The 56419-nt window shown below is 72.1% G+C and carries 52 protein-coding genes and 1 pseudogene (2 of these 53 cut by a window edge); 23 read left to right on the plus strand and 30 right to left on the minus strand.

Annotation, left to right across the window (positions count from 1 at the left end):
• Nucleotides 1–315: the end of a citrate synthase 2 gene (locus BIV23_RS19195; protein WP_071382121.1), read on the plus strand. Its footprint begins 786 nt before the window's first position; only the last 315 of its 1101 coding nucleotides appear in the window; its start codon lies off the left edge, out of view; it ends in the stop codon at nt 313–315.
• A gap of 49 nt (nt 316–364) precedes the next feature.
• On the opposite strand, the gene BIV23_RS19200 is transcribed toward BIV23_RS19195, so the two are convergent.
• From BIV23_RS19200 to BIV23_RS19255, 13 genes are all read right to left on the minus strand, one after another.
• Nucleotides 365–1399: an isopenicillin N synthase family dioxygenase gene (locus BIV23_RS19200; RefSeq protein WP_071382122.1), complete on the minus strand. Its 1035-nt coding sequence runs from the start codon at nt 1397–1399 to the stop codon at nt 365–367.
• Nucleotides 1400–1632: 233 nt separating this feature from the next.
• Complete coding sequence (locus BIV23_RS19205; RefSeq protein WP_071382123.1) at nt 1633–2235, minus strand: TetR/AcrR family transcriptional regulator; 603 nt, start codon at nt 2233–2235, stop codon at nt 1633–1635.
• Nucleotides 2236–2239: 4 nt separating this feature from the next.
• Nucleotides 2240–2977, minus strand: a complete 738-nt coding sequence (locus BIV23_RS19210) for an enoyl-CoA hydratase family protein (protein ID WP_071382124.1) — start codon at nt 2975–2977, stop codon at nt 2240–2242.
• 9 nt (nt 2978–2986) lie between these two features.
• Entirely contained in the window at nt 2987–4555 is a 1569-nt protein-coding gene (locus BIV23_RS19215; protein WP_071382125.1) for a 4-coumarate--CoA ligase family protein, read from the minus strand.
• A 40-nt stretch (nt 4556–4595) separates the two neighbouring features.
• Nucleotides 4596–5756 carry an acyl-CoA dehydrogenase family protein gene (locus BIV23_RS19220; RefSeq protein WP_071382126.1) on the minus strand — a complete coding sequence of 387 codons (1161 nt, stop codon included), beginning with the start codon at nt 5754–5756 and terminating at the stop codon, nt 4596–4598.
• A 54-nt stretch (nt 5757–5810) separates the two neighbouring features.
• Nucleotides 5811–7670 (minus strand): acetyl/propionyl/methylcrotonyl-CoA carboxylase subunit alpha, encoded by a 1860-nt coding sequence (locus tag BIV23_RS19225; protein WP_071382127.1) that lies wholly within the window; start codon nt 7668–7670, stop codon nt 5811–5813.
• Between the two features lie 8 nt (nt 7671–7678).
• Complete coding sequence (locus BIV23_RS19230; RefSeq protein ID WP_071382128.1) at nt 7679–9277, minus strand: acyl-CoA carboxylase subunit beta; 1599 nt, start codon at nt 9275–9277, stop codon at nt 7679–7681.
• Nucleotides 9274–10959 carry an acyclic terpene utilization AtuA family protein gene (locus tag BIV23_RS19235; protein WP_071382129.1) on the minus strand — a complete coding sequence of 562 codons (1686 nt, stop codon included), beginning with the start codon at nt 10957–10959 and terminating at the stop codon, nt 9274–9276. The genes BIV23_RS19230 and BIV23_RS19235 overlap by 4 nt, the downstream gene beginning before the upstream one ends.
• On the minus strand, nt 10956–11750 hold the full coding sequence (locus BIV23_RS19240; RefSeq protein ID WP_071382130.1) for a TIGR03084 family metal-binding protein: 795 nt from the start codon (nt 11748–11750) through the stop codon (nt 10956–10958). The genes BIV23_RS19235 and BIV23_RS19240 overlap by 4 nt, the downstream gene beginning before the upstream one ends.
• A gap of 265 nt (nt 11751–12015) precedes the next feature.
• Nucleotides 12016–12978, minus strand: a complete 963-nt coding sequence (locus tag BIV23_RS19245) for an EamA family transporter (RefSeq protein WP_071382131.1) — start codon at nt 12976–12978, stop codon at nt 12016–12018.
• Between the two features lie 86 nt (nt 12979–13064).
• Nucleotides 13065–15053 (minus strand): ABC transporter ATP-binding protein, encoded by a 1989-nt coding sequence (locus BIV23_RS19250; protein WP_079173243.1) that lies wholly within the window; start codon nt 15051–15053, stop codon nt 13065–13067.
• A gap of 128 nt (nt 15054–15181) precedes the next feature.
• Nucleotides 15182–15316, minus strand: a complete 135-nt coding sequence (locus BIV23_RS53240) for a hypothetical protein (protein ID WP_281250160.1) — start codon at nt 15314–15316, stop codon at nt 15182–15184.
• Nucleotides 15317–15506: 190 nt separating this feature from the next.
• The gene (locus BIV23_RS19255; RefSeq protein WP_071382132.1) at nt 15507–18392 is read right to left on the minus strand and encodes an FAD-binding and (Fe-S)-binding domain-containing protein; all 2886 of its coding nucleotides are present in this window, start codon (nt 18390–18392) and stop codon (nt 15507–15509) included.
• A 165-nt stretch (nt 18393–18557) separates the two neighbouring features.
• On the opposite strand from BIV23_RS19255, the gene serC reads away from it, so the two are divergent.
• On the plus strand, nt 18558–19676 hold the full coding sequence (serC, locus tag BIV23_RS19260; RefSeq protein ID WP_071382133.1) for a phosphoserine transaminase: 1119 nt from the start codon (nt 18558–18560) through the stop codon (nt 19674–19676).
• Nucleotides 19677–19751: 75 nt separating this feature from the next.
• On the opposite strand, the gene BIV23_RS19265 is transcribed toward serC, so the two are convergent.
• Both BIV23_RS19265 and BIV23_RS19270 read right to left on the minus strand, forming a co-directional pair.
• Entirely contained in the window at nt 19752–19931 is a 180-nt protein-coding gene (locus BIV23_RS19265; RefSeq protein ID WP_071382134.1) for a DUF397 domain-containing protein, read from the minus strand.
• Entirely contained in the window at nt 19928–20794 is an 867-nt protein-coding gene (locus tag BIV23_RS19270; RefSeq protein WP_071382135.1) for a helix-turn-helix domain-containing protein, read from the minus strand. Before BIV23_RS19270 ends, BIV23_RS19265 begins: the two co-directional genes overlap by 4 nt.
• A gap of 177 nt (nt 20795–20971) precedes the next feature.
• Here BIV23_RS19270 and BIV23_RS19275 point away from each other — a divergent pair, with 177 nt between their 5' ends.
• Complete coding sequence (locus BIV23_RS19275; protein WP_071382136.1) at nt 20972–21397, plus strand: ATP-binding protein; 426 nt, start codon at nt 20972–20974, stop codon at nt 21395–21397.
• A gap of 297 nt (nt 21398–21694) precedes the next feature.
• Here BIV23_RS19275 and BIV23_RS19280 read toward each other — a convergent pair whose 3' ends face one another.
• A complete protein-coding gene (locus BIV23_RS19280; RefSeq protein ID WP_425443501.1) occupies nt 21695–22468 on the minus strand; it encodes a DUF5753 domain-containing protein in 774 nt (257 codons plus the stop codon).
• Between BIV23_RS19280 and BIV23_RS19285 the strand changes: the two are divergent.
• The 7 genes and pseudogenes from BIV23_RS19285 (at nt 22391) to BIV23_RS19315 (ending at nt 26961) form a co-directional block, all read left to right on the plus strand.
• Nucleotides 22391–22601: pseudogene (locus tag BIV23_RS19285) on the plus strand (DUF397 domain-containing protein). The gene BIV23_RS19280 and the pseudogene BIV23_RS19285 overlap by 78 nt on opposite strands.
• Nucleotides 22602–22688: 87 nt before the next feature.
• Nucleotides 22689–23177 carry a hypothetical protein gene (locus tag BIV23_RS19290; RefSeq protein WP_071382137.1) on the plus strand — a complete coding sequence of 163 codons (489 nt, stop codon included), beginning with the start codon at nt 22689–22691 and terminating at the stop codon, nt 23175–23177.
• 117 nt (nt 23178–23294) lie between these two features.
• Nucleotides 23295–23669, plus strand: a complete 375-nt coding sequence (locus BIV23_RS19295; RefSeq protein WP_071382211.1) for a VOC family protein — start codon at nt 23295–23297, stop codon at nt 23667–23669.
• Between the two features lie 97 nt (nt 23670–23766).
• Nucleotides 23767–24231, plus strand: a complete 465-nt coding sequence (locus BIV23_RS19300; RefSeq protein WP_177239956.1) for a PPOX class F420-dependent oxidoreductase — start codon at nt 23767–23769, stop codon at nt 24229–24231.
• A gap of 319 nt (nt 24232–24550) precedes the next feature.
• Nucleotides 24551–25234, plus strand: a complete 684-nt coding sequence (locus tag BIV23_RS19305) for an SGNH/GDSL hydrolase family protein (protein ID WP_071382138.1) — start codon at nt 24551–24553, stop codon at nt 25232–25234.
• A gap of 88 nt (nt 25235–25322) precedes the next feature.
• Nucleotides 25323–25916 carry a Uma2 family endonuclease gene (locus tag BIV23_RS19310; RefSeq protein ID WP_071382139.1) on the plus strand — a complete coding sequence of 198 codons (594 nt, stop codon included), beginning with the start codon at nt 25323–25325 and terminating at the stop codon, nt 25914–25916.
• Between the two features lie 49 nt (nt 25917–25965).
• The gene (locus BIV23_RS19315) at nt 25966–26961 is read left to right on the plus strand and encodes an aldo/keto reductase (protein ID WP_071382140.1); all 996 of its coding nucleotides are present in this window, start codon (nt 25966–25968) and stop codon (nt 26959–26961) included.
• Nucleotides 26962–27108: 147 nt separating this feature from the next.
• Here the strand turns inward: BIV23_RS19315 and thpR are convergent, their stop codons facing one another.
• From thpR to BIV23_RS19330, 3 genes are all read right to left on the minus strand, one after another.
• On the minus strand, nt 27109–27681 hold the full coding sequence (gene thpR, locus BIV23_RS19320) for an RNA 2',3'-cyclic phosphodiesterase (protein WP_071382141.1): 573 nt from the start codon (nt 27679–27681) through the stop codon (nt 27109–27111).
• A 73-nt stretch (nt 27682–27754) separates the two neighbouring features.
• Nucleotides 27755–29104 (minus strand): MFS transporter, encoded by a 1350-nt coding sequence (locus BIV23_RS19325; protein WP_107471205.1) that lies wholly within the window; start codon nt 29102–29104, stop codon nt 27755–27757.
• Nucleotides 29105–29131: 27 nt separating this feature from the next.
• Nucleotides 29132–29575 carry a MarR family winged helix-turn-helix transcriptional regulator gene (locus BIV23_RS19330; RefSeq protein WP_071382143.1) on the minus strand — a complete coding sequence of 148 codons (444 nt, stop codon included), beginning with the start codon at nt 29573–29575 and terminating at the stop codon, nt 29132–29134.
• A 154-nt stretch (nt 29576–29729) separates the two neighbouring features.
• On the opposite strand from BIV23_RS19330, the gene BIV23_RS19335 reads away from it, so the two are divergent.
• On the plus strand, nt 29730–29930 hold the full coding sequence (locus tag BIV23_RS19335; protein ID WP_071382212.1) for a ribbon-helix-helix protein, CopG family: 201 nt from the start codon (nt 29730–29732) through the stop codon (nt 29928–29930).
• Here BIV23_RS19335 and BIV23_RS19340 read toward each other — a convergent pair.
• Nucleotides 29923–31365, minus strand: a complete 1443-nt coding sequence (locus tag BIV23_RS19340) for an NCS2 family permease (RefSeq protein WP_071382144.1) — start codon at nt 31363–31365, stop codon at nt 29923–29925. The two genes, BIV23_RS19335 and BIV23_RS19340, sit on opposite strands and share 8 nt — an antisense overlap.
• 150 nt (nt 31366–31515) lie before the next feature.
• Here BIV23_RS19340 and BIV23_RS19345 point away from each other — a divergent pair, with 150 nt between their 5' ends.
• From BIV23_RS19345 to BIV23_RS19355, 3 genes are all read left to right on the plus strand, one after another.
• Nucleotides 31516–31782: a DUF2530 domain-containing protein gene (locus BIV23_RS19345; RefSeq protein ID WP_071382145.1), complete on the plus strand. Its 267-nt coding sequence runs from the start codon at nt 31516–31518 to the stop codon at nt 31780–31782.
• Nucleotides 31783–31798: 16 nt separating this feature from the next.
• Complete coding sequence (locus BIV23_RS19350) at nt 31799–34195, plus strand: HAD-IC family P-type ATPase (RefSeq protein ID WP_071382146.1); 2397 nt, start codon at nt 31799–31801, stop codon at nt 34193–34195.
• Between the two features lie 100 nt (nt 34196–34295).
• Nucleotides 34296–35006, plus strand: coding sequence for a helix-turn-helix domain-containing protein (locus tag BIV23_RS19355; RefSeq protein ID WP_071382147.1), 711 nt, complete (start codon nt 34296–34298; stop codon nt 35004–35006).
• A gap of 63 nt (nt 35007–35069) precedes the next feature.
• On the opposite strand, the gene BIV23_RS19360 is transcribed toward BIV23_RS19355, so the two are convergent.
• The 3 genes from BIV23_RS19360 to BIV23_RS19370 form a co-directional block, all read right to left on the minus strand.
• Complete coding sequence (locus BIV23_RS19360; RefSeq protein WP_071382213.1) at nt 35070–38210, minus strand: sacsin N-terminal ATP-binding-like domain-containing protein; 3141 nt, start codon at nt 38208–38210, stop codon at nt 35070–35072.
• Between the two features lie 110 nt (nt 38211–38320).
• Entirely contained in the window at nt 38321–39292 is a 972-nt protein-coding gene (locus BIV23_RS19365) for an esterase/lipase family protein (protein ID WP_071382214.1), read from the minus strand.
• Nucleotides 39293–39532: 240 nt separating this feature from the next.
• Entirely contained in the window at nt 39533–40459 is a 927-nt protein-coding gene (locus BIV23_RS19370; RefSeq protein ID WP_071382148.1) for a DUF3027 domain-containing protein, read from the minus strand.
• A 261-nt stretch (nt 40460–40720) separates the two neighbouring features.
• Here BIV23_RS19370 and BIV23_RS19375 point away from each other — a divergent pair, with 261 nt between their 5' ends.
• The 4 genes from BIV23_RS19375 to BIV23_RS19390 all read left to right on the plus strand — a co-directional run bounded on the left by BIV23_RS19375 (nt 40721) and on the right by BIV23_RS19390 (nt 44262).
• Nucleotides 40721–42124 carry an MFS transporter gene (locus BIV23_RS19375; RefSeq protein WP_071382149.1) on the plus strand — a complete coding sequence of 468 codons (1404 nt, stop codon included), beginning with the start codon at nt 40721–40723 and terminating at the stop codon, nt 42122–42124.
• A gap of 62 nt (nt 42125–42186) precedes the next feature.
• A complete protein-coding gene (locus tag BIV23_RS19380; protein ID WP_071382150.1) occupies nt 42187–42666 on the plus strand; it encodes a DUF2771 domain-containing protein in 480 nt (159 codons plus the stop codon).
• The gene (locus BIV23_RS19385; RefSeq protein ID WP_079173244.1) at nt 42636–43415 is read left to right on the plus strand and encodes a futalosine hydrolase; all 780 of its coding nucleotides are present in this window, start codon (nt 42636–42638) and stop codon (nt 43413–43415) included. Before BIV23_RS19380 ends, BIV23_RS19385 begins: the two co-directional genes overlap by 31 nt.
• Nucleotides 43402–44262 (plus strand): 1,4-dihydroxy-6-naphtoate synthase, encoded by an 861-nt coding sequence (locus BIV23_RS19390; protein WP_071382152.1) that lies wholly within the window; start codon nt 43402–43404, stop codon nt 44260–44262. The genes BIV23_RS19385 and BIV23_RS19390 overlap by 14 nt, the downstream gene beginning before the upstream one ends.
• 15 nt (nt 44263–44277) lie before the next feature.
• Here the strand turns inward: BIV23_RS19390 and BIV23_RS53245 are convergent, their stop codons facing one another.
• Nucleotides 44278–44661: a cold-shock protein gene (locus tag BIV23_RS53245; protein WP_071382153.1), complete on the minus strand. Its 384-nt coding sequence runs from the start codon at nt 44659–44661 to the stop codon at nt 44278–44280.
• A gap of 186 nt (nt 44662–44847) precedes the next feature.
• Here BIV23_RS53245 and BIV23_RS19400 point away from each other — a divergent pair, with 186 nt between their 5' ends.
• Nucleotides 44848–45105 (plus strand): hypothetical protein, encoded by a 258-nt coding sequence (locus BIV23_RS19400; protein WP_071382154.1) that lies wholly within the window; start codon nt 44848–44850, stop codon nt 45103–45105.
• On the opposite strand, the gene BIV23_RS19405 is transcribed toward BIV23_RS19400, so the two are convergent.
• Nucleotides 45075–45698 (minus strand): HAD family hydrolase, encoded by a 624-nt coding sequence (locus BIV23_RS19405; protein WP_107471213.1) that lies wholly within the window; start codon nt 45696–45698, stop codon nt 45075–45077. The genes BIV23_RS19400 and BIV23_RS19405 overlap by 31 nt on opposite strands.
• Nucleotides 45699–45748: 50 nt before the next feature.
• Entirely contained in the window at nt 45749–46822 is a 1074-nt protein-coding gene (locus BIV23_RS19410; RefSeq protein ID WP_071382156.1) for a hypothetical protein, read from the minus strand.
• 110 nt (nt 46823–46932) lie between these two features.
• Here BIV23_RS19410 and BIV23_RS19415 point away from each other — a divergent pair, with 110 nt between their 5' ends.
• Nucleotides 46933–49497 carry a helicase-associated domain-containing protein gene (locus BIV23_RS19415; protein ID WP_071382157.1) on the plus strand — a complete coding sequence of 855 codons (2565 nt, stop codon included), beginning with the start codon at nt 46933–46935 and terminating at the stop codon, nt 49495–49497.
• A 14-nt stretch (nt 49498–49511) separates the two neighbouring features.
• Here BIV23_RS19415 and BIV23_RS19420 read toward each other — a convergent pair whose 3' ends face one another.
• On the minus strand, nt 49512–49727 hold the full coding sequence (locus BIV23_RS19420) for a DUF397 domain-containing protein (protein WP_071382158.1): 216 nt from the start codon (nt 49725–49727) through the stop codon (nt 49512–49514).
• Nucleotides 49703–50515, minus strand: a complete 813-nt coding sequence (locus BIV23_RS19425) for a helix-turn-helix domain-containing protein (RefSeq protein ID WP_177239958.1) — start codon at nt 50513–50515, stop codon at nt 49703–49705. The genes BIV23_RS19420 and BIV23_RS19425 overlap by 25 nt, the downstream gene beginning before the upstream one ends.
• A 398-nt stretch (nt 50516–50913) precedes the next feature.
• Here BIV23_RS19425 and BIV23_RS19430 point away from each other — a divergent pair, with 398 nt between their 5' ends.
• Nucleotides 50914–52554, plus strand: a complete 1641-nt coding sequence (locus tag BIV23_RS19430; RefSeq protein WP_071382159.1) for a DNA repair helicase XPB — start codon at nt 50914–50916, stop codon at nt 52552–52554.
• A gap of 7 nt (nt 52555–52561) precedes the next feature.
• On the opposite strand, the gene BIV23_RS19435 is transcribed toward BIV23_RS19430, so the two are convergent.
• Nucleotides 52562–52744, minus strand: a complete 183-nt coding sequence (locus BIV23_RS19435; RefSeq protein ID WP_071382160.1) for a hypothetical protein — start codon at nt 52742–52744, stop codon at nt 52562–52564.
• A gap of 266 nt (nt 52745–53010) precedes the next feature.
• Here BIV23_RS19435 and BIV23_RS19440 point away from each other — a divergent pair, with 266 nt between their 5' ends.
• Together BIV23_RS19440 and BIV23_RS19445 are read left to right on the plus strand one after the other, a co-directional pair.
• Nucleotides 53011–55101, plus strand: coding sequence for a HelD family protein (locus tag BIV23_RS19440; protein ID WP_071382161.1), 2091 nt, complete (start codon nt 53011–53013; stop codon nt 55099–55101).
• Nucleotides 55102–55143: 42 nt separating this feature from the next.
• Nucleotides 55144–55806 (plus strand): hypothetical protein, encoded by a 663-nt coding sequence (locus tag BIV23_RS19445; RefSeq protein WP_071382162.1) that lies wholly within the window; start codon nt 55144–55146, stop codon nt 55804–55806.
• 20 nt (nt 55807–55826) lie between these two features.
• Here the strand turns inward: BIV23_RS19445 and BIV23_RS19450 are convergent, their stop codons facing one another.
• Nucleotides 55827–56419: the 3' portion of a copper homeostasis protein CutC gene (locus BIV23_RS19450; protein ID WP_071382163.1), read on the minus strand. The gene runs 109 nt beyond the window's last position; the window shows 593 of its 702 coding nt (coding positions 110–702); its start codon lies off the right edge, out of view; it ends in the stop codon at nt 55827–55829.

Here is a 56419-nt window from a genome sequence, read left to right on the forward strand (position 1 = left end):
CGGGAGTTGGGGGCTCCGCGGTTCGAGGTCGCGGAGGCCCTGGAGAAGGCCGCGCTGGACGAGCTGCACAGCCGGCGCCCGGATCGTGTGCTGGCGACCAACGTGGAGTTCTGGGCCGCGATCATGCTGGACTTCGCCGAGGTCCCGGCCCACATGTTCACGTCGATGTTCACGTGTGCCCGGACCGCCGGCTGGTCGGCGCACATCCTGGAGCAGAAGCGCACGGGTCGCCTGGTGCGGCCGTCCGCGCGGTACGTGGGGCCGGGGGTGCGCGGTCCGCAGGACGTCGAGGGGTACGCGGACATCGCCCACTGAGGGGCGTACCTCATACCTGAGGGGTACGCCCCCGTGCCCCTCAGGGCGTTCACGCCGCCGGTGTCAGCAGCTTCCCGTGATGCCGCTCCGCCACCAGCGGGTGTGCCCTCAGCTTGCCCTTGAGCTCGTTGTAGCCGTACTCGGCGTACAGCGGGTTCGAGGGGTCGGTCGTGATGCCGGGGGCCGTCGCCGCGTGCGGGAAGGGCAGCGGCTGGATCCTCGCGTCCAGGCGGGGGTTGTAGAAGAACGGGACCGAGAAGCGTTCGGTCGCTCCGGGCGGGCTGACCACGCGGTGGTTGGTGGCCACCAGGTAGCCGTTGGTGGCCACTTCCAGCAGTTCGCCGAGGTTGACCACGAACGCGCCCTCGACGGGCGGGACGTCGTGGAAAAGGCCGTCCTCGCGCTGGACCTGGAGTCCGCCGACCGTGTCCTGCAGGAGCAGGGTCAGGAAGCCGTAGTCCTTGTGGGCTCCGACGCCCTGGTCGGTGCCGTCGCCCGCGCTGCCGGGGTAGCGGACGAGCTTGAGGTGCGGGTGGGCGTGCTCGCCGAAGGCCGGGGCGTAGAAGTCGGCCCGGGCGCCGATCGCCGTCAGCAGTTCGGCGAGGAGGCGCTCCGCGACCGCGCTCAGCCTGTCGATCCACGTCAGGGCGGCGCTGCGCAGCTCGGGCAGGGCGGCGGGCCACTGGTTGGGGCCCTGGAGCCACCAGTACGGCGGCTCGTCCGGGCCCGGGACGCGGGCGGGGCGTTCGGCGCCGATGTCGAGCTGGTCGCGCCAGTCGCGGGCACCCGCGGTGCGCTCGTCGCCGGTGCGGGTGTAGCCGCGGAAATGCGGGGAGTTGACGTTGTCGAGGGCGAGCCGGTCGGCCTCGGGGAGGGCGAAGAAGGCGCGCATGGCGGTGAGCAGCGCGTCGGTCTCGGCCCGGGTCACGCCGTGTCCGACGAGCTGGAAGAAGCCGACGTCGTGCGCGGCGCTGTGCAGTTGGGCGTGGAGCAGGGCCCGGGCCTGGGAGCCGCGGTCGGCGGCCGACAGGTCGATGATCGGGAGCTGTTCGTACGACGGGTTCGTCGCGGTGTGCGAGGTCATGGGTGCGTCCACAGGGGTGTGTGGGCCACGGGCAGGCCGCCGAGGGTAGGGCGGCGCCCAGGATGCCGTAAGAAGGAGGAGAAGAAAGGGGCTGAATCAGGCCGAAAGGCGACAGCCCATGCTCGTGACGCGCACGAAGTCCACGTGGCGACGGCGAACGAGCATCGGAAGCATGCGGCAAGAGTACTGCGCCGCACGGGATACGGATGTGGCCTGCTTCACTCCTCGCCGGCTCAGGCGAGCGCGCGTTCCAGCAGGTCGGCCCACTGGGCGACGACCCGGTCGCGGCGGGCGGTGTCGTCGGTCAGGAGGTTGGCGAGGCCGAGGCCGCGGGCCATGTCCAAAAAGCCCTGGACGGTCTCCCGGACGCCGGGGCGCCGCTCGTCGGCGCCGAGCAGTTCGACGGCGATGCGGTGGGTCTCGCGGCCGACGCGGGCCTCCAGCTCGGTCACGCGCGCGCGGAGCTGGTCCTCGTTGGAGGCGGCGACCCACAGGTGCAGGGCGGCGCGGAAGAGGGGGCCGGTGCAGAGGCCGACGATCGCCGCGACGACGGCCCGGCGGTCGTCGGCGGCGCCGCCCGGGAAGAGCTCGCGCAGCGCGGTGGAGCGCTCCTCGGCGACGTACTCGACGGCCGCCGTGAACAGGTCCTCGCGGGTCGGGAAGTGGTGCTGGGCGGCGCCCCGGGAGACACCGGCGTGTTCGGCGACGACGGAGACGGTGGACCCCGCCCAGCCGTGTTCGGCCAGGCAGGCCACGGCGGCCTCCAGGAGCCGCTGCCGGGTGGCCCGGCTGCGGTCCTGTTTGGGCGCGCGGTCGCGTTCCGCCGTCGTGCTCATCCGGTCACACCACCCATGCCGCGTCCCGCTTCTGAAGGAAGGCCGTCATCCCCTCCCGGGCCGGGCCGGAGGCGAACAGCCGGGCCGAGAGCGCGGTCAGCTCCGCCGCGTCCCGGTCGAATGTCTCCAGCACCCTAGCTGTGAGCAGCCGTTTCGTCTCGGCCAGGGCCTCGGGCGAGGAGCGGCGCAGGCCGTCGAGGATCGGGGCCAGGGCCGCGTCCACGTCCTCGTCCGCCGCGGTGAGCAGGCCCAGGCGGACGGCCTCGGCCGGATCGAAGCGCTCGCCGGTGAGGTAGTAGCGGGCCAGGGCGCGGGGGTCGGTGCGCGGGATCACCGGCAGGGAGATCACCGCGGGGGCGACCCCGATGCGGACCTCGGTGAAGGCGAAGGTGGCCGTGGCGGACGCGGCGGCGAGGTCGCAGGCGGCGAGCAGGCCGAGGCCGCCCGCGCGGACGTGTCCGGTGACCCGGGCGACGACCGGTCTGGGCAGCTCCACGATCTGCCGGAGCAGGCCGACGAGGGCGTCCGGTTCGGGCGGGTCGCGCAGGTCGGCGCCCGCGCTGAAGGTGTTGCCGCTGTGGGTGAGGACGACGGCGCGTACGTCCGCGTCCCCGGCGCAGTCGGCCAGCGCGCTCGCCAGGGCGCGGACGAGGGAGGCGGAGAGCGCGTTGCGGGTGCCGGTGGCGTCGAGGCTGAGGGTCTCGACGCCACGCGTGCGCGTGCGGCCGATCGGTGTGCTCACGCGTGCTCCCTAGAGTGCCCGCAGCTCGCGGCGCAGGATCTTGCCGGAGGCCGCGCGCGGGACGGTGTCGATGAAGGTGATCCGGCGGACGCGTTTGTAGGGCGCGACCCGTTCGGCGACGTACAGCATGATCTCGTTCTCCGTCAGGTCCTCGGCGGCGCCGGCCCGGCGGACCACGAAGGCGTGCGGGACCTCGTTGCCGTCCGCGTTGTAGGACCCGACGACGGCGGCGTCGGCGATGCCGGGGTGGGTGAGCAGCAGCGCCTCCAGCTCGGCGGGGGCGACCTGGAAGCCCTTGTACTTGATGAGTTCCTTCACCCGGTCCACGACGTACAGCCAGCCGTCCGCGTCGACGTGCCCGACGTCTCCGGTGTGCAGCCAGCCGTCGGCGTCGATCATCGCGGTGGTGGCGTCGGGGCGGCCGAGGTAGCCCTTCATCACCTGCGGGCCGCGGATCAGGATCTCGCCCGGCTCGCCGGCGGCGAGGTCCTTGCCGGGGTCGTCCAGGGAGACGATCCGCATCTCGGTGCCGGCGACGAGGCGGCCGACCGTGCCGGCGGGGGCGTCGTGCAGGCGGGCGAGGGGGACGACGTGGGTGCCCGGGGACAGTTCCGTCATGCCGTAGGCCTGGCCGATCGGGGGCAGGCCGAGCCGCTGCGCGCACGCGCGCGCGAGGTGCGCGTCCAGCGGGGCGGCGGCGCTGATGACGTACTTCAGCGAGGACAGGTCGTAGTCGGCGACCGCCGGGTGCTTGGCGAGGGCGAGGACGATCGGCGGGGCCACGTACAGGCCGGTGATGCGGTGGTTCTGGATGGCCGCGAGGAAGGTCCCCAGCTCGAAGCGGGGCAGGACGACGACCGTGGCGCCCTGGCGCAGCGGCGCGTTCATCAGGGCGGTGAGGCCGTAGATGTGGAAGAACGGCAGGACGGCGAGGATGCGGTCGCCGGGGGCGGCCGGGACGGCGGGCTCCAGCTGGGCGAGGTTGGTGGCGATCTGCCGGTGGGTGAGCATGACGCCCTTGGGGACGCCGGTGGTGCCGGAGGAGTACGGCAGGGCCGCGATGTCCTCGGCCGGGTCGAGGGCGGGCTGCGGCTCGGGGGCGGTGGTCGCGAGCATGCCGGTCAGGGAGCGGTGTCCGCTCGCGCTGTCGCAGACGAATATCTCCCGTACACCGCCCGCGAGTTCGGCGGCCCGGCGGGCCGTGCCGAGCAGCGGTGAGACGGTGACGATCCAGCGGGCGGCGCTGTCGCGGAGCTGTTTGGCGAACTCCTCGGGCGTGGCGAGCGGGTGCACCGTGGTGACGGAGGCACCCGCGCGCGTGGCCGCGTAGAAGGCGGTCGGGAAGGCGATCGTGTTGGGGCTGTGCAGGGCGAGGACGTCGCCCTTGCGCACACCGGCGTCGGCGAGCCCGGCGGCGACGCGCCGGTGGAACCGGTCCACCTGCTCGTACGTGAGCGTGGTGCCGTCCGTGCCGTCGATCAGCGCGGGCAGGTCGCCGAACTCGGCAGCCCGGCCCAGGACGGCCTCGTGGATCGGGAGTTCTACGGGCGGAACGTCTGCGTACTCGCTGCGGAACACGGTTCCTCCAGGCGGAAGCGGCGGCTCGGTGCGGCTCGGCTCAGTACGACTTGGGCAGGCCGAGCGTCTGGTGGGAGACGTAGTTGAGAATCATCTCCCGGCTCACCGGCGCGATACGAGCCACGCGCGCGGCCGTTATCAGCGAGGCGAGGCCGAACTCGCGCGTGAGGCCGTTGCCGCCGAGCGTGTGCACGGCCTGGTCGACGGCCTTCACGCAGGCCTCCCCGGCCGCGTACTTCGCCATGTTGGCGGCCTCGCCCGCGCCCGTGTCGTCACCGGCGTCGTAGAGGTGTGCCGCCTTCTGCATCATCAGCCGGGCCAGCTCCAGGTCGATGTGCGCCTGGGCCAGGGGGTGCGCGATGGCCTGGTGGGCGCCGATGGGGGCCTTCCAGACGGTGCGGTCGCGCGCGTACTCGACGGCCTTGGCGAGCGCGTACCGGCCCATGCCGATCGCGAACGCGGCGGTCATGATCCGTTCCGGGTTCAGCCCGGCGAACAGCTGGAGCAGGCCGGCGTCCTCGTCACCGACGAGCGCGTCCGCGGGCAGCCGTACGTCGTCCAGGACCAGCTCGAACTGCTTCTCCGCCGCGTTCAGTTCCATGTCGATGGGGCGCTTGTCGAAGCCTTCGGCGTCCGTCGGGACGATGAACAGGCAGGGCTTGAGGCGACCGGTGCGGGCGTCCTCGGTACGGCCGACGATCAGGACGGCGTCGGCGATGTCGACACCGGAGATGAAGACCTTGCGGCCGCTGAGCAGCCAGTCGGCGCCGTCCTTGCGCGCGGTCGTCGTGATGCGGTGGGAGTTGGAGCCGGCGTCGGGCTCGGTGATGCCGAAGGCCATGAGCCGGGTGCCGTCGGCGATGCCGGGGAGCCACTGCCGCTTCTGCGCCTCGGTGCCGAAACGGGAGATGACCGTGCCGCAGATGGCGGGCGAGACGACGAGCATGAGCAGCGGCGAGCCGGCGGCGCCCAGTTCCTCGAGCACGATGGAGAGTTCGGTGATGCCGCCGCCTCCGCCGCCGTGTGCCTCCGGCAGGTTGACGCCGAGGTAGCCGAGCTTTCCCGCCTCGCTCCAGAGCTCGGTGGGAGGTTTGCCTTCGGCGATGGTGCGGGTGAGGTAGTCGCGGCCGTAGCGGTTGCCCAGGGCGGACACCGCGGACCGCAGGGCCTTGTGTTCTTCGGATTCGATGTGGGTGGTCATGCGAGTCCTCCGAGTGCGGCTTGTGTGTGGTTGCTCGCGCGGTTCCCCGCGCTCCTAGGCTTGGCTGCTCTCGACGACCGCCAGGAGCGTCCCCATCTCCACCTGCTGTCCGGTCCTGACCGGGAGGGCCGTCAGCGTGCCCGCCGCCGGTGCCGCGATCCGGTGCTGCATCTTCATCGCCTCCAGCCAGATCAGCGGCCGGCCCGCCTCGACGGGCGCCCCCTCCTCCAGTCCCTCGGCGATGCGGACGACCGTGCCCGGCATCGGGGCGAGCAGGGAGCCCGGGGCCCGCTGGGCGGTGGGGGCGGGGAAGCGGGGCAGGGCGGTGAGACGGATGTCGTTGACATGGACCTGGTCGCCGTACGCGGAGACCTCGAACCGGCGCCGTACGCCGTCGGCTTCGAGGACGACCACGCGCGCGTCCGCGTGCACGACGCGCACGCCGTCCGCCGTGAGTCCCTCACGCGTGTGCGTGTAGCGGACCTCGCACACCTTCCCCGCCCTCTCGTACCGCTTGACCTGCGGCTGCGAGGGCAGGTTGCGCCAGCCGCCGAAGCGGGAGCGGGCAGGTGCGCAGGCGTCGGCCAGGGCGGCGGCCAGCGGGGCGTACGGGTCCGGGACAGGTGAGGTGAGAGCGGCGAGGTGGCGGTCGTAGAAGCCGGTGTCCATGCGGGCCGCCGCGAACTCCTCGTGGCGCAGGGAGCGCACCAGCAGGTCCCGGTTGGTGGCGGGGCCGTGGACCACCGCGCTCTCCAGGGCGCCCGCGAGCCTGCGGAGCGCCTCCGCGCGCGTGGGGGCGTGGGCGACGACCTTGGCGAGCATCGGGTCGTAGTGCACGCCGATGGCGTCACCGTCGGTGTACCCGGTGTCGAGACGGACCCCGGCCGGTACGGCCAGCCGGTGCAGGGTGCCGGTCTGCGGGGCCCAGTCGCGGGCGGGGTCCTCGGCGTACAGGCGGGCCTCGATCGCGTGCCCACGCGCGCGTGGCGGCTCTTTCGCCAGCGCGTGGCCCTCGGCGATGCGGAGCTGTTCGGCGACGAGGTCGAGCCCGAACACCTCCTCCGTGACGGGGTGTTCGACCTGGAGGCGGGTGTTCATCTCCAGGAAGTGCGCGCGGCCGTCGGCGACGAGGAACTCGACGGTGCCCGCACCCACGTAGTCGACGGCGCGCGCGGCCCGCACGGCCAACGCGTACAGCTCCTCCGTGAGTCCCTCGGCGAGTCCGGGCGCCGGGGCCTCCTCGATCACCTTCTGGTGACGGCGCTGGAGGGAGCAGTCGCGGGTGCCGAGCGGCCAGACGGTGCCATGGGCGTCGGCGAGGATCTGCACCTCGACATGGCGGCCGTGCTCAAGATACGGCTCCACGAAGACCTCGCCGTCGCCGAAGGCGCTCGCGGCCTCGGCGTGCGCGGCCTCCAGTGCGGTGCTCAGCTCCTCCGGGCGGCGCACGATCCGCATCCCGCGCCCGCCCCCGCCGGCGGCCGCCTTCACCAGCACCGGCAGATCCGCCGCAGTGACCTCGGCCGCGTCGAGCGGCGTGATCCCCATCAGCTCCTTGGCACGGGTCTTGGACGCCATGGCCTCGATGGCCTCGGGGGACGGGCCGATCCAGGTCAGGCCGGCACCCTGGACCGCGCGCGCGAAGTCGGCGTTCTCGGAGAGGAAGCCGTAACCGGGGTGCACGGCGTCCGCGCCGGCGGCCAGCGCGGCCTTCACGAGCAGGTCGCCGCGCAGATAGGTGTCGGCGGGGGCCGACCCCGGCAGTCGTACGGCCGTGTCGGCCACGCGCGCGTGGAGCGCGTTCTCGTCGGCGTCCGCGTGCACGGCGACCGTCCGGATCCCCAACTCACCACAGGTACGGAAGATCCGGCAGGCGATCTCGCCCCGGTTGGCGACGAGCAGTGTCGAAATCACGGAATCCCTCACATCCGGAAGACGCCGAAGCCGCCACGCGCGCCCTCGTAGGGCGCGGTGTGGATCGCGGACAGGCACAGGCCGAGGACGGTGCGGGTGTCGCGCGGGTCGATGACGCCGTCGTCGTACAGCCGCCCGGACAGGAACATCGGCAGCGACTCGGACTCGATCTGCTGCTCCACCATCGCGCGCAGCGCGGCGTCCGCGTCCTCGTCGTACGGCGCTCCCTTGGCCGCCGCCGACTGCCGGGCGACGATCGACAGCACGCCGGCGAGCTGCTGCGGGCCCATGACGGCCGACTTGGCGCCGGGCCAGGCGAACAGGAAGCGCGGGTCGTAGGCGCGCCCGCACATGCCGTAGTGCCCGGCGCCGTACGACGCGCCCATGAGGACCGACAGGTGCGGGACCCGGCTGTTGCTGACGGCGTTGATCATCATGGCGCCGTGCTTGATGATCCCGCCCTGTTCGTACTCCTTGCCGACCATGTAGCCGGTGGTGTTGTGCAGGAAGAGCAGCGGGATGTCGCGCTGGTTGGCGAGCTGGATGAACTGGGCGGCCTTCTGCGACTCCGCGCTGAACAGGACCCCCTGGGCGTTGGCGAGGATGCCGACCGGATAGCCGTGCAGGGACGCCCAGCCGGTGGTGAGGCTCGTGCCGTAGAGGGGTTTGAACTCGTCGAAGTCGGAGGCGTCCACGATCCGGGCGATGACCTCGCGCGGGTCGAAGGGGATCTTCAGATCCGCGGGGACGATGCCCAGCAGCTCCTCCGGGTCGTACCTGGGCGGCTCGGCAGGTGCCGGATCCGGGTAGGCCTTGCGGTGGTTCAGCCGGGCGACGACCCGCCGCGCCTGCCGCAGCGCGTCCGGCTCGTCGACGGCGAAGTAGTCGGCGAGGCCCGACACGCGCGCGTGCATCTCCGCGCCGCCCAGGGACTCGTCGTCGCTCTCCTCGCCGGTGGCCATCTTCACCAGCGGCGGCCCGCCGAGGAAGACCTTCGCCCGCTCCTTGACCATGATCACGTGGTCGGACATGCCGGGGACGTACGCGCCGCCGGCCGTCGAGTTGCCGAAGACGACGGCGACGGTCGGGATGCCGGCGGCGGACAGGCGCGTGAGGTCGCGGAAGATGGCGCCGCCGGGAATGAAGATCTCCTTCTGCGACGGCAGATCCGCACCGCCCGACTCCACCAGGCTGATGCAGGGCAGCCGGTTGGCGAGCGCGATGTCGTTGGCGCGCAGGGCCTTCCTCAGGCTCCACGGGTTGCTCGCGCCGCCGCGCACGGTCGGGTCGTTGGCCGTGATCAGGCACTCCACGCCCTCGACCACCCCGATCCCGGTCACGAGCGCGGCGCCGACCGTGTAGTCGCTGCCCCAGGCGGCGAGCGGCGACAGCTCCAGGAACGGTGTGTCCGGGTCGAGCAGCAGCTCGATGCGCTCCCGGGCGAGCAGCTTGCCCCGCTTCCGGTGCCGCTGGACGTACTTCTCGCCGCCGCCCGCGAGCGCCTTGGCGTGCTCGGAGTCGAGTTCGGCGAGCTTTTCGAGCATGGCCTCGCGGTGCGTGCGGTGGTCGGGGCTGCCCGGGTCGAGGGCCGAGGTCAGGGTGGTCACAGCAGCATCTCCGGGATGTCCAGATGACGGGAGCGCAGCCATTCGCCGAGGGCCTTGGCCTGCGGGTCGAAGCGGTGCCGGGCGGCGACGCCGGCGCCGAGGATGCCCTCGACGACGAAGTTGACCGCGCGGAGGTTCGGCAGCGGATGCCGGGTGACGGGCAGGTCCCGGCTCTCGGGGACGAGCAGGCGGAACCTTTCGACGGTCAGCTCGTGCGCGAGCCACCGCCACGCCTCGTCGCTGCGGGCCCACACCCCCACGTTGGCGTTCCCGCCCTTGTCCCCGCTGCGGGCGCCGACGACCAGCCCGAGGGGCGCGCGCCGGGTCGGCCCCGGCGGCAGGGGCTCGGGCAGAGGCGGCTCGGGTACGTCGTCCAGCGGCCGGGTCTCCTGGGGAGACGCCACAGAGACATGGCGTCCGTCAGAGAGGACGGCCACATGGTCGACGGCACCATGGGGGACGTACACATCCTCGAAGACCCCATAGGGCGAGGCCTTTTCCGGTGGTGAGAGCACATGGAAGCCGGGGTAGCTGGCCAGTGCCAGCTCTACGGCGGCCCCGCCCAGCGCCCGCCCGACGACCCGCTCGTCCGCGTCCCGTACGACGAGCCGCAGCAGGGCGCTGGCGGTCTCCTCGGTGTCCGCGTCGCCCCGGTCGGTCCGCACCAGCTCCCAACGGACGTCGTCGGGCCGCGACTTGGCGAGCGCGTCGCCGAGCTGCTCCCGCACCAGCGCGGCCTTGGCCTCGATGTCGAGCCCGGTGAGGACGAAGACGACCTCGTTGCGGAAGCCCCCGAGCCGGTTGAGCCCGACTTTGAGGTCCGGCGGCGGCGCCTCCCCGCGCACCCCCTCGATCCGCACCCGGTCCGCCCCGTCCGGGCTCAGCCGTACGGTGTCCAGCCGGGCGGTGACGTCGGGCCCGGCGTACCGCGCGCCGCCGGTCTCGTACAGCAGCTGCGCGGTGACCGTGCCGACGTCGACGAACCCGCCGGTGCCGGGGTGTTTGGTGATGACACTGCTGCCGTCGGCGTGGATCTCGGCGAGCGGGAACCCGGGCCGGCGGACGTCGCCCTCCCGGAAGAAGGCGTAGTTCCCGCCGGTGGCCTGCGTCCCGCACTCCAGCACGTGCCCGGCGACGACGGCGCCCGCGAGCCGGTCGTACTCCTCGGGCCGCCAGCCGAAGTGCGCGGCGGCGGGCCCGGTGACCAGGGCCGCGTCCGTCACCCGCCCGGTGACGACGATGTCCGCACCGGCTTGCAGGCATGCGGCGATGCCGAAGCCGCCGAGGTAGGCGTGGGCGGCGAGGGTGCCGGGGTGGGCGGCGGTGAGATCCCCGCCCTCGACGTGCGCGACGGTGACCGGGATGCCGAGCCGGTCCGCCAACTCCCGTATGGCGGCGGCCAGTCCGGCCGGATCGAGTCCTCCGGCGTTGGTGACGACCTTCACCCCGCGCTCGTGGGCGAGCCCGAGGCAGTCCTCCAGCTGGCGCGGGAAGGTGCGGGCGTATCCGGCGCAGGGGTCCTTCAGCCGGTCGCGGGCGAGGATCAGCATGGTGAGTTCGGCGAGGTAGTCGCCGGTGAGGACGTCGAGTTCACCGCCGGTGAGCATCTCGCGCAGGGCGCTCGCGCGGTCGCCGTAGAAGCCGGAGAAGTTGCCGATGCGCAGGGGGTGCGGGGTGCTCACCGCTCGGCCCCCTTCGGCGGACGGCCGGTGCCGGGCGGGCCGGCGAAGGCCTGGGCGATGTCGAGCCAGCGGTCGGCGTCCGGGCCCGCGGCACTCAGGGCGAGGTCGGCCCGGTGGGCGCGCTGGGTGACCAGGAGGCAGAAGTCGAGGGCGGGGCCGGTGACGCGCTGGGGGGCGTCTTCGGGGCCGTACGTCCACAACGCGCCGTCCGCGGCGGTCAGTTCCACCCGGAACTCCTCGGCGGGCGGGGTCAGTCCATGGACGGTGTGGGCGAAGTCGCGGGTACGGACCCCGAGCCGGGCCACATGCTTGAGCCGCTCGGTGGGTGGGCGCACCACACCCAGCGCCTCGGCGATGTCCAGACCGTGGGCCCAGGTCTCCATAAGGCGCGCGGTGGCCATGGAGGCGGCGGACATGGGCGGGCCGTACCAGGGGAACCGGGCGCCGGGCGGGGCTCCGCGCAGGGCCCGGTCGAGAGCGGTACGCCCTTCACGCCAGGCCGACAGCAGCTCGTCGGGCGTGAGCCGGGCGCCCTCCTCCGCGCCCTCGTCCACGAAGGAGTCGGGGGCGGCGAGGGCCTTCTCGACCAGCGCGTGGAAGGCGTCCGGGTCGGTCACGGCGAGCAGGGCCGAGCGGTCGGTCCAGTACAGGTGGGCGATCTGGTGGGCGACGGTCCAGCCGGGGGCGGGCGTGCGCAGCGCCCATCGCTCCGGCCCCAACTCGCGTACCAGTCGGTCCAGTTCATCGCTTTCGGCACACAGGTCGTCGATGACGGGCGTCGGGTCGGCCATGGGGGGAGCATGACAGCGAGGGCAGAAACAATCAAGCATGCTTGCATGAATCTGCTTTCCGCAGGCCGCCCGGGAGAGTCGGCGGCCCTGACCGCTCGGGCGATGGAGAAGCGCCGTAGCCGGTCAAGGACTGAAGCGACCGATCAGCCCGCGACCGGAAGCAGCCGGGGGCCGGAATGCGCCACATGGACATGGCCGCGGGCCCGGGTGGCGAAACCCGGCACCTCGTCCCGTTCGCGCGGACGCCTGCGACAAGGCCGCGACGTCACGCCTCCGGCACCGGCTCCACCCGGGCCCTGCCGCGGCCCACCTGGGTGCGGACCGCGCCGATGCTGGCGGCGATGACCAGGGCGATGGCGGCCGCCTCCGTCCAGGACAGGGACTGACCCAGGACGAGGAAGCCCGCCGTTGCCGCGATGGCCGGTTCCAGGCTCATCAGGATGGCGAAGGTGGAGGCGGGCAGGCGGCGCAGGGCCAGGAGTTCGAGGGTGTAGGGGAGGACCGAGGAGAGCAGGGCCACGGCCGAGCCGAGGGCGACGGTGGTGGGGTTCAGCAGGCGGGTGCCTGCCGCGGTGATGCCCAGAGGCAGGAAGAGGAGTGCCGCCACCGCCATGGCCAGGGCCAGGCCGTCCGCCCGGGGGAAGCGGCGGCCCGTGCGGGCACTGAAGAGTATGTAGACCGCCCACATGGCGCCTGCGCCCAGGGCGAATCCGACACCTGTGGGGTCCAGATCGCTGAATCCTCCGCCGCCCAGCAGGAACACGCCGAGCAGCGCCAGGCCCGCCCACACCGCGTTGATCGCGCGACGGGAGGCCAGGACGGACAGGGCGAGCGGGCCGAGGACTTCGAGGGTGACCGCAGGACCCAGCGGGATGCGGGCGACCGCCTCGTAGAAGAGCCCGTTCATCGCGGCCATGGCGATACCGAACGCGGCCACCGTGCCCCAGTCGGCGCGCGAGTGGCCGCGCAGCCGGGGGCGGCAGACCACGAGGAGGACGATCGCCGCCGCGAGGAGCCGGAGGGCGACGACACCCGGCGCGCCGGCGCGGGGCATCAGGGTCACGGCGAGCGCCCCGCCGAACTGGACCGAGATGCCCCCGGCCAGCACCAGCCCGACCGGGCCGAGTGAGCCGGGCGAGCCGAAGCGGCGCGGGGCGCCGGGCGGGGCGGCCGGGGTCGCGGCCGACGTGGCGGTGCGGGAGGTGCTGGCGCTGGATGCGGCGGTCACGGGCTGTCCTGGACTTGATCGAGTACGTCTATCGCGATGTACTAACAAGTTCAGGGTAATGGACTTCGACAGGAGCGTGAACCCCTTTAGTAGCTGTCCCGCATCGTGGGATCCGGCATCCCGTTCGCTCTCTCCTCGTCCCGGAACAGCGGTCGGCCGTCGGCCAGGGACATCGCTGCGTGGTGTCCGTACGCGTACGGTCCCTGGTTCGGCTGCGCCTGGGGCCGGCCGCCCTGGGGGTCCGGCCGGTGGTCCTCCCACAGCGGCATGCGCAGTTCGCCCGTGTCCATGACCGCGTTGTTCTGCGAGCGGTGCAGCCGGGCGTACGCGCCGCCCCTGGCCAGGAGCTCGTCGTGGTGGCCGGTCTCGACGATACGGCCGCGGTCCACCACGAGGATGCGGTCGGCGTCGGGGGCCAGGTTGAGATCGTGGGTGATCATGATCGTCGTGCGGCCCGCCATCAGGCGGCGAAGAGGCTTCACGACGCGGCGGGCGGCCATCGCGTCCAGGCCCGTCGTCGGCTCGTCCAGGACCAGGACCGGGGCGTCGCGCAGGATCGCGCGGGCGATGGCCAGGCGCTGGAGCTGGCCGCCGGACAGGCGGGCCGAGTTGGGGTCGACCGTGGTGTCGTAGCCGTCGGGAAGGCGGACGATGAACTCGTGGGCGTCGGCCGCCCTCGCCGCCTCCTCGATGGCCTGCTCACTGGCGCCGGGGCGGCCGCAGGCGATGTTGGCGCGGACCGTGTCGTGCAGGACGAGGGTCTCCTGCGGCAGCAGGGTGACGTACGCGCGCAGGCGGGCCAGCGGGAAGTCGCGCAGCGGTACGCCGTCCAGCAGGACCTCGCCGGCGTCGGGGTCGTAGAAGCGGAGCAGGAGCTTGGCGACCGTTGACTTTCCGGCGCCGCTCGGGCCGGTGACGATCACCAGCTCGCCGGGGCTGACCGTGAAGGAGAGGTCTTCGAGGGCGGTCTTCCCGGCGCCCGGGTAGGAGAAGGTGGCCCGGCGGACCTCGACCGTGCCGTCCGGGCGGCCGGTCTCCGTGCCGCGTGGGGGGTCGGTGACCGAGGGGCGGACGTCGAGGATCTCGATGAGGCGCTCGGCGCCCGCCGTGGCGGCCGTGACCGTGAGGCCGAGCTGGGCGAGGCCGCGCACGGGCGGGTACAGGTAGCCGAGGAACGCGGCGAAGGCGAGCAGCTGGCCGAGGGTCATGCGGCCGGTGGAGATCTCCCAGGCGCCGATGCCGATCACCGCGAGCACACAGACCGTCTCGATGACCTGGACGAGCTGTTCGTAGGCCTCGTTCAGGCGGGTGGAGCGGACCGAGGCGCGGAACCAGGCGTTCGCCTCCTCGCCCAGCCTGCGGCGTTCGGCGTCGCGGCGATCGTAGGCCTGGGTGAGCACGATGTTGCCGAGGGACTCCTCGACCACGGAGGTGATCGCGCCGTCGGCGACCCGGCCCGCGCGCGAGACGTCCTTGATGGAACCGGAGAAGCGGCGCGCGGCCAGCCAGAACAGGGGCGCGAGCACGAAGGTGGCGGCGGCCAGGTCCCAGCGCAGCCAGAACGCGGCGGCGGCGTAGAAGAGGGCGGAGAAGGCGGCCGAGGCGGCACCGACCAGGCCGGACACGACCAGCGTCTCGATCGCCTCGACGTCGCTGGTCAGCCGGGAGAGCAGATCGCCCTGGCGGTGGCGCTGGAAGAAGTGCGGGGGCAGCTGCTGGACATGGTCGAAGACGTGCTCGCGCAGCCGCATCACGAAGCGCTCGGTGGCCCACGCGGCCAGGGAGTTGCCGGCGTACGCGACGAACGCGCCGACGACGGCGACGCCCAGCCACGTCAGGGCCGGCGCCCAGAACGCGGCCGGCGACCCCTTCTCCAGGGCGTGGTCGGTGAGATCGCCGAACAGCAGGACGGCCTCGGTCTCGGCGAGAGCGGCGATCACCGTGCACACCCAGACGACGAGCAGCCACTTTCTGAGGCCCCGGGTCAGCGGCCAGAAACGGCGGAATGCCGCTCGGGCGGGAATCGCGGGGGTCCCGTACCCGTCGTCCTCGAATTCTTCGCCTTCGTCGATCATCCGACCCCCTTCCGGATCACTTTCCCGGAATTGCTTCCGGAATTTCTTCCACGGCTCCGGAGATTCCGGAATGAACAAGGAAAGGGGGCCGACGGTGCACCATCGACCCCTTTCGGATCAGCTCGGGGTTACTTGTCCTGGCCGGGGAAGGGCTTGGGCAGCGGCTTCGGCTGGTGCTTCCGCGGCTTCGGCTTCGGGTGCGGCGGCGGGGGAAGCTGCTTCTTGGGCTTGGGGGGCAGCGGGACAAGCTTGTTGAAGCCCATTTCCTACTCCTAGTTCTTCGCAGTTCTTGTCGTTTTCGAGAATTCCGCGTCCGGCTCCCGACACCGAAGAACTTACACGCCACCGCAGACCCTGAACGGCAAAGTTGGCAAAGGGGCGCTGTGAAAACCTTGGCGGTTCCTGAGAGAGTCACCCGAACCTGGGAGTTCTCTTATGAACCTGAGTACTTCCCTATGAGCCGGCCCTCGGCTCCGCCGGATCCAGCGCCTGTGCCAGTACCTCCGCCAGGTGTCTGCCTCTCACCCCGGCCAGTTGCGCCAGCTGGGTGCGGCAGGAGTAGCCGTCGGCCAGGACGAGCGCCTCCTCGGGCGCGCCGCGCAGCGAGGGCAGGAGCTGGTCCTCTGCGCAGGCCTTCGACACCTCGAAGTGGCCTTTCTCGAAGCCGAAGTTGCCCGCGAGGCCGCAGCAGCCGCCGCTCAGTACGCCGGTGAGTCCCGCGGCCTCACGCAGCCGGCGGTCGGGGCTGTCGCCGAGGACCGCGTGCTGGTGGCAGTGGGTCTGGCCGGCGACCGGGCGGTCCACCGCCGGCGGCGTCCAGTGCGGGGCATGCCGTTCCAGCGCCTCGGCGAAGGTGAGGACCGCCGCGGACAGCTCGGCCGCCCTCGGGTCGTCGGGCAGCAGCTCGGGCAGGTCGGTGCGCAGGGCCGCCGCGCAGCTCGGCTCCAGGACGACGACCGGGACGCGCGCTCGCAGCACCGGCTCCATCAGGTCCAGCGTGCGGCGCAACACCGCCCGGGCACGGTCGAGTTGGCCGGTGGAGACGTACGTCAGGCCGCAGCAGACGCGGGCCCGACGAGCGGTGAGGAGCGCGGCGGCCGATCTGCTGCGCCCCGTGCCGAGCGCTGCCGCGCGCGGCAGCAGGGTCGGCGGCAGGGTCACCCGCAGCCCGGCGGCCTCCAGCACCCGGACGGCGGCCCGGCCCACGGACGGGGACAGGTGCTCCGTGAAGGTGTCCGGCCACAGCACGACCAGCTTGCCCGCGGGCCCGGACGCGGGAGCCGCCCGCCGCGTGCGCCACCAGCCGGTGAACGTCCGTGGCGCCAGCCGGGGGATGTCCCGCTCCGCCGCGATCCCGCCCAGGCGTTTGCCGACGGCGGCGAACGGCCGTAGCGAGGCCAGCACGTTGAGCAGCGGGGCCGTGCGCGTGCGGGCCGCCCAGCGCAGCCACTCGGGCAGCCGGCCCATGCTGTGGTGGGCCGCGGGTCGGCGCCGGCCGGCGTAGTGGTGGTGCAGGAACTCGGCCTTGTAGGTGGCCATGTCGACGCCGACCGGGCAGTCCGAGCGGCAGCCCTTGCAGGACAGGCACAGGTCGAGGGCGTCGCGGACCTCCGGGGACCGCCAGCCGTCGGTGACGAGTTCGCCCGCCAGCATCTCGTGCAGCAGCCGGGCCCGGCCGCGCGTGGAGTGCTCCTCCTCGCCGGTCGCCCGGAAGGACGGGCACATCACCGCCGGGCCGGACGCCGTGGCCGTACGGCACTTGGCCACGCCCACGCAGCGGCGGACGGCCGCGCGGAAGTCACCGCCGTCGGCCGGATAGCCGAACTCCACGTCGACGGGCCGCCCCGGCAGCACCGAGAAGCGGAGGTTGGTGTCCAGCGGCGCGGGGCGGACCAGCATGCCGGGGTTGAGCAGGTCGTCGGGGTCCCAGAGCGCCTTGGCCCGCTCGAAGAGCCGGACCGTCTCGGCGCCGTACATGCGGGGCAGCAGCTCAGCGCGGGCCTGTCCGTCGCCGTGCTCCCCGGACAGCGAGCCGCCGTGCTCCACCACCAGGCCGGCCAGTTCCTCGGAGAAGCGGCGGAAGCGGCCGACGCCGGCCTCGGTGAGCAGGTCGAAGTCGATGCGGACGTGGATGCAGCCGTCGCCGAAGTGGCCGTACGGCGTGCCGCGCAGTCCGTGCGCGGACAGCAGCGCGCGGAAGTCGCGCAGGTAGGCGCCGAGCCGGGCGGGCGGCACCGCGCAGTCCTCCCAGCCGGGCCAGGCCTCGGAGCCGTCGGGCAGGCGGGTCGCCGTGCCGCTCGCGTCCTCGCGGATGCGCCACAGGGCCCGCTGGGCACCGGCGTCCGTCACCACCAGGGCGTCGACCACGTCGGCCGCGCGGACGATCTCCTCCGCACGCGCGCGTGCCTCGCCCGCCGACTCGCCGCCGGTCTCCACGAACAGCCAGGCCCCGCCCTTCGGCAGCCCGGCCGCCGAGCGGACCAGGTCGGCCGCCATGCCCTCCACCGTCAGCGGGGCGAGCGGCAGGAGTCCGGCCGCGGCCTCGGCCGCCGCGCTCTCGTCGCCGTATCCCAGCACGGCGAGCGCACGCGCGCGCGGCGCCCGCACCAGCCGTACGACCGCCTCGGTCAGGATGCCGAGCGTGCCCTCGGAGCCGCAGAAGGAGCGGGCGACGTCGGCGCCCTTCTCCGGCAGCAAGGCGTCCAGTGCGTACCCCGAGATGCGGCGCGGCAGGTCGGGGAAGCCGGTGCGCAGCCGGGCCAGCTCGCCCGCCGCCAGCTCCCGCAGCCCGTCCGGCGCTCCGGCCCAGTCCCGCCCCGGCCGGAGCCGCTGCCCGCGGGCGGTGACGACGGACAGCTCGCGCACGCTGTCCGCGGTGGTCCCCCAGGCGACGGAGTGGGAGCCGCACGAGTTGTTGCCGATCATTCCGCCGAGGGTGCATCTGCTGTGCGTGGAGGGGTCCGGGCCGAAGCGCAGGCCGTGCGGGGCGGCGGCCTCCTGGAGCCGGTCGAGGACGAGACCGGGCTGGACGACGGCCGTACGCCCGTCCGGATCCAGGTCCAGCAGGCGGTTCATGTGCCGCGTGAAGTCCAGCACCACGCCCGCGCCCGTCGCCTGCCCGGCGATCGACGTACCCCCGCCGCGCGCCACCACCGGCACCCCGCGCGCCCGGCACACCGCCAGCACGGCGGCCACGTCGTCGGCGTCTCTCGGGGCCACGACGCCGAGCGGGACCCGTCGGTAGTTGGACGCGTCCATCGTGACCAGCGCCCGGGAGGTGACGTCGAAGCCCACCTCTCCCCGGACGGCCCTGCGCAGCGCCTCGGCGAGATCTGTCATGCGTCCAGGATGCATCCGATCACGCACAGTCACCGAGAGTTTTCCACAGCCACACCCCAATCGTCGTACCGTCGTACTGATTCACGAGTCCCGCCGCCGGACGATCTTGTCTCATCGGACGGACATGGTTCCGCCCGGTTTCGCCCACCGGATACCCTCCGACTCGTGGCCGACATCCAGATTCCCGCTGACATCAAGCCCGCCGACGGACGATTCGGCGCGGGCCCCTCCAAGGTGCGCACCGAGGCGCTGGACGCCCTCGCCGCGACCGGTTCGTCCCTGCTGGGCACCTCCCACCGCCAGGCGCCCGTCAAGAACCTGGTCGGCAAGGTCCGCGAAGGCATCTCCGAGCTGTTCTCCCTGCCCGACGGCTACGAGGTGGTTCTCGGCAACGGCGGCTCGACCGCCTTCTGGGACATCGCCACCCACGGCCTGATCGAGAACAAGTCGCAGCACCTCAACTTCGGCGAGTTCTCCTCCAAGTTCGCCAAGGCCGCCAAGCTGGCGCCCTGGCTGGCCGAGCCCACCGTCATCGCCACCGAGCCCGGCACCCACCCCGAGCCGCAGGCCGAGGCGGGCGTCGACGTCTACGCCTTCACGCACAACGAGACCTCCACCGGTGTCGCCATGCCGATCAGGCGCGTGGCCGGTGCCGACGACGGCGCGCTCGTCCTCGTGGACGCCACCTCCGGCGCCGGCGGCCTCCCGGTCGACGTGTCCGAGACCGACGTCTACTACTTCGCCCCGCAGAAGTCCTTCGCCTCCGACGGCGGCCTGTGGATCGGCGTCTTCTCCCCGGCCGCGATCGAACGCGCGGAGCGGGTTCACGCGAGCGGCCGTCATGTGCCCGAGTTCTTCTCCCTGCCGACCGCGATCGACAACTCGCGCAAGAACCAGACGTACAACACCCCGGCCCTCGCCACGCTCTTCCTGCTCAACGAGCAGCTGGAGTGGCTCAACGGCCAGGGCGGCCTCGCCTTCTCCACCGGCCGCACGAAGGACTCCTCCACCCGCCTCTACACCTGGGCGGAAGAGTCCAAGTACGCCGCTCCCTTCGTCACCGACCCGGCCAAGCGCTCGCAGGTCATCGGCACCATCGACTTCGCCGACGAGATCGACGCCGCCGCCGTCGCCAAGGTCCTGCGCGCCAACGGCATCGTCGACACCGAGCCCTACCGCAAGCTCGGCCGCAACCAGCTCCGCATCGCCATGTTCCCGGCGATCGACCCGGCGGACGTCGAGGCCCTGACCAAGTGCGTCGACTTCGTGATCGAGAAGCTCTGACCTCTCGGCAGACTGCACGCCGAACGGCGCCCGGTGAACACCGGGCGCCGTTCGCACGTGCCCGCGGGCCGCTGTCTACGCGAACTGCTGGAGGAACGCCTGCCAGCTGTCGCGGGAGACGGTGAGGAGGGGGCCGTTGTGGTGCTTGCTGTCGCGGACGGCTCGGCCGTTGTCGGTGGTGTCGGCGACCTCTACGCAGTTCCCCTCCGGCTGGGAGTACGACGACTTCCGGAAGGGGCCTATAACCTCGGTCACGATGCGTCTTCCCTCAAGCTTCGCAGAACACCCCGGATGAGCTTCGCGCTCGCGTCCGGCGCCAGTGCTGACGAGCGTAGCTGGTCGTACATATTGGCGTAAGCGGTGAGGTCTTCGGAGCCTTCGAGGATCGACGTCCCCCTCAGGTTCTCCAGCGTCACCGCTTCGACCGCCGGCTCGGAATCGAAGCTGAAGGCGGAGAAGTCTGACGTCACGGCTCCCAGTACGCCCGCGCTGAACGGCAGCACCTGCACGGTGACGTTCTTCCGTTTGCCGACCTCAAGGATCGCGGCAAGCTGCTCCCGATGGACCGCGACGTCCACCAATGGGTGCGCGACGACCGATTCCCAGAGGATGGTGGAGTACGTCGCGCCGCCTTCCTCGATCTTCGCCTGCCGACTCTCGCGCACCTTCACCAACTGGGCGATCCGCTCGGGGGCGATGTAGTGGGGATTCCCCCGGGCAACCGCCTCTGCGTACGCCGGAGTTTGCAGGAGCCCGGGAACGAGTACCGGCTGCCACTCCCGGATGTAGGTCGCGTCGTCCTCAAGGGCGATGTAGTCGAGATGATCTGGCCGCAGGTGTGCGGCATGCTCCAACCACCAGCCACGGCGCTTCGAATGACGAGCCAAGTCCTCCAGTTTCTGGCGGACTTCGGAGTCATGCACGCCATAGGCATCCAGCAGAGCCCGGACTTCGAGTGGGCGAGCGGACACGTGACCGGTCTCGATGCGACTGACCCTGGTCTGGTGGGCCGCTATCACTTCGGCGGCCTGGAGCTGGTCCATCCCCGCCGCCAGTCGGTACGTCTTGAGCGCCGCGCCAAGTCGCCTGCTGCGCACGGTCGGTCGTCCCACGGGCATCCCTGTCCCCCTCTCGCTGTCGCAGCCAAACTGTAGAGCATGCCGAGATCGAACATATATCTAGCAGCATCTATGCACCTCTACCAATTGCTATCTGCTCATCTTCACCTCTAGCTTATGGACACACGCTGCTTGCAGATCCGCATCTTGGCGAAACGTCAGGAGGTATGGCACCCCATGCCCGCAACCAAGACCTTCCGCATCCCCAAGCGCAGACGACACGTGCCCACCGCCCGCCAACGCATCCGCAAGGCCCTCGCCGACTGGGGCATCACCGGCGAACTCGCCGACGCCGTCACCCTGTCGGCGAACGAACTCGTCACCAACGCCGTGAGCCACTGCCGGACGACCTACGCAGGCGTCGAGGTCACGCTCACTGTCGACGGACCGGAGTTACTGCTGGAGGTCTCGGACCCTGACAGGGACCGGCTCCCCCGCCCCCACGACTCCGGCCCGGACGAGGAATGCGGTCGCGGACTCGCGCTCGTGGCAGCGCTGGCCGACGCGTGGGGGCATCGGCAGGAGCCGTACAGGAAGTGCGTGTGGGCCCGGTTCGCGCTCGCGGGGCGGCCAAAGGGGGCGTATGTTCCGGCAGGTTCATGACGCGCTCGCCCGCCTGCTGGGCCGACGACGCTCCAGCAGTCCTACGGCCCACGACATGGGCCTCGCGAGGGAGGTACCGGCACCGGACCCGTACGTCCGGCGACTCCCGAACCCTCGTGATGCCCGCTGGCACCGCTGGGCCAAGCTCAACCGCGCGGCCGGGCACCGGCTGCCGTTCCCGCGTGACGAGGAGTGCTGGCACATCCCCGTCCGCCCTCAGGGACCCTACTGGCAAGCCAGCGACGACGTAGTGCGGCCGTACGTGCTCAGGCGCTGAGGGTGTGAGCAGCGTCCGGATCAGCCCAGCGCGTCGATCGCTTGCACAATAAGGGCGCGCGACTCGGCGCCGTAGACGGCCATGCTCCGAAGTTGCTCGAACGCCTTCACATAGAGCGCGATCTCGGAGGGCTGGGTGACGTTCACCTCGGCGGAGATCAGCTCAACGGATACAAGGGTGTCGTCGTGCACGTCGAACGTTTCCTTCGGCCACATCGCGCGCTTGCGAGTCGCCGTGGGGATGATGCCGAACGACACCTGCGGGAGTGCCCCGACGGTGAGGAGATAGCCCAGCTGGGCGGCCATCGCCTCGGCATCACCGAGTTGGTAGTAGAGAACGGCCTCCTCGATGAGGAACACGAACCGATGGCCGGGTTCATGAATCACCTGCGACCGCTGAACCCGTGCCGCAGCAGCCTCCCCCGCATCGTCGGGAACCCCCCGGAAGCGGGCGTCGATGCTCAACAGAGCCTGCGCGTACCCCTCGGTCTGGAGCAAACCCGGAACGAGAACCGGGGAGTGCACACGCAGCAACCCGGTTGTCCGATACAGCTCGACGTAGCTGCCCTGCAGCTTGGCCAGCCCCATGCGCACGCGCTGCCGCCACTCGCGGTACAGGGACTCCGCGTGCCGCGAGGCCCTCTTGAACTCCCGCCCGGTACGGCGGCGGCGGTCAGACCTGGCCGCGATCAGTCGGTGAGCAGAAAGGTGCAGCACATGCTGAACGGAACCGACCTCTACGCGCTCGACCTCAGCAGTGCCTCGTTCGTGAAGGCGTGCGGAGGCAGCACCCACCCGGACGGTGAGTCCTGCGTGACCCTGGGCCCTCGGTGACAGCAAGCAGCCGGACGCGGTGCCGTTGCGGTTCAGCTCGGAGGAGCTGGCCGTGGCCGGCATCGACCCGGCGCGGTTCGGCCTGAACGTCTGATCCTCGTCCTCACGCCGGCCGGGCCGGGCCCCTCCGCGCCGGCCCGGCCGGCTTCTCCGGAACAGCGCGACCAACCGGGAACGACTCGTGCACCACCACGGCTACCTCTGGACCGGTCCCAAAGAACGCTTCGACAACGAGGCCCTACGACGTCCCCCGCACCCCGATCCCCCACCGGCTCCGGTCTCCGACGGCGACGTACACGCAGAGCGCCTGCTCAAGCGCTACCGGGACGTGGCAGCGGAGTTCCCGGCATCGGATCTGCCGCCGATCGAGACGGCGTACTGGCTGGTCAAGCCGCGTTCCTTGGTGCGCGGCAGCTGGGACGACACGCAGGAGGCGGCGGTCTGGCTCGGGCGGCGACTGACCGAGTACGCGCCCCGGTTCGCCGCCGCGGCCCAGCGGGACGCCGGACGCCTCACCACCCTCGTCGCCTCCGCCCGGAAGCGGCTGGCCTCGGGCGGTGACGTGTCGCTCGGCTTCTACCTCGAACGTCCCTCGTACCTTTCCCTGGCCATCGTCACCTGTTCCCCGCATCGCGAGCGCGGCGAACTCCCGTGTCCGCTCAGCGCATGACGGGGCACGGACGGAGCACGGGCCGGCGTACCGGCGCGCATGCCGGCCGCCACGGCGGGTACGACCTTCCCGTACGGAGCGTGGCGGAAGTGGCTGAAGCGCGAGGAGTGCCCGGAAGTGATTCGAAAGTTGCAGGCAGTCGCGCTGGACTGCGCCGATCCGGTACGGCTCGCCGAGTTCTACGCGGATCTGCTCGGTGGGCGGGTGGTCGCGCACCCGGAGGATCCCGACTGGGTCGAGGTGCACGGGTTCGAGGGGACGCCGCTGGCCTGCCAGCGGGTGGACGGCTACCGAGCGCCCGAATGGCCCGGCCAGGAGCGCCCGCAGCAGCTCCACCTGGATTTCGACGTGGACGACCTCGACGGCGAGGAGAAGCGGGCGCTCTCCCTCGGCGCGACCGTGCTGGAGCGGACGGACCAGCTCGGCTCGGGGGCCAACTGGCGGATCTACGCCGATCCGGCCGGCCATCCGTTCTGCCTCTGCCTCCACTGAGACGCTCTCTTGCCGGTGCACCGCCGGTCAGCCCGGTGGGAACGCTCCCATGCGCCCCGCACTTGAGAAGCCGGGCGTCCGGTGCCTCCATGGAGACATGGCCAGTGTGCGTACGAGCCCCGCGCTCGCCCCGTTCGTCAAGCAGTACGCCGCCCTGCTCACGACCCACAAGCGGGACGGCACCGGCGTCGGCACCCCGGTGAACATCGCCGTCGAGGGGGACCACGCCTATTTCCGCACCCCGGGCACCACCTGGAAGGTCAAGCGGCTGCGCGGCAACCCCGACGTGGAGCTGGCCCCCGCCACCGTGCGCGGGGCCCCCACCGGACCGGAGATCCACGCGCGGGCCCGGCTGCTGGAGCACGGCAGCGCGGAGGACCGGCACGCGGCGCGGCTGCTGCGGCACAAGTACCCGATCGTGCAGGGGGTGTTGGTGCCGCTGTCGCACAAGGTGATGCGGGCGCCGACGCTGCACTACGAGGTGCGGCCGGTGGAGGAGGCACCCCCGCAGCCGCCTCCGGAGACACCGCCGGGGAAGTGGGCGGAGCCCGGCGGACAGTGACCGTTCAGCCCCGGCGCCGCAGCCACCGCAGCCCGAAGAGGGCGGCCACCGCGGCGGCGACGATCGCGGCAGCGGTCTTGCAGGTGCCGCTGTCGCCGGCCGGACCGGCCGCTGAACTCGCGCCGCCGGACGGTGACTTGCGCCGGTGGCCCGGCCGGGGGCGTCCTCCGCCCGACCTTGCTGCCCGCCCCCTCGGAGCGCTGAGGCGAGGACGGCGAACGATCGACGCATTCCCCCAGCCTGCCATCCCCGCCCGGCCGCCCCCGGACGTGGTGGGCCTCACACCCCACCGGTGTGCGTGATCGTCCATCATGAGCGGATGCTCAGATTCATGCCCGTAGGTGACTCCATGACGATCGGGAGCGCGGGCGAGCACACCTGGCGCTACCGGTTGTGGCGGCACCTGTACGAGACGTACGGCGGCCCGTTCACGTTCGTCGGCCCGCGCGAGGAGCTGTACGACACGTCGTCCGACGCGCCGACGTCGTACGCCTACGCCGAGCCCGACTTCCCGCGCCGCCACCTGGCGGGCTGGGGCGAGGGCTGGCTGCACATGGCCCCGCTGATCGGCGAGACGGTGCGCGCCCACCGCCCGGACGTGCTGCTGGTCTCCCTCGGCCTGATCGACCTGGGCTTCTACACGAACGCGGAGCAGACGGCGCAGAACGTGCGGGCGTTCGTCGCCGGCGCGCGGGAGGCCGCCCCGCGCATACGCATGGTCGTCCTCCCGGTGATACCGAACATCCGGGCCGCGGCGGACGAGCCGTTCGCGGCCCAGGTGGACCTCTTCAACGTCCTGCTCGCCAAGACGGTCGCCGACCTGGACGAGCCCCGCTCCCCGCTGCTGCTGGCCTCGCCGCCCGAGGAGTACGACATCCACGCCGACACCTACGACGGCACGCATCCCAACGCGAGCGGGGAGCACCGGATCGCGGGCGCGTTCGCGGGGGCGATGTGGGAGGCGTGGGGGGTCGGACAGGCGTACGCGGCCGGAACAAGTTGACCTGAATCCGGCGAGTCCCGGTCACCGTGCGTATCGTTGTACTGCGCGGCCGCACCTGTCCGTGGGGCGGCCGGGGAGGAGCGCCACGATGACCGTCCTTGAAGACAGGATCGAGATGGCCGACGCCGACGCCAACACCAGGCATTTGGACGAGTGGTTCGAGCGGCTTGAGCGTATGCCCGTCCCCGAAGGATTCAGGGTCGAGATCGTCGGGGGCAACGTCCACATGACGCCACAGCGGGACACTCACTGGGAGATCATCTTCGAATTCGCGCAGGCCCTCAGGAACAGGCTGGGGAAGGGGGTCAAGGTGTTCTCGGACGTCCGCATCGACTTTCCGGGCCACTTGAACGGCTTCTGCCCGGACATCGCCGTGTTCAAGGAATACGCGAAGAAGAACGACGAGGGCCGCTGGCGCCACGAGGACGTGGTGTTCGTCGCCGAGGTCATCTCCAAGGGCACAGGCCCCAACGACTACGGCCCGAAGAAGCTCGCCTACGCCGAGGCCGAGGTCCCCGTCTACGTCATCGCCGACCCCTACGTAGGACGGTGTTACGTCTACACCGACCCCCAGGACGGCGACTACGAGAAGAGGGAAGCGTTCGACTTCGGTACCGACATCGACCTCACCGGCACCGTCGTCGACCTCACCCTCAAGACCGACGACTTCCCCCGCGACTAGCCCAACCCCGCTTGCCTAGAGCGCACTTCAAGCCGTTGGCTGGGGGACCATGAAGTACACGCAGCTAGGACGCACGGGACTCAAGGTCGGCCGGCTCGTTCTCGGGACGATGAACTTCGGGCCGCAGACGGACGAGGGCGACAGCCACGCGATCATGGACGCGGCGCTGGACGCGGGCATCAACTTCTTCGACACGGCCAACGTGTACGGGTGGGGCGAGAACAAGGGCCGCACCGAGAGCATCATCGGCAACTGGTTCGCCAAGGGCGGCGCGCGGCGCGACAAGGTCGTCCTCGCCACCAAGGTCTACGCGAACATGGCCCCCGACGGCCAGCCGGCCTGGCCGAACCACGACAAGCTCTCCGCGCTGAACATCCGGCGGGCCGTGGACGCCAGCCTGAAGCGGCTCCAGACCGATCACATCGATCTGTACCAGTTCCACCACATCGACCGGGACACCCCCTTCGACGAGATCTGGCAGGCGATCGACACCCTGGTCCAGCAGGGCAAGATCCTCTACGTCGGCTCCTCCAACTTCCCGGGTTACAAGATCGCCCAGGCCAACGAGACCGCCGCCCGGCGCGGCGGCACCATCGGGCTGGTCAGCGAGCAGTGCCTGTACAACCTCTACGAGCGGCGCGCCGAGATGGAGGTCATCCCGGCCGCGCAGGAGTACGGCCTCGGGGTCATCCCCTGGTCCCCGCTGCACGGCGGGCTGCTCGGCGGGGTCATCAAGAAGGAGGTCCAGGGCGGTCGCCGCACCTCGGGCCGCGCCGCCGACACCCTGGCCGACCCGGCCGCCCGCGCCCGGATCCAGGCGTACGAGGACCTGGTCGACAAGCACGGCCTGGAGCCCGGCGAGGTGGCCCTGGCCTGGCTGCTGACCCGGCCGGGGGTGACCGGACCCATCGTCGGTCCGCGCACGGCCGAGCAGCTCGACTCCGCGCTGCGCGCCGTCGAGCTGGAGCTGAGCGAGGAGCTGGTGGCGGGGCTGAACGACGTCTTCCCGGGTCCGGGTCCGTCGCCGGAGGCGTTCGCCTGGTAGCGCCGTAGGGGCGCGGGGGGACTCCCCGCGCCCCTGACTCCTTCATCTGCCTACTTCATGGCCGAAGCCAAGGCCACCACCACGAACATCAGCACAAGTACACCGGCCATGATCCGGTTCCGGGTTTTCGGGTCCACGGCATCGAGCCTAACCGGCCCCGCCCAGTGCCCAGCGGCCGACCGGCTCATAGCGCGGCTGCTCCCCCGGCACCCCGGACCTCGGCAGGTTGCTGCGGACCAGAACCACCTCGCCCACCGTCCAGGTCGTACTGGTGAAGCCGCGCAGCAGATCCACATACGGACGTACGTCGACCGAGTCCCGGCCGCGCGCCACGGTCAGGTGCGCCCGGTAGCGGCGGTGGTCCTCCATCGGCAGCCCCGCCTTCCGTGCCGCCGCCTCCGCCCGCTCGGCCAGCCGCCGCAGCGACTCCACCTCGCCGTAGGCTCCCGTCCACAGGGCCTTGCCGTGCCCGAACTGGCCACCGCCGGACAGGGCCAGGTCGAAGGGGGCCGTGCGGCGGGCCACCACCGCCAGGCGGTCCGACAGGGCCGGTACGACGTCGTCGGCGACCTCCCCGTAGAAGGCGAGGGTGAAGTGCCAGCCCGGCCGGTTGGTCCAGCGCAGCCCCTGCGAACCGGGCAGCCTCTTCAACTCGGCCACCTCGGCGGCGAGTTCGTGGACGACGTGCTCCGGCGGGAGCACCGCGGCGAAGAGTCTCATGCCCTCACCTTCGCAGACGTCCGGGGCACAGGGGCGCGGGCGACCCACCGCGCCCCGCCCCAGGCCGGCAGGCCTACGCCGCTGCGGCCAGTTCCTCCCGCTCGCGCGGGACGAAGCGGACTCTGGGGTGGCCGTGGTGCCAGCCCACCGACAGGCGCAGGCCGCCGATGCGGGTCAGGACCAGGCCGATGGTCGCGGCGGCCGCGGCCGAGACGGCGCCGCCGAGGACGAAGCCGACGCGGGGGCCGTAGGTGTCGGTGACCCAGCCGACGACCGGGGCGCCCAGCGGCGTGCCGCCCATGAAGACCATCATGAACAGGGCCATCACCCGGCCGCGCATGGCCGGGTCGGTGGCCATCTGGACCGAGGTGTTCGCCGTGACGTTCACCGTCAGACCGAAGACCCCGATCGGGACCATGAGCAGCGCGAAGAGCCAGTAGGACGGGGCCAGCGCGGCCACGATCTCCAGCGCGCCGAAGGCCAGCGCGGCGGCGATCAGGACGCGCAGCCGTGCCGTGCCGCGGCGGGCGGCCAGCAGGGCGCCGACCAGGGAGCCGACGGCCATCAGGGTGTTGAAGAGGCTGTAGCCGCCGGCACCGGCGTGGAAGACGTGCTGGGCGTAGGCGGAGAGCCAGACCGGGAAGTTGAAGCCGAAGGTGCCGATGAAGCCGACCAGCACGATGGGCCAGATCAGGTCCGGGCGCCCGGCGACGTACTGCAGGCCTTCGCGCAGCTGGCCCTTGCCGCGCGGGGTGCGCTCGACGACGTGCAGCTCGCGGGCGCGCATCAGGAGCAGGCCGGCGATGGGGGCCGCGAACGACAGGCCGTTGGCGAGGAACGCCCAGCCCGTGCCCACGCCGGTGATCATGAGGCCGGCGACGGCCGGGCCGATCAGGCGGGCGGACTGGAAGTTCGCCGAGTTCAGGCTGACCGCGTTCTGCAGCTGCTCGGGACCGACCATCTCCGAGACGAAGGACTGCCGGGCCGGGTTGTCCACCACCGTGGCGAGACCGACGGCGAAGGCGGCCAGGTAGACGTGCCAGACCTGGACGTGGCCGGAGAGGGTCAGCGCGGCGAGCGCCAGCCCGGACAGGGCCATCGAGGACTGGGTGACCAGCAGCGTGGGCCGCTTGGGGAGGCGGTCGACCAGGACACCGCCGTAGAGACCGAAGAGCAGCATCGGCAGGAACTGGAGGGCCGTCGTGACGCCCACGGCCGCGGAGGAGCCGGTGAGGCTGAGGACGAGCCAGTCCTGGGCGATGCGCTGCATCCAGGTGCCCGTGTTGGAGACGACCTGGCCCAGGAAGAAGAGGCGGTAGTTCCTGATCCTCAGCGAGCTGAACATCGAGGAGGTCTTGCGGGAATCAGGGGTGGTAGTAGCGGTCGGTGCGGGGGCGGAAGGTGTTCCGGATCCCGTACTCAAGCGAGTTCGCCTCCTCCATACAGCGGCTTACAGGTGTGCGAGTTTCTCCAGCACGGGGGCGGCGGCGCGCAGGGACGCCCACTCGTCCTCGTCCAGGCCCTCGACCAGTCCGGCCAGGAACGCGTTGCGCTTGCGGCGGCTCTCCTCGAGCATCGCCTCGGCCTGTTCGGTCTGGGTGACGACCTTCTGGCGCCGGTCCTCGGGGTGCGGCTCCAGCCGGACCAGCCCCTTGCCTTCGAGCAGCGCGACGATGCGGGTCATCGACGGCGGCTGGACGTGCTCCTTGCGGGCGAGTTCGCCCGGCGTGGCCGAGCCGCAGCGGGAGAGCGTGCCGAGCACCGACATCTCGGTGGGGCTCAGCGACTCGTCCACCCGCTGGTGCTTGAGCCGACGGCTCAGCCGCATCACGGCGGAGCGGAGGGAGTTCACGGCGGCTGCGTCGTCGCCATGGGTGAGATCCAGGTCCGGCATGTCCTTAGAGTAACTCATTACTCTCTCTAAAGACCACCGCGACACCGACACGATGCCCGTGACCCTGGCCACTGAACCGCTACGTCACCCGTATGAGTGAGTCGATTCCGGAAAGTGACGCACCGGGCGGCCGGATGTGGCGACCCTCGTAGGCATGGGGACCAGTGTGCTCAGCCTGCGGATAGACGGGGAGCTGCTCGAACGGCTCCGGCATCACGCGGCGAAAAGAGGAATGAGCGTCCAGGACTATGTCATCCGGACGCTCATTCGCGACGACTTCGACGAGCGGTTCCAGGCCGCCGTCGACGAGACGGAGAAGTTCTACGGGGTCTCCGAGCCCCGGCCGATCACGTGAGGCCCAGGGCCGGCATCAGGTAGTAGAAGGCGAAGACCGCCGAGACGACGTACATCGCCACCGGGATCTCCCGGAACCGGCCCGCGGCCAGGCGCAGCACCGTGAAGGTGATGAAGCCCATGCCGATGCCGTTGGTGATCGAGTAGGTGAACGGCATCATCAGCATCGTCACGAAGGCCGGGATGGCGATCGTGTAGTCCGCCCAGTCGATCTCCTTGATCGAGTTCGACAGGATCAGGAAGCCGACCGCGATCAGCGCCGGGGTGGCCGCCTGGGAGGGGACCATCGTGGCGACCGGGGTGAGGAACAGCGCGACGGCGAAGAGGCCGCCCGTGACGACGTTCGCGAGGCCCGTCCGGGCGCCCTCGCCGACCCCGGCGGTGGACTCCACGAACGCGGTCGTGGCCGAGGAGGAGCTGGCACCGCCCGCCGCGACGGAGAGGCCGTCGATGAAGAGGACCTTGTTGATGCCCGGCATGTAGCCCTGGGCGTCGGTCAGCTTGGCCTCGTCGCTGACGCCCATGATCGTGCCCATCGCGTCGAAGAAGCACGACAGCAGGACCGTGAAGACGAACAGGATGCCGGTCAGCAGGCCGACCCGGGAGAAGCCGCCGAACAGGCTGACCTGGCCGACCAGGCCGAAGTCGGGGGTGGAGACCGGGTTGCCCGGCCACTTCGGGACGGTCAGGCCCCAGGAGGAGACCGTGGTGACGGCGTTGATGATCACGGCGAGGACGGTCATGCCGACGATCGAGATCAGGATCGCGCCCGGGGTCTTCCGGACGAGCAGCGCGAAGGTGAGCAGCACGCCGAGGATGAAGACCAGCACGGGCCAGCCGTGCAGATGGCCGCCGACGCCGAGCTGGAGCGGCACGGTGGTCTGGGCGGCGTCGGGCATGCGCGTGACGAAGCCGGAGTCGACCAGGCCGATCAGCATGATGAACAGGCCGATACCGATCGAGATCGCCTTGCGCAGACCGAACGGCACGGCGTTCATCACGCGCTCGCGCAGGCCGGTGGCGACCAGCAGCATGACCACGAAACCGGCGAGCACGACCATGCCCATGGCGTCCGGCCAGGTCATCCGGGGCGCGAGCTGGAGGGCGACGACGGAGTTCACACCGAGGCCTGCGGCGAGCGCGATCGGGACGTTGCCGAAGACGCCCATGAGGAGGGTGGTGAAGGCGGCCGTCAGCGCGGTCGCGGTCACCAGCTGGCCGTTGTCCAGGTGATGCCCGTACATGTCCTTCGCGCTGCTGAGGATGATCGGGTTCAGCACGATGATGTACGCCATCGCGAAGAAGGTGGCGAGACCGCCGCGGATCTCGCGGGCGACGGTGCTGCCGCGCTCGGAGATCTTGAAATAGCGGTCGAGCGCGCCGTTCGGCGCGCCCTTCTCGGGGGTGGGGGCCTTGGCGGGCGCCGAGGTGGACATGCGGGACCTCATCTCCGACGGGGTTCCCCCGAGCCGCGTTGGAGTTTCATACGAGCAGAAATGGACAAAGACAAACGGTTTCAGTATGAACGTATGAGTGCGAGATCGCTATCTCCGCGCGTAGACACCGGCGGCGCTTAAGCTGTGCGCATGGCCAAATGGACCCCGAAGCACGAGGCACCGGAGCCCCTGGAGGGCCCCGTGGTCGCCACCATCACCGGCGGCACGATCGTGTGGTTCGTGCTCTTCCTGGTCCAGCTGCCGTTCTACGGCTGGTTCCACGACCACGGTCACCTGTGGTGGCTGTGGACCTGCCTGGCCGGAGGCGGACTGGGGCTGATCGGGATCTGGTACGTCAGGAAGCGCGACGCCGCGATCAAGCGGGCGGCGGCGCTGAAGGCGACGACACCGAAGTAGCCGTACCGTCGATGACATGACCCACATAGACGCGGGCGCCGAACTCGACCCCGTGCATCCGGTGGCCCTGCCGATGACCAGGTCGGCCGGGCTGACCGGCGCCGAGGTGGCGGACCGCGTCAGGCGCGGGCAGGTCAACGACGTTCCCGTGCGCAGCAGCCGCTCGCTCGGCGAGATCGCGCGGGCGAACGTCTTCACCCGGTTCAACGCGATCATCGGCGTGCTCTGGGTGATCATGCTGTGCGTCGCGCCGATCCAGGACAGCCTGTTCGGCTTCGTGATCCTCGCCAACACCGGCATCGGCATCGTCCAGGAGTGGCGGGCCAAGCAGACCCTCGACTCCCTCGCGGTGGTCGGCGAGGCCAGACCGACGGTGCGCCGGGACGGGGCGGCCGTCGGGATCGCGACCGACGAGATCGTGCTCGGCGACCTGATCGAGATCGGCCCCGGGGACAAGGTCGTCGTGGACGGGGTGTGCGCCGAGGCCGACGGGCTGGAGATCGACGAGTCGCTGCTGACCGGCGAGGCCGACCCCGTCGTCAAACGCTCCGGCGACCCGGTCATGTCCGGCAGCTTCGTGGTCGCGGGCGGCGGCGCCTTCCAGGCCACCAAGGTCGGCCGCGAGGCCTACGCCGCCCAGCTCGCCGAGGAGGCCTCCCGCTTCACACTGGTCCACTCCGAGCTGCGCACCGGCATCTCCACGATCCTCAAGTACGTCACCTGGATGATGGCCCCGGCGGCCGTCGGGCTCGTCATCACCCAGCTCGTCGTCAAGAGCAACGACGTCAAGGACGCGGTGGCCCGGACCGTCGGCGGGATCGTCCCGATGGTCCCCGAGGGGCTGGTGCTGCTCACCTCCGTCGCCTTCGCGATCGGCGTGATCCGGCTGGGCCGCAGGCAGTGCCTGGTGCAGGAGCTCCCGGCCATCGAGGGGCTGGCCCGCGTCGACACCGTCTGCCTGGACAAGACCGGCACCCTCACCGAGGGCGGCATGGACGTCACCCGGCTCAGGATCCTCGACGGCTACGACGAGACGTACGTACGCAAGGTCCTCGGCGCGCTCGGCGAGTCCGACCCGCGCCCCAACGCCTCCCTCCAGGCGATCATCGACGCCTACCCCGACAGCGTCGAGTGGCGCTGTGTGGAGTCGCTGCCGTTCTCCTCGGCCCGCAAGTACAGCGGGGCCGCGTTCAGCGAGGGGGACGGCGAGACCAGCACCTGGCTGCTGGGCGCCCCGGACGTGCTCCTCGCCGACGGCGACCCGGCCCTGGCCGACACCGAGCAGCTCAACGAGCAGGGGCTGCGAGTGCTGCTGCTGGCCCGCGCCGTGCGCGACCTGGACGACGTCGAGCCGGCCCGTGGCGCCCGCGCCGCCGCCCTCGTCGTACTCGAACAGCGGCTGCGGCCGGACGCGGCCGACACCCTGCGCTACTTCGCCGAGCAGGACGTCCGCGCCAAGGTCATCTCCGGGGACAACGCGGTCTCGGTCGGCGCGGTCGCGGCCAAGCTGGGCCTTGAGGGCACGACGGTGGACGCGCGGCGGCTGCCCGGCGACGCGGCGGGCATGGCGCGGGCGCTGGACTCCGGGACGGTCTTCGGGCGGGTCACCCCGCAGCAGAAGCGGGACATGGTGGGCGCGCTCCAGTCGCGCGGGCACACGGTCGCGATGACCGGCGACGGCGTGAACGACGTGCTCGCGCTGAAGGACGCCGACATCGGGGTCGCCATGGGCTCCGGCTCGGAGGCGACGCGCGCGGTGGCGCAGATCGTGCTGCTGGACAACAGCTTCGCGAGCCTGCCGTCGGTCGTCGCCGAGGGGCGCCGGGTGATCGGCAACATCACGCGCGTGGCGACGCTGTTCCTGGTGAAGACCGTGTACTCCGTGCTACTGGCGGTCCTCGTGGTCTGCTGGCGCGTCGAATACCCCTTCCTCCCCCGCCACTTGACCATGCTCTCCACCCTCACCATCGGCGTCCCGGCCTTCTTCCTGGCCCTCGCCCCCAACAAGGAGCGCGCGAAACCCCACTTCGTCCGGCGGGTGATGCGGTACTCGATCCCGGGCGGCGTGATGTGCGGGGCGGCGACCTTCGTGACCTATCTGATCGCCCGTCACTATTACGGCGACGGCCGCGAGTTGGGCGCCGAGACCAGCGCGGCCACGCTGACACTGTTCCTGATCTCCATGTGGATCCTGGCGATCGTCGCCCGGCCCTACACCTGGTGGCGGGTGACCCTGGTGGCCGCGATGGGCCTGGCGTTCCTGGTGGTCCTGGTCGTCCCGGCCCTGCAGAGCTTCTTCGCGCTGAAACTGGTGGGCGTGGCCATGCCGTGGACCGCCGTCGGGATCGCGGTGGTGGCGGCGGCCGCCCTGGAGTGGATCTGGAAGTGGGTGGATCGGCGGATTCCTGTATAGACGTAGGCGGCGCGGCTTTCGTGCGACCGGACCGCACGTGGGGCGCACAGGCTCTCAGGGTGTTGAAGACCATCGTGTTCGACATCGGAGAGACGATCAGATGAACCTCAGCCAGGACGAGTTCGCCCGGGGCTTACGTGGCGCAGGCGAGGAGCTGGGGGAGCCGAACGACGCCTCCAAGCGACTCGTACAACGCTGGGAGTCCGGGGAGACCAGGACATGCCGTCCGCTGTATGCGCGGGCACTGAAGCGGTTCACCGGCCGTACCCCTGAATCGCTGGGCTTCACGATCCCGATGGCACGCGTCCACTCGGACGGGGCAGGAGGCCACGACATGGAGGCTGGGGAAGTCGGCATGGCTGACGCTGCCGCAGGCCCGGAGCCAGAGCCGCAGAACGCGTACGCGGGCGTCTGGCTGTCCCGGTACGAGTTCTACTCGTCCAGCCGTGACGAGACGTTCGACTGCAGGCATCACATCGTGATCGTCCAGCACGGCAACCGGCTGACAGCCCAGAGCCTGCCCGGAGCGTCGACCAACCCGGACAGCCCGTTGTCCCTGGATCTCACCGTTGATCGGAACGTCGTCACCGGTACGTGGACCGAGCAGACGGCGGCCGACGGGTACTACCAGGGCGCCCGGTACCACGGTGCGGTTCAGCTGCTCGTCGAGCCGACAGGCCGACGTATGGCGGGCAGGTGGGTCGGGTTCGGCAAAGACTTCGATGTGAACACGGGCCCGTGGGAGCTGCGCCTGCTCGACCGGTCGACAGGCCGCGCGAGCATCGAGCGGTACTCGACCACACCGCAGTGAGGATCGGGGCGCTCCCCTGCGAGGAAACAGTGGGAGCCGCCCCGTGCGGGCGCCTGGCAGCCGTCAGTCGAACCACCGGTCCCTGGCCAGTTCCTCCGTTCTGGACGGGTCCTCCAGCAGGGCCGCCACCTCGAAGCGTCGGGGCCACTGGCCCGCCGCCCAGGCCAGGCCGGCCGCGACGCCCTCCAGCGTGGCCGCGTGCAGCGCGCCGTCGGTGGTCAGGCGCCAGTCGATCTCCACGCCGTCCACGAGGAGTTCCTCGTGCTCGACGTAGGTCTCGGGGGTGCGCGGGCCGAGCAGGACGCGCACCGGCTCCGGTACGTCGTGTTCGGTGCCCTCCGAGTGGACCTCACCGGTGACGGACTCGCTCAGCCGCCGCACCTGGAACAGCTCCGCCAGCTCGGCGGCCCGCGCCGGGCGGACCGGCAGCAGGGGCACGCCGGAGGTGAAGGGCAGCAGGTCGGGTGAGTCGACCACGACCGCCTCGGTGGCGTCCACGACCTCCACCTGTCCGTCGGTCACGGCTCTCAGTTCGTCCGGCAGGGTCACCTGCTCGGGGTCCAGGTCCGCCAACGCGCCGTAAAGGCCGTGCAGTTGGGCGGAGGAGACCGGGCGCGCGGGGTCGGACAGGCGGTCCAGCAGTTCGGCGGCGCCGCCCGGCTCGTCCAGCAGGGCCGCGACCGAGGTGCGTACGCCGAGGGCGCGCAGTACCTGCTCGTCCTCGAAGCCGGTCGCGTCGGCCTCGTCGTACAGGCCGTGCAGGAGGGGATCGCCGCCTGCGGCGAGGAGGCCGGCGGGGCGACGGCCGTCGAGGACGGGGTGGCCGCGCAGCCACCAGGCCGTGTACGGCCGTACGACCTCGTGCGTGCCGTCGGGCAGCAGGATGCGGACCGGCTGGGTCAGGGCGTCCCTCAGCGGCGGCTGGGCGAGGAGGGCGAGGGCTTCGGGCCAGCGGGCGTCGTCCACGAGGTCCAGGTCGCGTACCGCGATCAGCTCGGTGGCGACCGGCGGGACGGGGCTGTCGGGGAAGCGGTCGAGGATGTCCTCGCACCACACGTCGACGGCGTCGAGCAGCCCGGCGTCGTCGGGCTCGGCGAAGTCGCCCTCGCGGGGCTCCAGTTCGTCCGGGTCGAGGACGACGTCGGCGGCGCGGACCAGGGCGAAGTTCGCGAGCACCCCGCAGGCGGTCAGCGGCTGCTCCCCCCACTTGTCGGCCATGTCGGCGTCCACGGCGGCGAGTTCGCCCTCGCGGATCACGCGGGCGAACGCGCTGCCGGGCAGGACCAGCTCGCCCGCCGGCGCCAGTTCGCCGTCCTCGTCGGGCAGGGCGAGCGCGCCGAGCCAGGGCTCGTCACCGGGCTCCAGCCCCGCGTCGCGCACCAACGCCAGGACGGTGTCGGCCAGTTCCTCGGCGTCCGGCGCGTCCTCCTCCCAGCCCAGTGCCCCCTCCTCGTCCAGCGAGGCGGCGACGGCGGCCCGGACCTGCGGGGTGGTGAGCACCGCGCGCGGGCTCGCGGGCAGCGCGCCCAGCTTCTCCAGAAGCGGGTGCGCGGCGCTCTCGTGGGCGACCTTCAGCCCGATCCGGCCGAGGACTTCGGGGTCGATCCGCGCGGCGTCCGGGGTGGGGAGGAGGACCTGGCGCGGGCCGATGGCCGTGCGGCCGTCGGCGAGCGGCACGGGCAGCCCGGAGAGCCGGTCGGGGTCGACCCCGGCGAGGCTGTCGTAGAGCCGCCACCACCAGTCGGGGTCCTTCTCCAGTCCGGCGAGGCGGTCGACGGCGTCGGCGAGGGAGAGCCGGGCGACGCCCAGGCCGCGCAGCTCGGAGCGTCGTTCCAGGCCCGCGGGCAGCAGGGTGGGCAGTACCTCGGCGAGCACCCGGACGGTGTCCGCCCCGGCGCCCTCCACGAGCTCGGCGTCCCGGGGCCGCAGCACCTCGGGCAGCTCGTCCTCGCCGCTCGGCGCGAGCGCCGGGGGCAGGAAGGCGGTGCGCGGCAGCCGCTCCAGCACGGCCTGCCGCAGGGCACCGTCCAGCACGCCCTTGCCCAGCGGGCCGGGCACGAGGTCGATGATCCCGTCCGTCACCGGCCGCCAGGCGGCGAGGAGTTCGGCGTACGCGTCGGCCGCGCGCTGCACCAGGAAGTCGGTGAGGGGGCCGGGGGCCGCGTGCCGGCGGGTGGTGTCGAGCGGGAAGGAGGCGATGAGCAGGGCCGGGACGCCGAGCGGCTCGTCGCTCGGGGTGGGGGCGTGCACGACGGGCGCGGTGCGCGGCCGCACGGGCCGCCCGGCCTCGTCCTCGGGCACCGCCCAGGTGACGGACCAGTGGGGCCGCAGCCGCTCCTCCACGGGCCGGTCGGCGAGCAGGTCGGCGGCGAGCGCGCCGTGCGCGGAGACGCTGCGCCACCGCGTCGTGCCCTCCCGCGAGTCCTCCACGACGGTGACGGCGCCGTCGGCGGCACTGGTACGGCGGCGCAGGACACGCGGCTCCCGGCCGTCGACCTCGATGACGACCTCCGCCAGGCCCGGCAGGGCGAGGAGCAGCGCGTCGTCCACGGCGTCGAGGAGCCGCTCGGCGAGGTCGGCGGCGGCCGTGTCCCGCAGCGGCAGGATGACGGCGGTGTCGTACGACTCCGGCGCGGTGCCCTCGGCGGCGAACGGCAGCCGGAGCAGCGGCACATGGCCGTCCCGCCGCCGGACCTCGTCGCCCAGTCCCGGGCTGTGCCGGGCGGTGCCGGCGGCCAGCTCGCGCGCCTCGGCGAGCGACCAGCGCACCCCGCCGTGGCGTCCCACGATCGCGGGCTCGTCCGTCACCGCGATGACGGCGGCGAACCCGACGCCGAACCGTCCCACGGCGCTGCGGGCGCCCTCGGCGTCCCGCTTGGCGGAGGCCCGCAGGGTGGACAGCGACTCGACACCGGCGGCGTCCAGCGGGGCACCGGTGTTGGCGGCGACGAGGACGCCGCCGTGGAGGGTGAGCCGCAGCCGGCCCGGAGCGTGCGCGCGTGCGGCGGCGTCGGCGGCGTTCTGCGCCAGCTCCACGACCAGCCGGTCCCGGTAGCCGCCCAGGACCAGGTCCTCCTCGGCGTTGGCGTCCTCCCGGAACCGGGCGGGGCTGGTGGCCCAGGCGTCGAGCACACCGCGCCGCAGCCGGGCGGTGCCGAAGGGGTCGGCGCCCTCGGCCGTCGGCCGCACGTACTTGCTGCTCACGTTCACTCTCCACCTCGTCGCTGTGAGGACGAAGGTACAGCGCACACGGGGTGACCGGGGCCCGGGTGCCGGGTGCCGGGCCGCAGGGCGGCGGGCCCCGGCCGGCCGCTTCAGCCGCCGAGCACGGGCAGGGAGAGGTGGCAGTCGACGGGCCGCGCGTGGGCGGGGTCGAGGGCGTTGCGCACGAGTTGGGCGGCGTTGGCGTCGTACGCGATGGAGACGTGCTCGGAGAGGTCCTGCCGGCAGACGTCCTGGATCGTGATGTTCTTGACGGTCGCGTCCGGACCCGCGGTCAGGAACTGGTGGGTGTACGGGGTGACGACCTCGTCGAGCCGGGTGGCGATGACGGTGTAGCCGACGCCCGGCTGGGTGTCCCCGCCCCGGTCCAGGGTCGTGTTCACGTCGGAGCCGACCATCTGGTCGGCGTAGGCCTGGCCGAGGAGGAGGGAGACGGGCTGGTTCAGGCCCAGCTCGGTGGTGAGGGTGCCGAGGCCGGAGGCGGTCGTGCCGTGGTTGGACGGCGCCAGTCCGATGAGGCTGTGCACCTTGTTCCGCTGCGGATGGGCGGCATCCGTGCCGCCCGCGAACCGCAGGTACCAGCGGGGCGTCAGACCGCCGCCCTGGGAGTGCCCGACGAGGTCGACCTGGTGGGCACCGGTGGCCCTGAGCACGCGGTCCACGTAGTCGGCGATCTGCCCGGCGGACACCGGGACGTGCGCTGTGGCCTTGACCGGACTGCCCGGTGTCCCGCCGTAGTTGACGGCGAAGACGCAGTAGCCCAGCTGCTTCAGGTACGGGGCCATGAGGCCCCAGTCGTCATGGGCGTTCGCCCAGGTGCCGTGGACCAGGACGACCGGGCGCGGATGCGCGCGCGTCGGCTTGCAGCTCCAGTCGTCGGCGCCGGCCGGCGGCGACTCCGGCCGGACGAGCCCCTCGATCGCCGCCAGCGGGAAGGCGAGGAGCCGCCCGTGCGGTGCCGGGACCGGGGGTCCGTCGGCCGCGGCGGCCGCCCCCTGACCCCCCACGACCAGCGAGAGGGCCGCGAGACCCGCACCGACCACTGACCACCTGATGCGCCGCATCGCCCGCATCGCACCACTCCTCGCCTCAAGGCCGGCCGAGTGCCGACGCGGCGATGATCGAAGAGCGGGGCGCCCCTTGGGCGGCCGGAGCGGACACGTCACCCCTTATGGAGCAGCGCGTTTCATCCGGTCAGCGCCCCCGGAGGGTGACTGTGAGCGATTGCCGGGACACTGTTCGCCTCCACAACGGCCTCCGGGAACAACTGCGTCCCCGGAGGCTGGCGTTGGACAGGGCAGTGGTCAGGAGTGGCCCAGCTCCGCCGTCTCCTCGTCGGCCGGCTCCGGGACCGAGCCCGAGTCGCGGGCGGGGCGCAGCGGGAAGACGTCGACCTTCGTCTCGTCGACGACCGGCGGGGCCACCTGCGGGGGCTTCGGCATGACCGCGGCCTCGGAGTGGGCGCCGCAGCCGTAGGAGAGGGAGACCACACGGCCGTCGGCCGGGGCGAACTCGTTGGCGCACACGCCGAAGGCCTGGCCCAGCGAGCCGCCGATCGGCGCGAGGAAGCCGCAGGTCATACACGTGGCCGGGGCCGCCTGGGCCATCGGGGTCTTCGCGCCGAAGGCCTCGTCCCAGCGGTCGGCCGCGGTGTGCAGGCCGTAGCGGGACAGGACGCGGGCGCGGCGCATGCCCAGTTCCTCGGCGACCGAGGCGATCGAGCCGCGGGAGGGGACCGTGAACTGGACGGCCGGGGTGCCCGGGGTGACCTCGGCGTCCTCCGCGTCCGCCAGCTCCTCCATCTCGTGGGAGACCAGCGCGTTCGGCGGCGGCTCCTCCTCGGCCGTGTAGCCGGGCTCCAGGCGCAGGTCCTCCTGGTCCGTGGGCAGCAGGTCGCCGGGGCCGAGGTCGCCGGGGCGCAGCCGCTCGCTCCAGGGCACCCATTCGGGGGCGAGGAGGGCGTCGGGGCCGGGGAGCAGGACGGCCTCGTCGAGTGTGACGATCTTGGCACGGGAGGCGCGGGCCACGGTCACGGCCCAGCGCCAGCCCCGGTAGCCCAGCTCCTTGCACTCGAAGAAGTGGGTGACAACGCGGTCGCCCTCGGAGAGCAGGCCGGTGTGTTCACCGACCACACCGGGTGCGGCGGCCTCCTCGGCGGCGGCGCGGGCGAGGTCGACCGCCTCCGCGCACAGACGGTCGGGGGTGCGGCTTCGCGTTGTCGCTGCGCTCACAGGTATCGCTTCTCTCCTACGCCGTCTCACGTGTGGGCCTGCCTCCGGCGGGCCTGCCGACGGAGCGGACCGTAGGACCGCATCGACGTCTGCATCCGCGCGCTGGGCGCACCTCTGCCATCCATTCTGCGTTATGGCTGAGATACGCACGCTACACCGAACGGGATTCGTGGGTTTTTCCCACCCGCCCACACACCCGGCCACCCGCCCACGCACCCGACTCGCCCGGCCTCGCACTATCGGCCCGCTTCTCGGGGCACTATGAACGTCGTGGCAGCCGCGGACAAGGCGAGTGGTCGGGGCGGCGGTGCGGCCCGCGTCGGCGGAGCCGCCCGCTCTGTCGGGCGTGCCCTGCATTTTCCCGTCACCGGTGCCGCGCGCGGCATCCGCCGGGCCACGCACGCCCAGGGCGCGGGCGAGTCCGGGCTGGGCAAGCTGATCGAGCTGCACGCGGTGAACGGCGCGGGCGACGTGATGGTCACCGTGGCGCTCGCCTCCACCGTGTTCTTCTCCGTGCCCACCGACGAGGCACGCGGGCGTGTCGCGCTGTACCTCGCCATCACCATGGCGCCCTTCACCGTCCTCGCCCCGGTCATCGGCCCGCTCCTGGACCGGCTGCCGCACGGGCGGCGCGCCGCGATGGCCGCGGCCATGCTGGCCCGCGCCCTGCTCGCGCTGATCATCTCGGGCGCGGTGGCGAGCGGCGGCCTGGAGCTGTACCCGGCCGCGCTGGGCGTGCTGGTCGCGTCCAAGGCGTACGGCGTGGTCCGCAGCGCCGTCGTACCGCGGCTGCTGCCGCCCCGGTTCTCGCTCGTGAAGGCCAACTCCCGGGTCACCCTCGCCGGTCTGCTGGCCACCGGCGCCGCCGCGCCGGTCGCGGCGGGGCTGCACAGGATCGGGGATCCCTGGCCGCTCTACGGCGCCTTCGTGATCTTCGTCGCGGGGACGTTCCTGTCGTTCACGCTGCCACCCAAGGTGGACTCGGCCAAGGGCGAGGACCGGGCGCTGCTCGCGGCCGACGAGGAGCATCTGCGCGGGCCGCTCAGGAACCAGCGGGCGAAGCGGCCGGGGCTGCGGACCGTGGGCCCCGCCGTCACGCACGCGCTCGGTGCCAACGCCGCCCTGCGCTGCCTGTCCGGCTTCCTGATCTTCTTCCTCGCCTTCCTGCTCCGCGAGCACCCGCTGACCGGGGAGAGCGCGGCGGTCTCGCTGGGCATCGTCGGCGTCGCCGCCGGCGTGGGCAACGCCCTCGGGACGGCGGTCGGGAACTGGCTGAGATCGCGCGCACCGGAGATCATCATCGTGTCCGTCGTCGCCGTGGTGCTCGGCACGGCGGTCGTGGCCGCCGTGTTCTTCGGCGCGTTCCTGGTGGCCTGCCTCGCCGCGGTCGCCGGGTTCGCCCAGGCGCTCGCCAAGCTGGCCCTGGACGCGCTGATCCAGCGGGACGTGCCCGAGCAGGTGCGCACCTCCGCCTTCGCCCGCTCCGAGACGCTGCTCCAGATGGCCTGGGTGTTCGGCGGCGCGGTCGGCATCGTGCTGCCGCTCGACGGCACCGTCGGCCTGCTCGTCGGCGCCGCGTTCGTCGCCGTCGGATGGCTCACCACGCTCCGGGGACTGCTCGCCTCCGCCCGCCACGGGGGCCGCCCCAGAGCCCGCGTGGCGTAACGAACCGGGCACGCCGTACCCCACGTGGCCGGACGGCTCCGGGCGCCCGATAGCCTTCGGCCATGACCACGCTGCAATCCGCTTCGCGACGCCGCCGCGCCGTCGCCGCCGCCGGCGCCGTTTCCGCCGGACTGCTTCTGCTGTCTGCCTGCGAGAAGCCGACGCCCGTCGCCACCGTCACCGTCGGCCGGAGTTCGGTCAACTCCGAGGCGCTCTGCTACAACGACGGCAACGCGCTGGACGCCAAGACGCTGGCGAAGTGCGCCAAGAACATCAACGACGTCAAGTCGATCACGGTCGACACGGACGACACCGTCCGCTTCGGCGTCGACCCGAAGATCGCCGACGCGGGCTGGGTCATCCTGGTGAACGGCCGCCAGTTCACCGACTCCAGCAAGAAGACGTACCGCACGATCCCGGGCAGCGCGTTCTTCAACGCCCAGTACGGCACCCAGGGCGACACCAACACGGTCTCCATCCAGATGGGCGCCACCAGCCCCGGCAAGGGTCTGTGGGCCTTCAAGCTGAAGAAGGCCTCCTGACCCCGTCGTCCGCGTCCCGCGCACGCGTCCTCGTCGCCACCGCCGTCCCCGCCGAACGGGACGCGGTGGCACGGGCGTTCTCCCCGCCGGACTCCCCTGACGAGCGCGTCGGCCTGCCCGGCGTGGAGCTGACGCGTACGGCGCGTGCGGCCGGAGTCCGGGACCTGCTCGCCGCCGGTGTCGGCCCGGCGCGCGCCGCCGCCTCCGTCGCCGCCGCGCTCACCGCGGCCCGGCTCGCCGGCACCCCCTACGACCTGGTCGTCTCGGCCGGGATCGGCGGCGGCTTCGCGCCCGACGCCCCCGTCGGCTCGCTCGTCGTCGCCGACCGGATCACCGTCGCCGACCTGGGCGCACAGACCGCCGACGGCTTCCTCCCGGTCACCGAACTGGGCTTCGGCACCATCCACCACGACCCGCCGAGATCACTCGTACGGGTTGCGTGCCAGGCCACCGGCGCCCGCGCCGGCACGATCCTCACCGTCTCCACCGTCACCGGCACCGCCGCCCGCGCCGCCGAGCTGCGCACCCGGCACCCCTGCGCGCTCGCCGAGGGCATGGAGGGCTTCGGGGTGGCGGAGGCGGCCGACGCGCACGGGACGGCCGTCCTGGAGATCCGCGCGGTCTCCAACCCGGTCGGCCCGCGCGACCGCGCCGCGTGGCGCATCGGCGACGCCCTCGCCGCCCTCACCGAGGCGTTCGGGAAGCTCGCCCCCGCATTGGAGAGTTGGAACCGACATGACGACCAGTGAGCAGCAGCAGACGCTGAAGATCGCGTACTCCCCCTGTCCGAACGACACCTTCGTCTTCGACGCCCTCGCCCACGGCCGCGTCCCCGGCGCGCCCGCGCTGGACGTGACGTTCGCCGACATCGACATCACCAACGGCATGGCCGAGCGCGGCGAGTTCGACGTGCTGAAGGTGTCGTACGCCGTCCTGCCGTATGTCCTCGACGAGTACGCCCTGCTGCCGTGCGGCGGCGCGCTGGGCCGGGGCTGCGGGCCGCTGGTGCTCACGCGTGAGGCGCACGCGGACCTGACGGGCCGCACGGTCGCGGTCCCGAGCGAGAAGTCGACGGCGTACCTGCTCTTCCGCCTCTGGGCGGCCGACACGCTCCCGGGCGGGGTCGGCGAGATCGTGGTCATGCCGTTCCACGAGATCATGCCGGCCGTGCGGGACGGCAAGGTGGACGCCGGACTGGTCATCCACGAGGCCCGCTTCACCTACCAGAACTACGGGCTGCACAAGCTCGCCGACATGGGCGAGCACTGGGAGCACACCACCGGGCTGCCCATCCCGCTGGGCGCGATCATCGCCAAGCGCTCGCTGGGCGCGGACACCCTGACCCGGCTCGCCGAGTCCGTGCGCACCTCCGTACGGACCGCCTGGGACGACCCCGAGGCCTCCCGGCCGTACGTCATGGCCCACGCCCAGGAGATGGACCCGGCCGTCGCCGACCAGCACATCGGCCTCTACGTCAACGAGTTCACCGCCGGCCTCGGCGAGGACGGCTACGCGGCGGTCCGCGGCCTGCTCACACGTGCGGCGGCCGAGGGGCTCGTTCCGCCCCTCGGCCCGGACGCTCTCGCTTTTCCCTGAGGTCTCCCCGAGGTCTCACACGTCCAGCTGGTCGGCGACCGCGCGGAGCAGGCCGGCGATCTTCTTGCCGGAGACCTTGTCCGGGTAACGGCCCTTCTCGAGCATCGGCGTGATGTTCTCCAGAAGGGTCGTCAGGTCCTGCACGATCGAGGCCAGTTCGTCCGGTTTCCTGCGCTGGGCCGCCGCGACCGACGGCGTCGGGTCGAGGACCGTCACCGAGAGCGCCTGGTCACCGCGCTGACCGGCGACGACGCCGAACTCCACGCGCTGTCCCGGCTTGAGTACGTCGACTCCGTCGGGGAGAACCGAGGAATGGACGAAGACGTCACCGCCGTCGTCGCGGGAGAGAAAGCCGAAGCCCTTCTCGCTGTTGAACCACTTGACCTTGCCGGTAGGCACGTCTGTCCTCGTCCTCGTATGTCGTCGGGAAAACTACTTCGGAAACGGCTCTCGATAGCAAGCGAGCGGGTCGACCGTGACCCGCTGCTACCTAGCGATACCAAGTGCTACCAAGGCTAATGCTCTTCAGGCGGGTGACAAGACGCCCCCCGGTTGTTCACCGTGGCTGGGAACTACCCTGGTCCGGTGCGTGACAAAACCCAAGCGAATTCCGCCGGGCCCGGCGACCGACTGATCCGTGCCGGTGCCGTCGTGTTCTTCATCGGCGCGCTGGCCACCCTCGTCACGGTGACCCCGCTGTTCCTCGGCGCGACGCCCTTCCCGACCTACATGTACCTGCTGAGCATGCTCATGGGCGTCGGCTTCCTGCTCGCCGGCGCCGGTCTGGTGCGGTCGGTGGCGGTCGGCCGGCGTCAGGCGCGGGCCGCGGCCGCCGAACGGTAGCCGTCGAACCACCCCGGGAACGCGGACAGGTCGTCCAGGACGACGTCCGCGCCCGCGGCGCGCAGTTCCTCCGCCGAGCAGGGCCCCGTGGCCACGGCGAGGGACAACGCGTCCGCCGTGCGCGCCCCGCGCACGTCCCCGGTGTGGTCACCGACGTACACATGCGCTCCGTACTCGCGCAGCGCCTGCGCCTTCTGCTCGGCCCACAGGTCGCCCACGACCACGTCGGGCTCGATGCCGAGGTGCGCGAGGTGCAGCTTGGCGTTCGGCTCGAACTTCGCCGTGACGACCAGCGTCCGCCCGCCGGCCGCCCGTACGGCCTCTATCGCTTCCCTCGCACCGTCCATGGCGGGGGTCGCGGCGATGGCGATCGCCGGGTACATCTCGCGGTACAGGTCCGCCATCGCCGGGATCCGCTCCTCGGGGAACCAGTTGACCAGCTCCTCCGCGAGCGGCGGCCCGAGCCGCGTCACCGCCAGGTCGGCGTCGATGTACGTCCCGGTCCGCTCCGCCAGCGCCAGGTAGCAGGCACGGATACCCGGGCGGGAGTCGATGAGGGTCATGTCGAGGTCGAAGCCGACGGTGAGAGTCATACCGCCCATTGTGCCGGGTGCGTACGAGCGCCCCGGAGGGGCGAGGCGCCTCACCCGCGCCGCTGCGACCGCCACACCAGGAACAACGCCGACGCGATCGCCGCACCCCGCACCACCCACGGCCACGTCCCCGCGACCGCGTCCGCCATGTGTCCCTGCGCGATCGGCCGACCCCAGCGGCCGTCCTGCCGACCCCACAACCACACCAGGCCCGCCGCCACCGCCGCGCCGGGCAGGATCATCACGGCCGTCTTGGTCTCCGCGGCGGTCAGCCTGCGGGAGCCGTAGGCGATCACCCAGCCGAGCAGCAGCGCGAACCAGTTGCCGAGCACCGCGCCGGCGACCAGCGCGGCGGCGGCCAGCAGCAGGAGGGGGTTGGTCCAGCCGGCGGCGGGGCCCAGGGGCAGCAGGCGGCGGCGCCCGGCGGACGCGTCCTCCTCGGCGGCGTCCGGCGCCGCCCCGGCCTCTGCCCCGGCCGCCTCGTTCTCCGGTTTCTCCGGCTTCTCGGCCGCCGTCTCCCGCTGCGGCCGCCGCAGCATCTCCGGGATCTCCACACCGCCCACGAACCCCGGCACGGAGTCGGTCCCGGCCCCGCCGAAGGGGGTGTCGCCGGTGCGCCACCAGTCGGGCCGGGGGAGGTCGTCACCGAAGTCGTACGCCGGGCCGGGGCGTGCCGGGGACGGCGCGTCACGCGGGACGGACGGGCCCGCGGGCTCGGGGTCCGCGGGGCGGGGGCGGGAACGGGGACGGGGTACGACCCGGCGCAGGCCCTTGGGCCGCCCCGCGCCGTCGTCGGCATCCCCCTCCGCCGGCTTCGCGGGCCGCTTCCGCTCGCGCGGCGCGGGCTGTACGGGTACGGCGGCGGCGGGCGGCTGCGGCATACCGCCGGTGCCGGACGTGCCGCCCGCCGCCTCGACCACGTCGTCGGGGCTGCCGAGCCGGTCCAGGATGCGGCGGACGGCGGCGGGCGAGTCCACCGTCACCCTGGCCCGGTGCCGGTCGATCTCGTTGCGCAGCTCCGAGACCAGCCGCATGCGCGTGGACGACGGCAACTGCCGTTGCTGAGCGATGTCTCCGACACGGCTCAGGTACTCGTAGACGACCTTGTCACTCTCGATCCCCAACGGAACCCCTCCGGGGCGACGGTGTGGAAACCCCGCTGAGGACGGTACCGCCTGGCCGCCCTCCCCCGACTCACTCGGCGGGAACGGACGCACCCGCTACCGTGGGTCAGATGAGCCAAGCGGCCCGACCAGCTCCCCGTTCCCTCGCGGAAGCGTTGCGCGCCAGGGACGACTCCTCGCTGTCCGCGCTCCTGCGCAGCCGGCCCGATCTCATCACGCCCGTGCCGACCGACCTCACCCAGCTCGCGACCCGGGCCGGCACCCGCGCCTCGGTGCTGCGCGCGCTGGAGCGGCTGGACCGGTTCGCGCTGCAGACCGCGGAGGCGCTGGCCGTGGCCCCGGAACCGGCGTCGTACGCCACCCTGCTCGGGCTGATGGCGGGCGACGCGGCCGACGAGAGCGTGACCGCCGCGCTGCCGAGGGCCGTCGCCACCCTGCGCGAGCAGGCCCTGGTGTGGGGCGACGACGAGCGGCTGCGGCTCGTGCGCACCGCCCGTGAACTCCTCGCCCCCGCCCCGCAGCACCCCTCCCCGACCGGGCTCGGCCCGTCCGTGCAGGAGGCGACGTCGGGCATGTCGCCGGGCCGGATACAGGAGATCGTGACGACGGCCGGGCTGCCGTCGACCCACGACGCCGTGTCCGCCGTGACCGCGCTCACCGCGCTGTTCGGCCACCGCAAGAAGATGGCCAAGCTGCTCGCCGGGGCCCCGGACGCCGCCCTCGACGTGCTGCACCGGCTGGTGTGGGGGCCGCCGTACGGGCAGGTCACCGCCGATCCGGCCGCCCATCTGCGCTGGCTGCTGGACCGGGGCCTGCTGCTGCCGACCGCCCCCGGCACGGTCGTGCTCCCACGCGAGGTGGCCCTGCATCTGCGCGAGGGCCGGGCCCACCGCACACCGGAGCCGCTGCCGCCCGCCGTCGAACCGGCCGCCGCCCACAGCCCGCAGGTGGTGGACGCGACGGCGGCCGGGCAGGCGTACACCGCGCTCGCCACCGTCGAGGAGCTGCTGAAGGACTGGGACGAGGGCGGCCCGGGCGTGCTGCGGGCCGGCGGGCTGAGCGTGCGCGATCTGAAGCGGACGGCCGTCGCCCTGGACGTCTCCGAGCCGGTCGCCGCGTTCTGGGTGGAGCTGGCGTACGCGGCCGGTCTGATCGCCTCCGACGGCGAGGCCGACGAGCGGTACGCGGCCACGCCCGGCTACGACGAGTGGCTGGAGCGGCCCGCCGCCGAGCGCTGGACCCGCCTCGCGGAGGCCTGGCTCGCGGGCACCCGGACGCCGGGGCTGGTCGGCGGGCGGGACGCGAAGGACCGTACGCTCTCCGCGCTCGGCCCGGGCCTGGACCGCTCGGCCGCCGCCGAGGTACGGCACCGGGTACTGACCCTGCTGGCCGGGCTGCCGACCGGCACGGCGCCGGACACCGGGTCGGTCCTGGACCGGCTGGGCTGGGAGCGGCCGCTGCGCGGGCCCCGGCAGGAGGACGGCGAGGAGGACCTGCGCTCCCGGCTGGCCCGCTGGACCCTGTCGGAGGCGGAACTGCTGGGGATCACGGGACGGGGCGCGCTGTCGGCACAGGGGCGCGCGCTGCTCGGCGCACCGGCGCCGCCGCCCGCCCCGGTCGCCGAGAATCCGGCGGGCCCGGGCGCCAAGCTGCCGGTCCACCACCACGCGCCCGGCCCCGCCCCGGCGCCGCTCTCCCCCGCCGAGCAGGCGGCGGCGACGGCGGCCGCCGCCCGCGTCCTCGCCCCGCTGCTGCCCGAACCCCTGGACCACGTCCTGCTCCAGGCCGACCTGACGGCGGTGGCGCCGGGCCCGCTCCAGCGGCCGCTCGCCGACACGCTGGACGTGCTCGCGGACGTCGAGTCCAAGGGCGGGGCGACGGTCTACCGCTTCACGCCCGCCTCGGTGCGCCGCGCCCTGGACGCCGGCCGGACCGCCTCCGACCTGCACGCCTTCCTCACCGAGCACTCCCGTACGCCGGTCCCGCAGCCGCTCACCTATCTGATCGACGACGTGGCCCGCAAGCACGGCCATCTGCGGGTCGGCGCGGCCTCGGCGTACGTCCGCTGCGACGACGACGCCCTGCTGAACGAGATCCTGGCCGACAAGCGCGCCGCCGGTCTGCGGCTGCGCCGGCTGGCCCCGACCGTGCTGGCCGCCCAGTCCGACCCGGCGGCCCTGCTGGAAGGCCTGCGCGCGATGGGCTTCGCACCGGCCGCCGAGTCCGCCGAGGGCGACGTCCTGATCGCCCGCGCCCACGCCCACCGCACCCCGCCGCGCACGGCACCCGAGCCGGTCCCGGACGGCCCGCCGCCGCCCGACGCCACGCTCCTCACGGCGGCGATCCGCGCGATCCGCGCGGGCGACCTGGCGGCCACCGCCCCGCGCAAGCCCGCCGGTTCCGAGCCCGGGACCGGGAGCAGGGCCCCGCTGGCGGGCGGCGAGCTGCCGCGCACCTCCTCCGCCGAGACCCTGGCCACCATGCAGGCCGCCGTCCTGACCGGCGAATCCCTCTGGATCGGCTACGTCAACGCCGAGGGCTCGGCCAGCCAGCGCGTCATCGCCCCGGTCCGCGTCGAGGGCGGCTTCGTCACGGCCTACGACCACACGGCGGACGAGGTCCGGACGTATCCGCTGCACCGGATCACGGGGGTGGCGGAGCTGGCGGAGGACTGACCCCGGCCCGCGGCTCAGCCCTTGAGCCTGCCGCCCTTGACGGCGGCGACGAACGAAGCCCAGCTGTCGGCCGGGAAGACAAGGGCCGGGCCGTGCGGCGCCTTGCTGTCGCGGACGGGGATGACGGCGGGGAAGTCGTGGGCTACCTCGATGCAGTTGCCGGCGCCTCCGTCGCTGTAGCTGGACTTGCGCCACGAAGCAACTCTCAGGTCGATGCCAGGGGATCGCATGGTGCGCTGTCCTCCATCACTTGCTCAATGAACGCCACCGAGTCCTGGGGCGAAAGGGCCACGTCCCGAAGTGCATCGTAGGACAACCTGAGTTGTTCGACTTCCCTTGCGTCCTCCAGCAGTTCACCACTCTTGCTGCTCTCCACCCAGACCGCTGTGGTCCCGTCGAGGCCCCGGAGAAAGGCGACCAGTCCGCCGAGGAGATCATGCAACCCCACCGAGTACGGCAGAACCTGGACAGCCACGTGCGGCTGGGACGCCATTTCGACGATGTGGGCAAGTTGTCCACGCCATTCCCCGGCGTCCAGGAGTGGCCGTCGCAGGACCGCCTCGTCGATGATCGCCCGCAGGTGTGGAGGCGACTCGCACAGCAGCAGCTCCTGCCTGCTCATGCGGCCGACAAGCTGTTCTTCCAACTCCGGGACCTGGCTGGGGAGATGCGGCGTCGACCAGAACAACGCCTTCGCGTACGCCTCGGTCTGAAACATGCCGTGCAGGAAGCTCCCCGCATAGTGCTCGATGACCACGGCTTCCGCCTCAAGCTCCATGTACCGCACGTACTTGTCGCGGAACACGGTCTCCTGCTTGGCGATCTCCCACAACCGCATCAGCAGCGGCTTCGTCCCGTAGACCACGTCGAGCGCCTCGATGATCTCGGGTCCGCCGAGGGTCTTGCCCCGCTCCAGACTGTGCAGTTGCGAGTGGTCCCACCCGACCTTGCCGGCCAGCTCCCGCAGGGACCAGCCGGACTCGGTGCGCAGCCGGGCCAGCTCGATGGCAAGCACCACGCGGGGTGATTGGTGACCCGATCCCGGGATCGGTTTCCGTGGTGGCATCGCGCGCCCCTCCGCCAACGGCCGACAGTCCGCCAGTGACCTCCTGCTCACAATAAGTGAACAACGGCCGGGCAGCCCCCAGAAAGAACCGTCCAGATCCATGACGTAGCCGGCAAGTCAGCCAAGGCCTCCTCGGCCTGCCTGATCTATCGAGGCCCCGCGAGAAGCCGGAGACATCGATGTCTTCAGAAGCCGTCTCGTCCATTTCACGCGATGGGCGAACATAGATAGCGGCGCGCATCCCCGGCGCGCTGGCCGGTACGCCCTTCCGGCGCCGGGCACGGGGCATGGCCCGAGCGGTGACAGGTGCAGTGTCTGTCACGCTGGAGATCCTATCCGTGGAGGTATGCGTGTCCTGCCTAATCGTCCAGTCCGACAAGACCCTGCTCCTGGAAGTCGACCACGAGCGGGCCGACGACTGTCGGCGGGCCATCGCGCCGTTCGCCGAGCTGGAGCGGGCGCCGGAACACATCCACACCTACCGGGTCACGCCGCTCGGGCTGTGGAACGCGCGGGCGGCCGGGCACGACGCCGAGCAGGTCGTGGACGCGCTCGTGCAGTACAGCCGGTATCCGGTGCCGCACGCGCTGCTGGTCGACATCGCCGAGACCATGGACCGCTACGGCCGGCTGACCCTGTCCAAGCACCCCACGCACGGACTGGTCCTCACCAGCACCGACCGGCCCGTGCTGGAGGAGGTGCTGCGGTCCAAGCGGATCGTCCCGCTGGTGGGCGCCCGGATCGACCCGGACACCGTCGCCGTGCACCCCTCCGAGCGCGGGCAGATCAAGCAGGTGCTGCTGAAGCTGGGCTGGCCGGCCGAGGACCTCGCCGGGTACGTCGACGGCGAGGCGCACCCGATCGAGCTGCTGGAGGACGGCTGGGCGCTGCGGCCGTACCAGAAGCAGGCCGTGGAGAACTTCTGGCACGGCGGCAGCGGTGTGGTCGTGCTGCCGTGCGGTGCCGGAAAGACGCTGGTCGGGGCCGGGTCGATGGCTCAGGCGAAGTCGACGACGCTGATCCTGGTCACGAACACCGTCTCGGCCCGGCAGTGGAAGCACGAGCTGGTGAAGCGGACCTCGCTGACCGAGGACGAGATCGGCGAGTACAGCGGGACGCGCAAGGAGATCCGCCCGGTCACCATCGCCACCTACCAGGTGCTGACGACACGGCGGAAGGGCGTCTACCCGCACCTGGAGCTCTTCGACTCCCGGGACTGGGGCCTGATCGTCTATGACGAGGTGCATCTGCTGCCCGCTCCCGTCTTCAAGTTCACCGCCGATCTTCAGGCGCGGCGGCGGCTGGGGCTGACGGCCACGCTGGTGCGCGAGGACGGCCGGGAGTCGGACGTGTTCTCGCTGATCGGGCCGAAGCGGTTCGACGCGCCCTGGAAGGAGATCGAGGCGCAGGGGTACATCGCGCCCGCCGACTGCGTCGAGGTGCGGGTCAACCTGACCGACTCGGAGCGGCTCGCGTACGCCACCGCCGAGACGGAGGAGAAGTACCGCTTCTGTGCGACGACGGACACCAAGCGGAAGGTCACCGAGGCGATCGTGCGCCGGTTCGCCGGGCAGCAGATCCTCGTCATCGGGCAGTACATCGACCAACTCGACGAGCTGGGCGAGCACTTGAACGCGCCGGTCATCAAGGGCGAGACCTCCAACGCCCAGCGCGAGAAGCTCTTCGACGCCTTCCGCGAGGGCGAGATCAGCGTGCTGGTCGTCTCGAAGGTCGCGAACTTCTCCATCGACCTGCCGGAGGCGACGGTCGCCGTCCAGGTGTCGGGCACGTTCGGGTCGCGGCAGGAGGAGGCGCAGCGGCTGGGGCGTGTGCTGCGGCCCAAGGCCGACGGCCATCAGGCGCACTTCTACTCGGTGGTCGCCCGCGACACGATCGACCAGGACTTCGCCGCCCACCGCCAGCGCTTCCTGGCGGAACAGGGCTACGCCTACCGCATCGTGGACGCGGACGAGATCCTCGCGGGGGGCTGAGCCGGGGTTACTTACGGCGTATGCCCGCTTCCTCGCCGTACTCGCCGAAGATCACGACGCTGACCGCCGCTTCCGCGAAGACCTTGAGGGCGCGCAGGGCGTTGCCGATCGGGTGGTGATGGGGGCCGTCCGTGGCGGTGGCGCCGGACGGGGGCCGGGCGGGGGCCGGGGAGATGGATGCTGCGCTCATGTCTCCATGGTGGCTCTGCGGGCATAAGACCCGCATCGGTCTCCAGAGCCAATTCCGGATGCCCCGGAGTAGGCCCCCGGGTGGACTCCGCCCCCTGCTCCAGGGATCACGTGTCCCCTAGGGGACAGAAATTCATTGGCGCTCGTCTCCCCGCCCCGACTAAAATCTCCTCTCTTGCCCGCCTCCCCTCAGCGGAGTGCCGCCGCCCGGTCGGTAACCGTGCGGCATCGTCGTAGCCACCCAGCAGGTCTACCGGAGGCACCCCCTTGTCCACGCCCGCCCAAGAGCCGCTCGACGCCCCGTCCGCCGCCCCGCTCGACGACCCGCTCGCCCGGGAGCGCGCCCATCTGGCGTCCTCCCGTGCCGCGCTGCGCGCCATGCGCGAGGACGTGGAGGCGCTGGACATCAAGGACGTCGCCGCGAACTGGGTCAACGCCCAGGTGCTGGCCCGCCAGATCGACGACCGGATCAGGGCGCTGGCCGACCTGAGCGACACCCCGCTGTTCTTCGGCAGGCTGGACTACCTCCACGCGCCGGGTGCGGACCGGGCCGAGGGCGCGGAGGGCGAGCAGTTCTACATCGGGCGCCGGCATGTGCACGACCACGACGGCGACCCCATGGTCATCGACTGGCGCGCCCCGGTCTCGCAGCCGTTCTACCGCGCCTCCAAGAAGGACCCGCTGGACGTCGGGCTGCGCCGTCGCTTCGGCTACACCGGCGGGGACCTCACGGCGTACGAGGACGAGCACCTGTCCGACCCGGAGGAGAGCGCGAAGACCAGCAGGCTCCTCCAGCAGGAGATCGAGCGGCCGCGCGTCGGTCCCATGCGGGACATCGTGGCCACCATCCAGCCCGAGCAGGACGAGATCGTCCGCTCCGGGCTGGGCGGCACCGTCTGCGTCCAGGGCGGGCCGGGCACCGGGAAGACCGCCGTCGGCCTGCACCGGGTCGCCTACCTCCTCTACGCCCACCGGGAGCGGCTGGCCCGCACCGGCACCCTCGTCATCGGGCCGAACAAGTCCTTCCTGCACTACATCGAGCAGGTCCTCCCGGCGCTGGGCGAGCTGGCGGTGCAGCAGGCCACGGTGGACGACCTGGTGGCGCACGTGGAGGTGCGCGGCGCGGACGAGGCGGCGGCGGCCGTGGTCAAGGGCGACGCCCGGATGGCCGAGGTGCTGCGCCGGGCGCTGTACGCGCACGTGAGCATGCCGACGGAACCGGTCGTGGTGGTGCGCGGCTCCCGGCGCTGGCGCGTACCGGCGCACGAACTGGAAGACGTCGTACGGGAGTTGCTGGAGCGGGACATCCGGTACGGCGCCGCCCGCGAGGCGCTGCCGCAGCGGATCGCGCACGCGGTGCTGGTGCAGATGGAGCGGGCCGGTGAGGCGCCGGACGACCGGGTGCAGGACGCGGTGGCCCGCAACAGCGCGGTCAAGGCGGCCGTGAAGGCTCTCTGGCCGGTCGTCGACCCGGCGAAGCTCGTCCTGCGCCTGCTGACGGACGCCGACTTCCTCGCCGAGCACGCCGAGGGGATCCTCGACGAGGACGAGCAGAAGACGATCCTGTGGGACAGGCCGGTGCGCAGCGTGAAGTCGGCCCGGTGGTCGTCGGCGGACGCGGTGCTGGTCGACGAGGCGGCCGACCTGATCCAGCGCACCCATTCGCTCGGCCATGTCGTGCTGGACGAGGCGCAGGACCTGTCCCCGATGCAGTACCGCTCGGTGGGCCGCCGCTGCACCACCGGCAGCGCGACCGTCCTCGGCGACCTGGCCCAGGGCACGACCCCGTGGGCGACCCGGAGTTGGGACGAGGCGCTGGCCCACCTCGGCAAGCGCGAGGGCGTGATCGAGGAGCTGACGGCCGGTTTCCGTGTGCCGACGGACGTCATCACGTACGCCTCCCGGCTCCTGCCGCACATCGCGCCCGGCCTCACCCCGGTCGCCTCGGTCCGTGAGAACCCGGGCTTCTTCGAGGTCCGCGCGATCACGGACGCCGCCGAAGTCGTGGCCGCGTGCGAGGAGTTGCTGGGCAACGAGGGCTCGACGGGCCTGATCGCCGCCGACGCCCGGATCCCGGCCCTGGCCGAGGCCCTGACGGCGGCGGGGATCGCGTATCTCGCCCCCGGCGAGGAAACCACCCGCGAGACCCGCCTCACCCTGGTCCCGGCCTCCCTCGCCAAGGGCCTGGAGTACGACTACGTCGCCCTGGACGAGCCCCAGGCGGTGGTGGACGGCGAGCCGGACGAACGGACGGGTCTGCGGCGGCTGTACGTGGCGCTCACGCGAGCCGTGTCCGGGCTGATCGTGACGCACGCGGCACCGGTGCCTGCGCAACTCGCTGAGAAGAACGATGAGTAGGGTGCTGCTCCGTTCCGCCACGTCCCCATGGAAAGGCCTCCGTTGAGCACACCGCCGTCCCCGCATCCCGGTTACCCGCAGGCGCCGGGGCCGTACCAGCAGCAGCCGGGTGCGTACCCGCAGCAGCCGGGTGCGTACCCGCAGCAGCCGGGTCCCTACCAGCAGGCCCCCGGGCCGTACGCGCAGGCGCCCGGGGCGTACCAGCAGCCGGCCCCGGCGCCGTACCAGCCCCAGCAGGCGCCCGGCGCCTACGGTCAGCCCCGGGCGCCGTACCAGCAGGGACCTTTCGACTACAGCCAGCAGGCGCCCGCCGGGCCCGGCTGCGACGTGTGCGGGGCCGGGCCGGCCACACGGGTGACGATCCGTGGCCACCAGGGCTTCCTGATCGTGATGCGGAACCTGTGGCGGAAGGGCACCTTCTGCCAGACCTGCGCGCTCGCCGTGTTCCGCAAGATGCAGTCGGACACGATGGTGCAGGGCTGGTGGGGCCCGATGTCGATGATCATCACGCCCATCACGCTGCTGATCAACCTCTTCGCCCTGTCCAAGATCCGCAAGATCCCCCCGCCGATGGCCGCCATGGGCCCCGGCCTGGACCCGGGCAAGCCGGTCCTGCGCCGCCCGGCGGGCATGTTCGGCCTGCTGCCGCTGAGCGCGTTCGCGCTCGTGTTCCTGTTCGTCCTGGTCGCGATCGCGGCAGGGTGACGCGGTGGGCGGGGCCGGTCCTACTCCCCGTCCACCACCCTCCGCCACTCCCGCACGGCCTCCTCGGAAACGGGCCCGGCCCAACCCGCGGAGCGGGCCGCGCCGCCGATGTGGAACGCGTCGATCCCCGCGTTCCGCAGCGGGCGGACGTGCTCCAGGCGCAGCCCGCCGCCGACCAGGACCGTCTGGTCGTACCCGGGCTCGCCACGGCGGCCCGCCTCCGCGACCAGCGTGGGCAGCCCCTCGTCCACGCCGGCGGCGGCGCCCGCCGTGAGGTAGGCGTCCAGGCCGGGCAGGTCGGCGAGTTGTTTGCGCAGGGCGTCGCGGTCGGCGGCGTGGTCGATCGCCCGGTGGAAGGTCCAGGCGCAGCCGTCCAGGGCGGCGACCACCCGCTCCACCGCCGCCAGGTCCACCGCGCCGTCCGCGTCGAGGAAGCCGAGCACGAACTGGTCGGCCCCCGCCTCCCGCAGCTCGCCCGCCGCCCGGACCAGAGCGGCGACGTCCTCGGCGGCGCCCGCCGCGAACCCGTCCGACAGCCGCAGCATCACGCGCAGGTCGATGTCGACGGCGGCCCGGATCCCGGCGACGGTGGCGGTCGCGGGGGTGAGCCCGT

Source organism: Streptomyces monashensis, from assembly GCF_001866665.1.
Lineage (GTDB): Bacteria > Actinomycetota > Actinomycetes > Streptomycetales > Streptomycetaceae > Streptomyces > Streptomyces monashensis.

Coding starts and splice junctions, on each gene's coding strand:
- BIV23_RS19200 (WP_071382122.1), bottom strand. CDS start 1,399: ATGACCTCGCACACCGCGACGAACCCGTCGTACGAACAGCTCCCGATC.
- BIV23_RS19205 (WP_071382123.1), bottom strand. CDS start 2,235: ATGAGCACGACGGCGGAACGCGACCGCGCGCCCAAACAGGACCGCAGC.
- BIV23_RS19220 (WP_071382126.1), bottom strand. CDS start 5,756: ATGACCACCCACATCGAATCCGAAGAACACAAGGCCCTGCGGTCCGCG.
- BIV23_RS19240 (WP_071382130.1), bottom strand. CDS start 11,750: ATGGCCGACCCGACGCCCGTCATCGACGACCTGTGTGCCGAAAGCGAT.
- BIV23_RS19250 (WP_079173243.1), bottom strand. CDS start 15,053: ATGATCGACGAAGGCGAAGAATTCGAGGACGACGGGTACGGGACCCCC.
- BIV23_RS53240 (WP_281250160.1), bottom strand. CDS start 15,316: ATGGGCTTCAACAAGCTTGTCCCGCTGCCCCCCAAGCCCAAGAAGCAG.
- BIV23_RS19255 (WP_071382132.1), bottom strand. CDS start 18,392: ATGACAGATCTCGCCGAGGCGCTGCGCAGGGCCGTCCGGGGAGAGGTG.
- BIV23_RS19270 (WP_071382135.1), bottom strand. CDS start 20,794: ATGCCCGTGGGACGACCGACCGTGCGCAGCAGGCGACTTGGCGCGGCG.
- BIV23_RS19275 (WP_071382136.1), top strand. CDS start 20,972: ATGCCCGCAACCAAGACCTTCCGCATCCCCAAGCGCAGACGACACGTG.
- BIV23_RS19300 (WP_177239956.1), top strand. CDS start 23,767: ATGGCCAGTGTGCGTACGAGCCCCGCGCTCGCCCCGTTCGTCAAGCAG.
- BIV23_RS19305 (WP_071382138.1), top strand. CDS start 24,551: ATGCTCAGATTCATGCCCGTAGGTGACTCCATGACGATCGGGAGCGCG.
- BIV23_RS19310 (WP_071382139.1), top strand. CDS start 25,323: ATGACCGTCCTTGAAGACAGGATCGAGATGGCCGACGCCGACGCCAAC.
- BIV23_RS19315 (WP_071382140.1), top strand. CDS start 25,966: ATGAAGTACACGCAGCTAGGACGCACGGGACTCAAGGTCGGCCGGCTC.
- thpR (WP_071382141.1), bottom strand. CDS start 27,681: ATGAGACTCTTCGCCGCGGTGCTCCCGCCGGAGCACGTCGTCCACGAA.
- BIV23_RS19330 (WP_071382143.1), bottom strand. CDS start 29,575: ATGCCGGACCTGGATCTCACCCATGGCGACGACGCAGCCGCCGTGAAC.
- BIV23_RS19335 (WP_071382212.1), top strand. CDS start 29,730: ATGGGGACCAGTGTGCTCAGCCTGCGGATAGACGGGGAGCTGCTCGAA.
- BIV23_RS19340 (WP_071382144.1), bottom strand. CDS start 31,365: ATGTCCACCTCGGCGCCCGCCAAGGCCCCCACCCCCGAGAAGGGCGCG.
- BIV23_RS19345 (WP_071382145.1), top strand. CDS start 31,516: ATGGCCAAATGGACCCCGAAGCACGAGGCACCGGAGCCCCTGGAGGGC.
- BIV23_RS19350 (WP_071382146.1), top strand. CDS start 31,799: ATGACCCACATAGACGCGGGCGCCGAACTCGACCCCGTGCATCCGGTG.
- BIV23_RS19355 (WP_071382147.1), top strand. CDS start 34,296: ATGAACCTCAGCCAGGACGAGTTCGCCCGGGGCTTACGTGGCGCAGGC.
- BIV23_RS19365 (WP_071382214.1), bottom strand. CDS start 39,292: ATGCGGCGCATCAGGTGGTCAGTGGTCGGTGCGGGTCTCGCGGCCCTC.
- BIV23_RS19375 (WP_071382149.1), top strand. CDS start 40,721: ATGAACGTCGTGGCAGCCGCGGACAAGGCGAGTGGTCGGGGCGGCGGT.
- BIV23_RS19380 (WP_071382150.1), top strand. CDS start 42,187: ATGACCACGCTGCAATCCGCTTCGCGACGCCGCCGCGCCGTCGCCGCC.
- BIV23_RS19390 (WP_071382152.1), top strand. CDS start 43,402: ATGACGACCAGTGAGCAGCAGCAGACGCTGAAGATCGCGTACTCCCCC.
- BIV23_RS19405 (WP_107471213.1), bottom strand. CDS start 45,698: ATGACTCTCACCGTCGGCTTCGACCTCGACATGACCCTCATCGACTCC.
- BIV23_RS19415 (WP_071382157.1), top strand. CDS start 46,933: ATGAGCCAAGCGGCCCGACCAGCTCCCCGTTCCCTCGCGGAAGCGTTG.
- BIV23_RS19420 (WP_071382158.1), bottom strand. CDS start 49,727: ATGCGATCCCCTGGCATCGACCTGAGAGTTGCTTCGTGGCGCAAGTCC.
- BIV23_RS19435 (WP_071382160.1), bottom strand. CDS start 52,744: ATGAGCGCAGCATCCATCTCCCCGGCCCCCGCCCGGCCCCCGTCCGGC.